This is a genomic window from Mesorhizobium sp. RCAM 05099 (genome assembly GCF_059683685.1).
Map to the genome: position 1 here is coordinate 1,289,446 of NZ_CM185035.1, position 53,514 is coordinate 1,342,959.

60 protein-coding genes, 1 tRNA gene, 2 pseudogenes and 1 riboswitch (2 of these 64 cut by a window edge) are annotated in these 53,514 nt (G+C 63.2%); of the genes and pseudogenes, 34 read left to right on the top strand and 29 right to left on the bottom strand.

Annotation, left to right across the window (positions count from 1 at the left end; all coding sequences use genetic code 11):
• On the bottom strand, positions 1–107 hold the 5' portion of the coding sequence (locus AC56QQ_RS06340; protein ID WP_497125957.1) for a LysR substrate-binding domain-containing protein. Its footprint begins 889 nt before the window's first position; only the first 107 of its 996 coding nucleotides appear in the window; its start codon is at positions 105–107; its stop codon lies beyond the left edge, outside the window.
• Positions 108–248: 141 nt separating this feature from the next.
• On the opposite strand from AC56QQ_RS06340, the gene AC56QQ_RS06345 reads away from it, so the two are divergent.
• Positions 249–653: a cupin domain-containing protein gene (locus AC56QQ_RS06345; protein ID WP_497125958.1), complete on the top strand. Its 405-nt coding sequence runs from the start codon at positions 249–251 to the stop codon at positions 651–653.
• A 123-nt stretch (positions 654–776) separates the two neighbouring features.
• Here AC56QQ_RS06345 and AC56QQ_RS06350 read toward each other — a convergent pair.
• Both AC56QQ_RS06350 and AC56QQ_RS06355 read right to left on the bottom strand, forming a co-directional pair.
• Positions 777–853: transfer RNA gene (locus AC56QQ_RS06350), tRNA-Arg, on the bottom strand.
• A gap of 84 nt (positions 854–937) precedes the next feature.
• Positions 938–2,101 carry a M20 aminoacylase family protein gene (locus AC56QQ_RS06355; protein ID WP_497125959.1) on the bottom strand — a complete coding sequence of 388 codons (1,164 nt, stop codon included), beginning with the start codon at positions 2,099–2,101 and terminating at the stop codon, positions 938–940.
• Positions 2,102–2,317: 216 nt separating this feature from the next.
• Here AC56QQ_RS06355 and AC56QQ_RS06360 point away from each other — a divergent pair, with 216 nt between their 5' ends.
• Positions 2,318–3,484, top strand: coding sequence for a D-alanyl-D-alanine carboxypeptidase family protein (locus tag AC56QQ_RS06360; RefSeq protein ID WP_091584777.1), 1,167 nt, complete (start codon positions 2,318–2,320; stop codon positions 3,482–3,484).
• Between the two features lie 89 nt (positions 3,485–3,573).
• A complete protein-coding gene (locus AC56QQ_RS06365) occupies positions 3,574–4,686 on the top strand; it encodes a CobW family GTP-binding protein (RefSeq protein WP_497125960.1) in 1,113 nt (370 codons plus the stop codon).
• Between the two features lie 3 nt (positions 4,687–4,689).
• On the opposite strand, the gene AC56QQ_RS06370 is transcribed toward AC56QQ_RS06365, so the two are convergent.
• The 5 genes from AC56QQ_RS06370 to AC56QQ_RS06390 all read right to left on the bottom strand — a co-directional run bounded on the left by AC56QQ_RS06370 (position 4,690) and on the right by AC56QQ_RS06390 (position 8,598).
• The gene (locus AC56QQ_RS06370; protein WP_489858050.1) at positions 4,690–4,932 is read right to left on the bottom strand and encodes a sulfurtransferase TusA family protein; all 243 of its coding nucleotides are present in this window, start codon (positions 4,930–4,932) and stop codon (positions 4,690–4,692) included.
• An 11-nt stretch (positions 4,933–4,943) separates the two neighbouring features.
• On the bottom strand, positions 4,944–6,242 hold the full coding sequence (locus AC56QQ_RS06375) for a L,D-transpeptidase family protein (RefSeq protein ID WP_497125961.1): 1,299 nt from the start codon (positions 6,240–6,242) through the stop codon (positions 4,944–4,946).
• A 218-nt stretch (positions 6,243–6,460) separates the two neighbouring features.
• Positions 6,461–7,411 carry an acetyl-CoA carboxylase carboxyltransferase subunit alpha gene (locus tag AC56QQ_RS06380; protein ID WP_091584785.1) on the bottom strand — a complete coding sequence of 317 codons (951 nt, stop codon included), beginning with the start codon at positions 7,409–7,411 and terminating at the stop codon, positions 6,461–6,463.
• A gap of 99 nt (positions 7,412–7,510) precedes the next feature.
• Complete coding sequence (locus AC56QQ_RS06385; RefSeq protein ID WP_497125962.1) at positions 7,511–8,428, bottom strand: site-specific tyrosine recombinase XerD; 918 nt, start codon at positions 8,426–8,428, stop codon at positions 7,511–7,513.
• Between the two features lie 17 nt (positions 8,429–8,445).
• The gene (locus AC56QQ_RS06390) at positions 8,446–8,598 is read right to left on the bottom strand and encodes a histidine kinase (protein WP_256751812.1); all 153 of its coding nucleotides are present in this window, start codon (positions 8,596–8,598) and stop codon (positions 8,446–8,448) included.
• Between the two features lie 209 nt (positions 8,599–8,807).
• Here AC56QQ_RS06390 and AC56QQ_RS06395 point away from each other — a divergent pair, with 209 nt between their 5' ends.
• The 5 genes and pseudogenes from AC56QQ_RS06395 to AC56QQ_RS06415 all read left to right on the top strand — a co-directional run bounded on the left by AC56QQ_RS06395 (position 8,808) and on the right by AC56QQ_RS06415 (position 13,803).
• On the top strand, positions 8,808–9,419 hold the full coding sequence (locus AC56QQ_RS06395) for a shikimate kinase (protein WP_489858047.1): 612 nt from the start codon (positions 8,808–8,810) through the stop codon (positions 9,417–9,419).
• Positions 9,416–10,552, top strand: coding sequence for a 3-dehydroquinate synthase (gene aroB, locus AC56QQ_RS06400; protein WP_497125963.1), 1,137 nt, complete (start codon positions 9,416–9,418; stop codon positions 10,550–10,552). Before AC56QQ_RS06395 ends, aroB begins: the two co-directional genes overlap by 4 nt.
• A 1-nt stretch (position 10,553) precedes the next feature.
• Positions 10,554–11,450, top strand: coding sequence for an HlyC/CorC family transporter (locus AC56QQ_RS06405; protein WP_489858045.1), 897 nt, complete (start codon positions 10,554–10,556; stop codon positions 11,448–11,450).
• A 1-nt stretch (position 11,451) separates the two neighbouring features.
• Positions 11,452–12,085, top strand: a pseudogene (locus tag AC56QQ_RS06410) (alpha/beta hydrolase).
• A gap of 164 nt (positions 12,086–12,249) precedes the next feature.
• Complete coding sequence (locus AC56QQ_RS06415) at positions 12,250–13,803, top strand: acetolactate synthase large subunit (protein WP_497125964.1); 1,554 nt, start codon at positions 12,250–12,252, stop codon at positions 13,801–13,803.
• Between the two features lie 28 nt (positions 13,804–13,831).
• Here the strand turns inward: AC56QQ_RS06415 and AC56QQ_RS06420 are convergent, their stop codons facing one another.
• Positions 13,832–14,134: a BolA family protein gene (locus AC56QQ_RS06420; RefSeq protein WP_091584799.1), complete on the bottom strand. Its 303-nt coding sequence runs from the start codon at positions 14,132–14,134 to the stop codon at positions 13,832–13,834.
• A gap of 181 nt (positions 14,135–14,315) precedes the next feature.
• Between AC56QQ_RS06420 and AC56QQ_RS06425 the strand changes: the two genes are divergently transcribed.
• The 6 genes from AC56QQ_RS06425 to AC56QQ_RS06450 all read left to right on the top strand — a co-directional run bounded on the left by AC56QQ_RS06425 (position 14,316) and on the right by AC56QQ_RS06450 (position 20,188).
• Positions 14,316–14,945 carry a J domain-containing protein gene (locus AC56QQ_RS06425; protein WP_091584801.1) on the top strand — a complete coding sequence of 210 codons (630 nt, stop codon included), beginning with the start codon at positions 14,316–14,318 and terminating at the stop codon, positions 14,943–14,945.
• Between the two features lie 123 nt (positions 14,946–15,068).
• Positions 15,069–16,055: a cobaltochelatase subunit CobS gene (gene cobS / locus AC56QQ_RS06430; RefSeq protein WP_091584803.1), complete on the top strand. Its 987-nt coding sequence runs from the start codon at positions 15,069–15,071 to the stop codon at positions 16,053–16,055.
• 61 nt (positions 16,056–16,116) lie between these two features.
• Positions 16,117–18,015 (top strand): cobaltochelatase subunit CobT, encoded by a 1,899-nt coding sequence (gene cobT, locus AC56QQ_RS06435; protein ID WP_489858041.1) that lies wholly within the window; start codon positions 16,117–16,119, stop codon positions 18,013–18,015.
• Entirely contained in the window at positions 18,012–19,040 is a 1,029-nt protein-coding gene (locus AC56QQ_RS06440) for an esterase-like activity of phytase family protein (protein WP_497125965.1), read from the top strand. The genes cobT and AC56QQ_RS06440 overlap by 4 nt, the downstream gene beginning before the upstream one ends.
• Positions 19,041–19,337: 297 nt before the next feature.
• Positions 19,338–19,706: an ArsR/SmtB family transcription factor gene (locus AC56QQ_RS06445; protein WP_497128893.1), complete on the top strand. Its 369-nt coding sequence runs from the start codon at positions 19,338–19,340 to the stop codon at positions 19,704–19,706.
• The gene (locus AC56QQ_RS06450; protein WP_497125966.1) at positions 19,703–20,188 is read left to right on the top strand and encodes an SRPBCC family protein; all 486 of its coding nucleotides are present in this window, start codon (positions 19,703–19,705) and stop codon (positions 20,186–20,188) included. The genes AC56QQ_RS06445 and AC56QQ_RS06450 overlap by 4 nt, the downstream gene beginning before the upstream one ends.
• Positions 20,189–20,229: 41 nt before the next feature.
• Here AC56QQ_RS06450 and AC56QQ_RS06455 read toward each other — a convergent pair whose 3' ends face one another.
• The 3 genes from AC56QQ_RS06455 to rpmB form a co-directional block, all read right to left on the bottom strand.
• Positions 20,230–20,910 carry a spermidine synthase gene (locus AC56QQ_RS06455; protein ID WP_497125967.1) on the bottom strand — a complete coding sequence of 227 codons (681 nt, stop codon included), beginning with the start codon at positions 20,908–20,910 and terminating at the stop codon, positions 20,230–20,232.
• 28 nt (positions 20,911–20,938) lie between these two features.
• The gene (locus tag AC56QQ_RS06460; RefSeq protein ID WP_497125968.1) at positions 20,939–21,619 is read right to left on the bottom strand and encodes a queuosine precursor transporter; all 681 of its coding nucleotides are present in this window, start codon (positions 21,617–21,619) and stop codon (positions 20,939–20,941) included.
• 159 nt (positions 21,620–21,778) lie between these two features.
• A complete protein-coding gene (gene rpmB, locus AC56QQ_RS06465) occupies positions 21,779–22,075 on the bottom strand; it encodes a 50S ribosomal protein L28 (protein WP_091585249.1) in 297 nt (98 codons plus the stop codon).
• A 257-nt stretch (positions 22,076–22,332) separates the two neighbouring features.
• Between rpmB and AC56QQ_RS06470 the strand changes: the two genes are divergently transcribed.
• Genes AC56QQ_RS06470 through AC56QQ_RS06480 form a run of 3 tightly spaced genes read left to right on the top strand, consistent with a single transcriptional unit; the run spans position 22,333 to position 24,734 of the window.
• Entirely contained in the window at positions 22,333–23,121 is a 789-nt protein-coding gene (locus tag AC56QQ_RS06470; protein ID WP_489858035.1) for a DUF3108 domain-containing protein, read from the top strand.
• Between the two features lie 48 nt (positions 23,122–23,169).
• The gene (yddG, locus tag AC56QQ_RS06475) at positions 23,170–24,063 is read left to right on the top strand and encodes an aromatic amino acid exporter YddG (protein WP_497125969.1); all 894 of its coding nucleotides are present in this window, start codon (positions 23,170–23,172) and stop codon (positions 24,061–24,063) included.
• Positions 24,060–24,734 (top strand): lysoplasmalogenase family protein, encoded by a 675-nt coding sequence (locus AC56QQ_RS06480; protein ID WP_497125970.1) that lies wholly within the window; start codon positions 24,060–24,062, stop codon positions 24,732–24,734. Before yddG ends, AC56QQ_RS06480 begins: the two co-directional genes overlap by 4 nt.
• On the opposite strand, the gene AC56QQ_RS06485 is transcribed toward AC56QQ_RS06480, so the two are convergent.
• Together AC56QQ_RS06485 and gloB are read right to left on the bottom strand one after the other, a co-directional pair.
• Complete coding sequence (locus AC56QQ_RS06485; protein ID WP_497125971.1) at positions 24,709–25,149, bottom strand: cupin domain-containing protein; 441 nt, start codon at positions 25,147–25,149, stop codon at positions 24,709–24,711. The genes AC56QQ_RS06480 and AC56QQ_RS06485 overlap by 26 nt on opposite strands.
• Positions 25,150–25,171: 22 nt before the next feature.
• Positions 25,172–25,939, bottom strand: coding sequence for a hydroxyacylglutathione hydrolase (gene gloB, locus AC56QQ_RS06490; protein ID WP_497125972.1), 768 nt, complete (start codon positions 25,937–25,939; stop codon positions 25,172–25,174).
• A 200-nt stretch (positions 25,940–26,139) separates the two neighbouring features.
• Between gloB and AC56QQ_RS06495 the strand changes: the two genes are divergently transcribed.
• From AC56QQ_RS06495 to AC56QQ_RS06505, 3 genes are all read left to right on the top strand, one after another.
• Positions 26,140–26,928: a class I SAM-dependent methyltransferase gene (locus tag AC56QQ_RS06495; RefSeq protein WP_497125973.1), complete on the top strand. Its 789-nt coding sequence runs from the start codon at positions 26,140–26,142 to the stop codon at positions 26,926–26,928.
• Between the two features lie 128 nt (positions 26,929–27,056).
• The gene (locus AC56QQ_RS06500; RefSeq protein WP_497125974.1) at positions 27,057–28,880 is read left to right on the top strand and encodes an ABC transporter ATP-binding protein/permease; all 1,824 of its coding nucleotides are present in this window, start codon (positions 27,057–27,059) and stop codon (positions 28,878–28,880) included.
• Between the two features lie 84 nt (positions 28,881–28,964).
• Positions 28,965–29,768, top strand: coding sequence for a DUF1194 domain-containing protein (locus AC56QQ_RS06505; protein ID WP_489858029.1), 804 nt, complete (start codon positions 28,965–28,967; stop codon positions 29,766–29,768).
• A gap of 90 nt (positions 29,769–29,858) precedes the next feature.
• On the opposite strand, the gene AC56QQ_RS06510 is transcribed toward AC56QQ_RS06505, so the two are convergent.
• On the bottom strand, positions 29,859–30,773 hold the full coding sequence (locus AC56QQ_RS06510) for a glycosyltransferase family 2 protein (RefSeq protein WP_497125975.1): 915 nt from the start codon (positions 30,771–30,773) through the stop codon (positions 29,859–29,861).
• 379 nt (positions 30,774–31,152) lie between these two features.
• Between AC56QQ_RS06510 and AC56QQ_RS06515 the strand changes: the two genes are divergently transcribed.
• The gene (locus AC56QQ_RS06515) at positions 31,153–31,539 is read left to right on the top strand and encodes a DUF1330 domain-containing protein (protein ID WP_497125976.1); all 387 of its coding nucleotides are present in this window, start codon (positions 31,153–31,155) and stop codon (positions 31,537–31,539) included.
• Here the strand turns inward: AC56QQ_RS06515 and AC56QQ_RS06520 are convergent.
• The 4 genes from AC56QQ_RS06520 to metX all read right to left on the bottom strand — a co-directional run bounded on the left by AC56QQ_RS06520 (position 31,536) and on the right by metX (position 35,253).
• Positions 31,536–32,528 carry a glycosyltransferase family 2 protein gene (locus tag AC56QQ_RS06520; protein ID WP_497125977.1) on the bottom strand — a complete coding sequence of 331 codons (993 nt, stop codon included), beginning with the start codon at positions 32,526–32,528 and terminating at the stop codon, positions 31,536–31,538. The genes AC56QQ_RS06515 and AC56QQ_RS06520 overlap by 4 nt on opposite strands.
• Before the next feature lie 165 nt (positions 32,529–32,693).
• A complete protein-coding gene (locus AC56QQ_RS06525; RefSeq protein ID WP_497125978.1) occupies positions 32,694–33,524 on the bottom strand; it encodes a Stf0 family sulfotransferase in 831 nt (276 codons plus the stop codon).
• Complete coding sequence (gene metW, locus AC56QQ_RS06530) at positions 33,473–34,087, bottom strand: methionine biosynthesis protein MetW (RefSeq protein WP_256751788.1); 615 nt, start codon at positions 34,085–34,087, stop codon at positions 33,473–33,475. The genes AC56QQ_RS06525 and metW overlap by 52 nt, the downstream gene beginning before the upstream one ends.
• A complete protein-coding gene (metX, locus tag AC56QQ_RS06535) occupies positions 34,084–35,253 on the bottom strand; it encodes a homoserine O-acetyltransferase MetX (protein ID WP_489858024.1) in 1,170 nt (389 codons plus the stop codon). Before metX ends, metW begins: the two co-directional genes overlap by 4 nt.
• A 120-nt stretch (positions 35,254–35,373) precedes the next feature.
• Positions 35,374–35,451, bottom strand: a riboswitch (SAM riboswitch).
• 134 nt (positions 35,452–35,585) lie between these two features.
• On the opposite strand from metX, the gene hisC reads away from it, so the two are divergent.
• Positions 35,586–36,695: a histidinol-phosphate transaminase gene (gene hisC, locus AC56QQ_RS06540; RefSeq protein ID WP_497125979.1), complete on the top strand. Its 1,110-nt coding sequence runs from the start codon at positions 35,586–35,588 to the stop codon at positions 36,693–36,695.
• Between the two features lie 6 nt (positions 36,696–36,701).
• Positions 36,702–37,637: a prephenate/arogenate dehydrogenase family protein gene (locus AC56QQ_RS06545; protein ID WP_497125980.1), complete on the top strand. Its 936-nt coding sequence runs from the start codon at positions 36,702–36,704 to the stop codon at positions 37,635–37,637.
• A gap of 171 nt (positions 37,638–37,808) precedes the next feature.
• Here AC56QQ_RS06545 and AC56QQ_RS06550 read toward each other — a convergent pair whose 3' ends face one another.
• Both AC56QQ_RS06550 and AC56QQ_RS06555 read right to left on the bottom strand, forming a co-directional pair.
• Positions 37,809–38,738 carry a sugar kinase gene (locus tag AC56QQ_RS06550; protein ID WP_497125981.1) on the bottom strand — a complete coding sequence of 310 codons (930 nt, stop codon included), beginning with the start codon at positions 38,736–38,738 and terminating at the stop codon, positions 37,809–37,811.
• Between the two features lie 7 nt (positions 38,739–38,745).
• A complete protein-coding gene (locus AC56QQ_RS06555; protein ID WP_497125982.1) occupies positions 38,746–39,744 on the bottom strand; it encodes a DUF2125 domain-containing protein in 999 nt (332 codons plus the stop codon).
• 133 nt (positions 39,745–39,877) lie between these two features.
• Between AC56QQ_RS06555 and AC56QQ_RS06560 the strand changes: the two genes are divergently transcribed.
• From AC56QQ_RS06560 to AC56QQ_RS06570, 3 genes are all read left to right on the top strand, one after another.
• The gene (locus AC56QQ_RS06560; RefSeq protein ID WP_489858018.1) at positions 39,878–40,399 is read left to right on the top strand and encodes a gamma-glutamylcyclotransferase; all 522 of its coding nucleotides are present in this window, start codon (positions 39,878–39,880) and stop codon (positions 40,397–40,399) included.
• A 114-nt stretch (positions 40,400–40,513) separates the two neighbouring features.
• Entirely contained in the window at positions 40,514–41,461 is a 948-nt protein-coding gene (locus AC56QQ_RS06565; protein WP_497125983.1) for an aldo/keto reductase, read from the top strand.
• 90 nt (positions 41,462–41,551) lie between these two features.
• Positions 41,552–42,178 carry a LysE family translocator gene (locus AC56QQ_RS06570; protein WP_497125984.1) on the top strand — a complete coding sequence of 209 codons (627 nt, stop codon included), beginning with the start codon at positions 41,552–41,554 and terminating at the stop codon, positions 42,176–42,178.
• Positions 42,179–42,201: 23 nt separating this feature from the next.
• Here AC56QQ_RS06570 and AC56QQ_RS06575 read toward each other — a convergent pair whose 3' ends face one another.
• The gene (locus AC56QQ_RS06575; RefSeq protein WP_497125985.1) at positions 42,202–42,990 is read right to left on the bottom strand and encodes a lysophospholipid acyltransferase family protein; all 789 of its coding nucleotides are present in this window, start codon (positions 42,988–42,990) and stop codon (positions 42,202–42,204) included.
• Positions 42,991–43,067: 77 nt separating this feature from the next.
• Entirely contained in the window at positions 43,068–43,214 is a 147-nt protein-coding gene (locus AC56QQ_RS06580) for a hypothetical protein (protein ID WP_497125986.1), read from the bottom strand.
• Positions 43,215–43,261: 47 nt separating this feature from the next.
• Between AC56QQ_RS06580 and AC56QQ_RS06585 the strand changes: the two genes are divergently transcribed.
• The 3 genes from AC56QQ_RS06585 to AC56QQ_RS06595 all read left to right on the top strand — a co-directional run bounded on the left by AC56QQ_RS06585 (position 43,262) and on the right by AC56QQ_RS06595 (position 44,677).
• Positions 43,262–43,411, top strand: coding sequence for a hypothetical protein (locus AC56QQ_RS06585; RefSeq protein ID WP_497125987.1), 150 nt, complete (start codon positions 43,262–43,264; stop codon positions 43,409–43,411).
• A 138-nt stretch (positions 43,412–43,549) separates the two neighbouring features.
• On the top strand, positions 43,550–44,020 hold the full coding sequence (locus AC56QQ_RS06590; RefSeq protein WP_497125988.1) for a nuclear transport factor 2 family protein: 471 nt from the start codon (positions 43,550–43,552) through the stop codon (positions 44,018–44,020).
• Positions 44,021–44,044: 24 nt separating this feature from the next.
• Entirely contained in the window at positions 44,045–44,677 is a 633-nt protein-coding gene (locus tag AC56QQ_RS06595; protein ID WP_497125989.1) for a pyridoxamine 5'-phosphate oxidase family protein, read from the top strand.
• A gap of 7 nt (positions 44,678–44,684) precedes the next feature.
• On the opposite strand, the gene AC56QQ_RS06600 is transcribed toward AC56QQ_RS06595, so the two are convergent.
• The 3 genes from AC56QQ_RS06600 to ftsE all read right to left on the bottom strand — a co-directional run bounded on the left by AC56QQ_RS06600 (position 44,685) and on the right by ftsE (position 47,145).
• Positions 44,685–45,407, bottom strand: a complete 723-nt coding sequence (locus AC56QQ_RS06600; protein ID WP_489858011.1) for a YdcF family protein — start codon at positions 45,405–45,407, stop codon at positions 44,685–44,687.
• Positions 45,408–45,503: 96 nt separating this feature from the next.
• Positions 45,504–46,493, bottom strand: coding sequence for a cell division protein FtsX (locus AC56QQ_RS06605; protein WP_497125990.1), 990 nt, complete (start codon positions 46,491–46,493; stop codon positions 45,504–45,506).
• A complete protein-coding gene (ftsE, locus tag AC56QQ_RS06610) occupies positions 46,486–47,145 on the bottom strand; it encodes a cell division ATP-binding protein FtsE (protein WP_023757234.1) in 660 nt (219 codons plus the stop codon). The genes AC56QQ_RS06605 and ftsE overlap by 8 nt, the downstream gene beginning before the upstream one ends.
• 305 nt (positions 47,146–47,450) lie before the next feature.
• Between ftsE and AC56QQ_RS06615 the strand changes: the two genes are divergently transcribed.
• The 4 genes from AC56QQ_RS06615 (at position 47,451) to AC56QQ_RS06630 (ending at position 51,008) form a co-directional block, all read left to right on the top strand.
• Entirely contained in the window at positions 47,451–48,095 is a 645-nt protein-coding gene (locus tag AC56QQ_RS06615) for a hypothetical protein (RefSeq protein ID WP_497125991.1), read from the top strand.
• Between the two features lie 185 nt (positions 48,096–48,280).
• Positions 48,281–48,823, top strand: a complete 543-nt coding sequence (gene hpt, locus AC56QQ_RS06620; protein WP_489858008.1) for a hypoxanthine phosphoribosyltransferase — start codon at positions 48,281–48,283, stop codon at positions 48,821–48,823.
• 75 nt (positions 48,824–48,898) lie between these two features.
• Positions 48,899–49,270, top strand: coding sequence for a response regulator (locus AC56QQ_RS06625; protein WP_489858007.1), 372 nt, complete (start codon positions 48,899–48,901; stop codon positions 49,268–49,270).
• A gap of 139 nt (positions 49,271–49,409) precedes the next feature.
• A complete protein-coding gene (locus AC56QQ_RS06630) occupies positions 49,410–51,008 on the top strand; it encodes a tetratricopeptide repeat protein (RefSeq protein WP_497125992.1) in 1,599 nt (532 codons plus the stop codon).
• Positions 51,009–51,018: 10 nt separating this feature from the next.
• On the opposite strand, the gene AC56QQ_RS06635 is transcribed toward AC56QQ_RS06630, so the two are convergent.
• Positions 51,019–51,969, bottom strand: coding sequence for a DMT family transporter (locus AC56QQ_RS06635; RefSeq protein WP_497125993.1), 951 nt, complete (start codon positions 51,967–51,969; stop codon positions 51,019–51,021).
• Between the two features lie 222 nt (positions 51,970–52,191).
• On the opposite strand from AC56QQ_RS06635, the gene AC56QQ_RS06640 reads away from it, so the two are divergent.
• Positions 52,192–53,055, top strand: a complete 864-nt coding sequence (locus tag AC56QQ_RS06640) for a LysR substrate-binding domain-containing protein (protein ID WP_489858004.1) — start codon at positions 52,192–52,194, stop codon at positions 53,053–53,055.
• On the opposite strand, the gene AC56QQ_RS06645 is transcribed toward AC56QQ_RS06640, so the two are convergent.
• Positions 53,052–53,423, bottom strand: a complete 372-nt coding sequence (locus AC56QQ_RS06645; protein ID WP_091585317.1) for a glyoxalase superfamily protein — start codon at positions 53,421–53,423, stop codon at positions 53,052–53,054. The two genes, AC56QQ_RS06640 and AC56QQ_RS06645, sit on opposite strands and share 4 nt — an antisense overlap.
• Positions 53,424–53,475: 52 nt before the next feature.
• Positions 53,476–53,514, bottom strand: a pseudogene (locus AC56QQ_RS06650) (TIGR02302 family protein) (it continues 2,552 nt past the right edge of the window).

The window sequence follows — 53,514 nt, forward strand, 5'->3', positions numbered from 1 at the left end:
ACTCGGGTCGTGTTGCGCATCGCCAACATCCCGTCCAGCACGCGCAAGAGATTCAAATCAAAGGTTCGGAAATTCACACGGTCAATACCTAGGATAGCAACAATCAATTTCGATTATGCCGAAACTCGCACGATAAGTCACCACGACGCTGGCCGGCTTCGCTTGACCTGAACAGCACGAAGGAAAACAAAATGTATCAGACTGTGGACGCATTCCCCGCCGGAACCTCCGTCTCATGGCTCCAGTCGGTGTACACCATCCTCATCACGCCAACCGAAACGAATGGTCTGCTCGGCATGTTCTCGGCTGTCGTGAAGCCGCAATCCGGCCCGCCTCGCCACATCCACCGCAATGAGGACGAGATCATCCACATCGTTGAAGGGGAAGCCCGTTTCTGGCTTGAAGGCGAGAGCTTCATGCGTCAAGCGGGAGATACGGTGTTCATACCCCGTGGCAAGGAACATGCCTTCCTCGTTACCAGCGACACGGCGGCCCGCTTCGTGACGTGCGTGACGCCAGTAGGATTTGAGGGTTTCTTTGCCAGCGTCGCCAAGCGGGGACTCCAGATACCGCAGCACAAGGCGGAGATAGATGCACTGGCATCTGCCTTCGGATGCGAATTCACCGGGCCGCCAATCCAGGCTGCCGCGTAAAGAAGCTTGAAAGCTGGATGTGCCGAGGCTGTGGGCTCAAATGCTCGCAGCTTCGACTAACCTATGAACATGTCGATCGAATTTTCGAGCCGACTGCCCTCGGTCATCTTTGCTGTGAAACCATGGTGATCCCGACAGGAATCGAACCTGTGACCTACAGATTAGGAATCTGCCGCTCTATCCTACTGAGCTACGGGACCACGCGGCCCGACACATAGCCGCTTCGGATCGTTTCGCCAAGAGCCGGCCGAACGCAAATCGGCCAGCCCTTTCGGCGGATGGCATCAGGCAGCGAGTGCGGTTTCCGCCAGTTTCACCCAATAGCTCATGCCGTGCGGGATGACCTCGTCGTTGAAGTCGTAGGCCGGGTGGTGGAGGCCGGCGGTGTCGCCATTGCCGATGAAGATGAAGGCGCCGGGGCGGGCTTCCAGCATGTAGGAGAAATCCTCGCCGCCCATCACTGGCTGGATGCCGCGGTGCACATGGGCATCGCCGGCGACGTTTGCCGCGACGTCGCTGGCAAAGACCGTCTCTTCGGCATGGTTGAAGGTCACGGGGTAGTTTGCCCGGTAGTCGACCTCGATCTTGGCGCCAAAAGCGGTCGCCAGCCCGTCGCAAATGGCGCGGATGCGTTCTTCCGCCTTCTTGGCGATTTCCTTCCTCAAGGTGCGCACCGTGCCGGCGATTTCGGCGGATTCCGGAATGATGTTGTAGGCATCGCCGGCGTGGAACTTGGTCACCGACACCACCACGGCCTCGACCGGGTCGGTGCTGCGCGAGGCGATCGTCTGAAGTGCACCGACCAGTTGGCTGGCGATGACGATCGGGTCGATCGTGCCGTGCGGCATCGCCGCGTGGCCGCCCTTGCCTTTCACGGTGATGGTGAACTCGGCCGTCGCCGCCATGATCGGGCCCGGGCGAATGGCGAACTGCCCGACAGGCAGGCCCGGCATGTTGTGCATGCCGAACACCTTGGAGATGTCGAAGCGTTCCATCATGCCGTCCTTGACCATCTCGTTGCCGCCGCCGCCACCTTCCTCGGCCGGCTGGAAGATGACCGCCACCGAGCCCGTGAAGTTGCGTGTCTCGGCGAGGTATTTCGCGGCACCCAACAGCATCGCCGTGTGGCCGTCATGGCCGCAGGCATGCATCTTGCCGGGAATGGTCGAAGCGTAAGGCTTGCCGGTGATCTCGTTGAGCGGCAGCGCGTCCATGTCGGCGCGCAGGCCGATGGTGGGGCCTTCGCCCTGGCGGCCGCGGATGATGCCAACGACGCCGGTCTTGCCGAGGCCGGTCACCACGTCGTCGCAACCGAAGGCTTTCAGTTTCTCAGTGACGAAGGCGGCGGTCTTGAAGACGTCGAAGTTCAGTTCTGGCGTCTGGTGCAGATGTTGTCGCCAGCCGGCGACCTCGTCCTGCATTTCGGCGGCACGGTTCAGGATTGGCATGATAATTCCATCTCGCTGTTCGAGCAGGCGGGTATTGCCCGCCACCTTGCAATTGTGATCGTCAGGCACTTTGCCATGTTGGCGTCACATAGGGTAAATAGCACCGCAACGATGCGGTCCGGTTTTTGAGGGTCGGACCCATTATGCTGGCGATCGTGTAACGAAATCTTACGGAGCCAGGGGCGATTACGGCAAGAGGCGATTTCGGATTTGATCATGCGGCACAGGCATTTCCTCAAACTATTCTCGGCTGGCGCAATCGTGCTCTCGGCCGTGGCCGGGCCGGCGCTGGCCAATCCAGTGGTTCTGTTTGACCTGAACAGCGGCAAGATCCTGCAGCAGCAGGATGCCTTCAAGCGCTGGTATCCGGCGTCGCTGAGCAAGCTGATGACCGCCTATGTGACCTTCCGGGCGATCGCGGCCGGCGAGGTCCAGCTTGATTCGCCGATCAAGGTGACGAAACACTCAGCCGCCGAGCCGCCAAGCAAGATGGGCTTCAAGCCAGGTTCGGTGATGCGGCTCGACAATGCGCTGAAGATGATGCTGGTCAAGTCGGCCAATGACATCGCCATGGCCGTCGGCGAGAATGTCGGCGGCTCGCAGGCCGCCTTCGCCGACCGCATGAATGCCGAAGCTGCCCGGCTCGGCATGACCGGCACGCATTTCGTCAATCCGAACGGGCTCTATTCGCCCGACCAGTACACGACGGCGCGCGACCTTGCCGTGCTGGTGATGGCGATCCGCCGGGAGTTCCCGCAATACGCGCCATGGTTCTCGATCGAGGGTCTGGCCGTCGGCAAGAAGGCGATCCCGAACTACAATCTGCTGATCGGCCGTTATCCCGGCGCCGACGGCATGAAAACGGGCTTCGTCTGTCCCTCCGGCTTCAACATGATCGGCTCGGCGACGCGCAACGGGCGCACGCTGGTCGCGGTGGTGCTTGGCGAGAAATCGGCCGTCAGCCGCGCCGAGACGGCAGCGAAACTGCTCGACCAGGGGTTTGACACCCCGGCCGCCGGCTCAGCGACCATTGCCACGCTGGCGCCGTACGGCGACACCGTCTCGCCCAACGACATGCATGACGAGATCTGCAAGAAGAAGGCGCCGGAAGAGCAGTCCGAGGCGCCGCCGGCTGCCGCCCCAAAAAACGTGCCGAAGTCGCCCTATCAGGAAAAGCTCGACCATGTGCCGACACTGGTTGCCGTCGGCCTCGGCGGCGCCACCGGCCCGGCGCCAAAGGCCATGCTCGACCAAGGCGGCCAGGAATATGCCGACGTGCCGATCCCAAGCTGGCGGCCCGACAGGCCGGCACCGGCCGGCGGCGACCCGACGGTGACGGGCTCGGCGGCCCAGGGCGACCAGCCGGTCAAGGTTGCGAATTAGAGCATGATCCCGAACCGAAGGTCCGCGCCAGCGAAACTTGGAATCCGGTTTTCGGAAGAGATCATGCTCAAACAAAAAGTCAGAGCCTAATGGCGGATTTCCCGATCCCCGTCTCGGTGCTGACCGGCTTCCTCGGCGCCGGCAAGACGACCCTGCTCAACCGGCTCTTGAAGGATCCGGCACTGGCAGACACCGCCGTCATCATCAACGAGTTCGGCGAGGTGGCGATCGACCATCTGCTGGTCGAGCAGGCTTCCGACGGCATCATCCAGCTTTCGGACGGTTGTCTTTGCTGCACGGTGCGCGGCGAACTGGTCGACACGCTGGCCGATCTGGTCGACCGGCTGCAGACCGGCCGCATTGCCCGTCTCGCCCGTGTCATCGTCGAGACCACCGGCCTTGCCGACCCGGCGCCGGTGCTTCAGTCGATCATGGCGCATCCGGCGCTGGTCCAGGCCTTCCGGCTCGACGGCGTCATCACGCTGGTCGACGCGGTCAATGGCAATGCGACGCTCGATGCGCATGTCGAGGCGGTGAAGCAGGTCGCCGTGGCCGACCGCATCGTGCTGAGCAAAGCCGATCTGGTCACCGATCCGCGTGAACTGGAACCGCTGCGGGTGCGCTTGCGGCAAATCAATCCGGGCGCCGAGTTGCTCGATGCCGCCGACACGGGGACGGGCGTGGCGGCTCTGTTTGACTGCGGCCTCTACAATCCGGCGACCAAATCCGCCGATGTGCGGCGCTGGCTTGGCGAGGAAGCGGCGCATGATCACGACCATCACCATCATGACGGCCATGATCACGCGCATGGCCATGACCATGGCCATCGCCACGATCAGCGCGTGCGTTCCTATTCGCTGGTCCATGATGGGCCGGTGCCGTTTTCGGCGATCGAGATGTTTCTCGACCTTTTGCGCTCGGCGCATGGCGAACGCCTTTTGCGCATGAAGGGCGTCATCGAACTCAGCGAAGACCCATCGCGACCGCTGGTGGTGCATGGCGTGCAGAAGATCCTGCATCCGCCGGTGCAATTGCCGTCCTGGCCGGACGGCCAGCGCGGCACGCGGCTGGTGCTGATCACGCTCGACATGCCGGAAGACTATGTGCGCCGGCTGTTCGCCGCCTTCACCAACCGGCCGTCGATCGACACGCCCGACCGCGCGGCGCTGGAAAACAATCCGCTGGCGATCGCCGGTCGGTAGACCCTAGGATCGCTGTTCGCCGCGCTCGACCAGAAAGCGATGGCCGCCCGCGACCGCCGCCGTTTCGACGAGGCGGTGGCCGCTGTCGGAACAGAATGCGGGGATGTCGATGACGGCCAGCGGATCGGTGGTTTCGATCCATAGCCTGCTGCCCGGGTGCATCCCCGCCAGCCGCTTCTTCGCCTTCAGTACGGGCAAGGGGCAGTTCAGCCCCTTGAGGTCATAGACAGCATCGCTCTTGGTCACGGCGGGAAAACTCAGCCGCCGAACATGCCGAGCAGCTTGTTCTTCAGCTTTGTTACCTTGCTCTCATCGGCACTCGCGGCCTGCGTTTCGGCTGCCGGCGCGGCCTCGGTGGGGGCGGAAATGGTGGCGGTGGCGACAGGTGCTTCCTTGGCGGCCTTGGCCGCTTCCTTCTCGGCCAGGGCCTGTGCCTTGGCGGCTTCCTTGGCCGCCTTGGCGGCCTCTATGGCAGCCAGCCTCTGCTCCTCGGCCTTCTGCTTGGCGGCCTTCTCGGCCTCGAGTGCCGCCATCTTGCGGCCGGCTGGCGAATCGATGCGGCCCATGCGCGCCGTCTCGGTGACCGAACCGTCGGAATTCAGCGAGGGCGGATCGATCGGCACGCGCTCACCGCGAGCGCGGCGCTTCGACCAGTCGGAGACGATGCTGGCTTCCTTGATGCCGGCGATGGTCGGCTTGGGCGGCGGCACGCTGGCCTTGATGGCGCCGTTGAACGCCGCGTCGTAGGTGCTCATGTAGGAGTTGTAGGCGCTTTTCAGCGAATCCGGCTGCGTGGTCGCCGGGCAGGGACCCGTCGGATCGAACGTCTGGCCGTCGGCGGCAACCTGGTTGAAGACATAGCGCTTTTCGCAGACGTCGACCTTCGGCGGCACCTTGGTGATTTCGAAATTGTCGTAGCCGACCTTGAGCATCTTCCAGAATTCGTAATTCGGGTCGTTGCGGTAGCGCGCCATGTTGGCGGCGGTCATGCGGAACGGAAAGGCCTGGATCTGGAATTCGGTCTGGCCACCCTGGAAGGCGTCGCGGCCGAAGGCATAAATCTGCTCGATCTGCGCGTCGGTCATCGAATAACAGCCGGACGACGAACAGGCGCCGTGCACCATCAGATTGGCGCCGGTGCGACCATTGGCCCGGTCATAGGCGTTGGGAAAGCCGATGTTGAAAGACAAATGGTAGTTCGAGCGCGGATTCATCTGCGACGGGCGGACCGTGTAGAAGCCTTCCGGCGCCTGACGGTCGCCCTCGGTGTATTTCGGCCCGAGCTTGCCCGACCATTTGCAGATATCGTAGCTCGCCACCATGTCGTAGCGGCCGTTGGTCTTGGCCTTCCAGATTTCGAGCTTGCCCTCTTCCTTGAAGATGCGGGCCATCACCGAGGAGGTGCGGACCATGCCCTTGGCCTTCATATCGGCGAGGATCTTGTCGGGCAGCGGCTTGTTGGCCTCGGGCGCGAAATCCTTCATCGACGAATCGTTGCACCCGGCAACGCCGAGGGCGGCGATCAGGATTCCGGTGCGGGCAAGCTTTGCGAACATGGCTGCGGATATCGTCTTTTTCTCTGGCGCCGGGGCAATTCATGCCACGGCTACTGCACTGTGCGTGGACGGACCCTAAGCCCGTTAACCTTGAAAATTCCTTACCGCAAGTATCGACGCGTCCCCATGCGGCAGTCTCATTGAGCCGAATGCAGCGGCATTTTTGTGGCAAAAATGCTCCGCGCCGCCACATTGCGGCCGGGCAAGGGTGCTTGTGGTCAGAGACTGCGGCCCATTGCCAGGTATTTCTCGCGGCGCTGCTCGCGGAAATCGGTGTTGGCGCCGGAAAATTCCTTCATCGTCTTGGCGATGAGATCGCCGGTCGCGGCGATCACGGTTTCGGCGCCACGATGCGCGCCGCCGAGCGGCTCGGGGATGATGGCATCGATGATCTTCAGCTCCAGAAGATCCTGCGCGGTGATCTTCATGTTGGTCGCCGCGTCCTTCGATCGCGTCGTGTCGCGCCACAGGATCGAGGCCGCGCCCTCCGGCGAAATCACCGAATAGATGGCGTGTTCCAGCATGTAGACGCGGTTGGCGGTGGCGATCGCGATGGCGCCACCCGAGCCGCCTTCGCCGATGACCACCGAGATCGACGGCACCTTGAGGCCAAGGCAAGCCGAGGTCGAACGCGCAATGGCTTCCGCCTGGCCGCGCTCCTCGGCGCCGACACCGGGATAGGCGCCGGCGGTGTCGACCAGCGTCAGCAGCGGAATCTTGAACCGGTCGGCAAGCTCCATGAGCCGCACCGCCTTGCGGTAGCCTTCCGGCCGCACCGAGCCGAAATTGTGTTTCAGCCGGCTGGTCGTGTCGGAACCCTTTTCCTGGCCGATGATCGCCACCGGCTCGCCGCGAAAGCGGGCGAAACCGCCGACGATCGCCTGGTCCTCGCCAAAATTGCGGTCACCGGCGAGCGGCGTGAAATCGTTGAAAAGGCCCTTGATGTAGTCGACGCAATGCGGCCGGTCGGGATGGCGCGCCACCTGCACCTTCTGCCACGGCGTCAGCGCCTTGTAGGCGTCGCGCAGCGCATCGCGGGAGCGCTTCTCGAGACGGCTGATCTCGTCGCCGACATCGACCGCCTCGCCATTCTCGGCAAGCTTCTTCAGTTCGAGGATCTTGCCCTCGAGGTCCTGCACCGGCTTTTCGAAATCGAGGTAATTGTACATGCTTGAGCGGACCGATACGTCGGAAGGCAATGGCTGACGGAACCCTGAAATGCGAGGCTCCGGGCGGTGAAACGTCGTCCTCACATAGCGATATGAGGCCTAGTCGGCAAGCGGATGATGATCGTTGACCAGCCGCACCAGCCGCTCCTCCAGCACATGGGTATAAATCTGTGTCGTCGATATGTCGGCATGGCCGAGCAGTTGCTGCACGGCCCTGAGATCGGCGCCGTTCTGCAACAGGTGGCTGGCAAAAGCATGGCGCAGCACGTGTGGCGATATCTTGGCCGAGGCGATGCCGGCCCTGGCGGCCAGTCCTTTCAGGTCACGGGCAAAGACCTGGCGCGAGAGATAGCCGCTGTCGGAGGCGGCCGGAAACAGAAACGGACTGTCGGCGAAGGCCGGCACTTTGGAGCGGGCGGCAAGCCAGGACTTCATCGCCGTGCGCGCCTTGGCCGACAGCGGCACCATCCGCTCCTTGTCGCCCTTGCCGCGCACCATGAAGAAACGATCGTCGCGCTGCGCCACCGTCACCGGCAGGCCAACCAGTTCGGAAACGCGCAGGCCGGTGGCGTAGAGCACCTCGACCAGCGCATGCAGGCGCAGTGCCGCCAGACTGTCGCTATCGTCGAGCCCGGCATCGCCGGCTTCGGTCGCGGCGCGGTCGATCAGCCGGCCGGTGTCGGCCTCGCTCATCGTTTTCGGCAGCGGCCGGCCCTTTTTCGGACTGTCCAGCGTGCCGGTCGGGTCATCGCCGCGCAGGCCCTCGGCATAGAGGAATTTGAAGAACTGGCGGATCGCCGACAGCTTGCGCGCCTGCGAGGTTGGCGCAAAGCCGCGTACGGCGATATCGTCGAGATAGGCGCGGATATCGGCGACAGCGGCACCGGCGAGCCCGCCAGCGATCTCGTTGGAAGCGTCCTCGAGGTCGCGGCGATAGGAGGAAAGCGTGTTTTCGGCAGCGCCCCGCTCGACGCTCATCATTTCCAGGAAGGCTTCGATGCGGGCAGCACTGTTCATTCAGCTTTTCTTGTCATTCAACTTTTCTTGGGATTGAGCTTTTCCGGCGGGATGCGCACGCTCATTTCCGCCTTCTTGGGCTCGACGAACATCACCAGCGCGAACATCGTACCATAGGCAATGCCAGCCAGAATCGCGAGTGTCACGACAAAGCGAAACAGTGTCGGCATCAATTTTCGCCCGTCTACTTGTTCTGCGTTTCCAAACCCTGTCCCCTTATGGGACGCCAATCCGGCCAATTCAAGGAAGAAGCTGAGGCCTGTCAGCAACTTCCGATGCGGACCTTGCCAGCTCATATCAGGCTCGGGTGCTTGCCAAGCTTGACGCAAACGGGCTTTTCATGTCGATACGCCGGCAAAGAGGGCCCTGGAAACATCCGATGAACGCGCTACCGGCAAATCCTCCAGGCGAGAACCACGCCGCGCTGCTTGGCCGGCTGGGCAGCCGTTCCATCGTCTTTGTCGGGCTGATGGGCGCCGGCAAGACGGCGATCGGTCGCAAGGTGGCGACGATGCTGGCGCTACCGTTCATCGACAGCGACCAGGAGATCGAAAGTGTCTCGCGGATGACTGTTCCGGAGCTGTTCGAGCGCTACGGCGAGACCGAATTCAGGGCCCTGGAGCAGCGCGTCATCCTGCGCGTGCTGGAAAACGGCCCGCAGGTGCTGTCGACGGGCGGTGGCGCCTTCATGAACGCGCAGACGCGCGAGGCCATCGCCGCCCATGGCGTGTCGGTATGGCTGAAGGCCGAGCTCGACCTTTTGATGGACCGCGTTTCCAAGAAGCAGAACCGGCCGCTGCTGAAAAGCGCCGATCCCCGCGCCGTGCTGGAACGGCTGATGGACGAGCGCTATCCGGTCTACGCGACATCGGACGTCACCGTGCCGACCCGCGACGACCGCAAGGAGGTTATCGCCGCCGAGGTGATCGAGGCGCTGTGCCGGCATTTCGGCATTGATGAAATTGCCGCCACAGGCGAGGTACGATCGTGAGCACCGATGAACCCGTTGTTGTCGAGGTCGGGCTTGGCGACCGGACCTACGACATCCTGATCGGCTCGGGGCTGCTGTCGCGCGCCGGCGCCGAGATTTCGCGCCGCCTGCCAGGCACGCGCGCCGCCGTCGTCACCGATGCCAATGTCGCGGCGGCACATCTCGACGCGCTGAAGGCAGGTCTCGAAGCGAGCGGCATCCAGCCAGCAGTCATAACGTTGCCGCCCGGCGAGAAAACCAAGAGCTTTGCCCATCTCGAGGAAGTGGTGGACGGCGTTCTGGCCGCCGGGCTGGAACGCGGCGACATCGTCATCGCCTTGGGCGGCGGCGTCATCGGCGACCTTGCCGGCTTTGCCGCCGGGATCGTGCGGCGCGGCATGAATTTCGTGCAGATCCCGACCTCGCTGCTGGCGCAGGTCGATTCCTCGGTCGGTGGCAAGACCGGCATCAACAGCCCGCGCGGCAAGAACCTGGTCGGGGTCTTCCATCAGCCGAAGCTGGTGCTGGCCGATACCGGGGTGCTCGACACGCTGCCGATCCGCGAATTCCGCGCCGGCTATGCCGAGCTTGCCAAATACGGGCTGATCGACCGGCCAGAGTTCTTCGGCTGGCTGGAGCAGAACTGGGGCAAGGTGTTCGCTGGCGGACCGGAGAGGGCGCAGGCGATTGCCGAAGCCTGCCGCGCCAAGGCCGACGTGGTCGCCCGCGACGAGTTCGAGACCGGCGACCGCGCGCTGCTCAATCTCGGCCATACGTTCGGCCACGCGCTGGAAGCCGCCACGCACTACGACGGAACCCGTCTCGTCCATGGCGAAGGGGTCGCCATCGGCATGGCGCTGGCGCATCGGTTCTCGTCGCGGCTCAATCTGGCCAGCCCCGACGACGCGGCGCGCGTCGAGGCGCATCTGCGCGCCGTCGGCCTGCCGTGGCGGATGGCCGATATTCCGGGCGACCTGCCGGATGCCGAGGCGCTGCTGGCCTTCATCACCCAGGACAAGAAGGTGTCACGCGGCGCGCTGACGTTTATCCTGACGCGCGGCATCGGCCAGGCGTTCATTGCCAAGGACGTGCCGGCTTCCGAGGTGCTGTCGTTCCTGAAAGAGAACCATCCGGGCAACAGGAAAGCCGGCTGAGATGAACAACGAGACCGGCTGGATCGTCGTTGCTGTCCTTGCCGTCCTCATCCTGCTGGCCGTTGCCTTGCGCACGCGCCTGCTCGCCATGTTCGGCTACGAGCTGCTGCGCATCGAGCCGCAGCGGTCGAGCCAGGACGAATTGCGCGGCGCGGTCGACGATTTCCGCCGCGACGGCCAGGTGGTGCGCGAGGATCGCGACCGTGTCGGCAGCCTGTTCGACCTCGAAGAGCTCGAAGTCTCCGACATCATGGTGCACCGCACCAATATGCGTTCGGTCAATGCCGACAATCCGCCGGAAGCGGTGGTGCGCGAGATCCTGCAGAGCCCGCACACCCGCATGCCCCTGTGGAAGGGCTCGCTCGACAACATCGTTGGCGTGCTGCACGCCAAGGACCTGCTGCGCGCGCTCAATGAAGTCGGCAACGATTTTTCCAAGATCGATGTGATGAAGATCGCCTCGAGACCGTGGTTCGTGCCCGACACCACGACCTTGCAGGAACAGCTCAACGCCTTCCTGCGCCGGAAGGCGCATTTCGCCGTCGTCGTCGATGAGTATGGCGAGGTCGAAGGGCTGGTGACGCTGGAAGATATCATCGAGGAGATCGTCGGCGAGATCGCCGACGAGCACGATGTCGATATCCAGGGCGTCAAGCAGGAGGCCGACGGCTCCGTCGTCGTCGACGGCAATGTGCCGATCCGCGACCTGAACCGGGCGCTCGACTGGAACCTGCCGGACGAGGAAGCGACCACCATTGCCGGCCTCGTCATCCACGAGACGCAGTCGATTCCCGAGGAGAAGCAGGCTTTTACGTTCCACGGCAAGCGCTTCGTCGTGATGAAGAGAGACAAGAACCGGATTGCCAGGCTGAGGATAAGGCCAGCCGGCGATGCCTAGGATGATCGATCGGCGAACCCTGCTTTTGGCTTCGATGGCGGCTTTTCTGCCAGCCACGGCTTTCGCGGCTGGGCGACTATCTGCACCATCTCCCAAAACCTTCGACTATGGCCCTGCCAAGCTCGACATCTATGCGCCTGATGGCGCAGATGGCCTGCCCGTGGTCTTCTTCGTCCATGGCGGCGCCTGGCGGTTCGGCAAACGCAGCCAAGTGAACGCCAAGCCGGCTTTCCTGCTCGCCAACGGTTTCTGCTTCGTCTCTATCGACTATCGCATGCTGCCCGAGGTCGATGTCGCCACCCAGGCCAGCGATGTCGAAAAGGCCTATACCTATGTGCGCGCCAACATCGCCCAGCATGGTGGCGACCCCAACCGCATTGTCGGCATGGGCCATTCGGCCGGCTGCCATCTGATTGCATTGACCGGCATGCGCGGCGGGCTGCCTGGCGTCGCGGCACTCATTCTCGACGACACCAGGGCCTATGATCTTGCGGCACTCTCCAGGAATGGCGGCATGGTCCGGGCCTATCGACGGCAGCGCCTATACGCATATGTCGATCGACCGCGATTTCGGCGAGGACGGCGACGCGCTGACCAGTGCTGTGCTGGCGTTCCTGAAATCGACGGTCGGCTGAGCGGGTACAAGAACTGGCTCAGATCAAAGTTGGCGGCGGGATATTGCCGCGTGGGCGTCCGCGGGTGCAATTGCTGCATCTGTTTGTTTCATCGCAATTCCGACGGAAGACCGCTCCACACTTTTCCTGGAATTGCTCCTAATCGTCAGATGGGAGAGAATTTCATGAATGGCGCCGATGTCCTGTGCGACGTGCTGCTGGCCAATGACGTGACGGTCTGCTTCGCCAATCCCGGCACATCCGAAATGCATTTCGTTGCCGCGCTTGACCGCAAACCCGAGATGCGTTGCGTGCTCGGCCTGTTCGAAGGCGTGGTGACCGGTGCCGCCGACGGCTATGCGCGCATGACCGACCGCCCCGCAGCAACGCTGCTGCATACCGGCCCGGGCTTGGCCAATGGCCTAGCCAACATGCACAATGCCCGGCGCGCCTTGAGCCCGATGATCAACATTGTCGGAGACCACGCTTCCTACCATCTGGCGCTCGACGCTCCGCTGACCAGCGATATCGAGAGCCTGGCGGCGCCAATGTCGAACTGGGTCGGCCGCGTCGACGGTCCGGCCGATGTCGCGCCGGCGGCCGAGGCGGCCTTCCGCGCTGCGCTGATACCTCCGGGCGTCGCGACGCTGATCCTGCCGGCGGATGCGGCCTGGGGCGAAGTCGGCGCTGTCTCAGTCGGCAAGGTCAAGCTTGCGCCACCGCCCGCCGTCGACATGGACGCCGTGCGAAAGATAGCGGCTGCGCTCCGGGCCGCTCCGGGCCGTGTCGGCATGATCGTCCGTGGGCGCGCCGCGCGGGCCGATGCGCTGGAAATCGCCGGCCAGATTTCGACAGCCTGCGATGTCCGCCTGCTCAGCGAAGTCCTGATCGCCCGGATGCAACGCGGGCGCGGGCGTGTCGCGCCGAGCCGCATCCCCTATCCGGTCGATGCGGCGACGGCGGTGCTCAGGGAGATCGACGTCCTGATCCTGGTCGGGGCGAAGGAGCCTGTTGCCTTCTTCGCCTATCCGGGAAAACCCGGACGGCTCGTTCGCGACGGCTGCCAGGTGCTGACGCTTGCCGGCCATGGCGACGATCTGCAGGCGGCGCTGGAAGCGCTTCGCGACGAGCTCGGCATAAAGCCGTCGCAACAAACGGTGTTTGCCACCGCGTTCCCCGACGAGGCAACGCCGACTGGCAAGCTGACGGAAGATGCCATCGCATTGTCGGTGGCGCGAAAGCTTCCCGTGGATGCAATCGTTTGTGATGAGGCGATCACCTCGGCGCGGCGTTTCTTCGCGCTGTCGGCCTTTGCCGCGCCGCACGACTACATGATGGGCACGGGCGGATCGATCGGCGGAGGCATTCCGATGGCGACCGGGGCGGCGATCGCCTGTCCCGGTCGCAAGGTGATCAACCTGGAGGCCGACGGCAGCGGCATGTACACGGTGCAGGGACTGTGGACGCAGGCGAGGGAAAACCTCGACGTGGTGACGATCGTCTTTTCCAACAGGACCTATGCGATCCTGCATGGCGAAATGCGCAATGTCGGTGTCGGCGCGATAGGCGAGAATGCCAGACGAATGCTCGACCTCGACCATCCGTCGCTGGACTGGGTTTCGCTGGCGAAAGGCATGGGCGTGGAGGCGGCCCGTGCCGACACGTGCGAACGGTTCGACACGCTTCTGGACAGTGCCTTGTCGCGGCGTGGGCCGTTTCTCATCGAAGCGGTGCTCTGAGCGCCGCGGAAGGCGAGGGCCACCTGGCCTACCAGCGGGTCTTTTCGCCGGGAGCCGCCGGTTCGATCGCCAGCGCATGCACGCCGGCCTTCAGTTCGTCGGCGAGCAACTCGTTGACGGCGCGGTGACGGTCGATGCGGCTCATGCCGGCAAAGGCTGAAGCGACGACGCGGACGCGAAAATGTGTCTCGCCGGTGCCATCATAGGTGCCGTGATGGTCGGAGCCAGAATGGTGATGGCCGGCATGGAGATGGCTTTCGTTGATGATGACCAGCCGGTCCGGCGAAAATGCCTTGTTGAGCTTGTCTTCCATGGTCGTCTGTATGGACATCGCCGTCTCCCTTCACCACATATGGCTGGCGCAGCAGCCCATAAAACCGGAATCGCTTCTGACAAAAGCCGCTGACGCGCAACAAAATCCGCCATTCGCCCGCTTTATGCCGCGATTCAGCGGTTAGGGCGATCATCGCGAAAATGTCAATTCTTGTTTCGCATCTGCGAACGCCCCATAAATGGGTGAGATGAAGCCGTACCCCAAATATTTCGAGAAGATTCGCATCCGCCCGGAGAAGGATGCGGAGCTGAAGTCGCATTCGCCGATCTGCCAGTGGGACGGCTGCAAGGAAGCCGGCACCCATCGGGCGCCGGTCGGGCGCATGAAGGAGGGCGAGTATTTCCGCTTCTGCTTCGATCACGTGCGCGAGTACAACAAGGGCTTCAACTATTTCTCCGGCGTGCCGGACACCGAGGTCGCGCGCTTCCAGAAGGAAGCGATGACCGGCCACCGGCCGACCTGGAAAATGGGCGTCAACGGCGCCTCGACGCGTTCGTCGCCCGATATGGCGCAGATGCGTTCCGGCCGCGCCGGCTACTACAATCGCATGCGTGACCCCTTCGACCTGTTCAAGGGACCGAAGGATCCGCGCGAGGCGCGCGAGCGCAAAGCCAAGCCGCTTGAGGCCAAGGCGCTGGAAACGCTTGGCCTTGATACAAAGGCGACTGGCAAGGAGATCAAGGCGCGCTATAAGGAACTGGTGAAGCGTCACCATCCGGATGCGAATGGCGGCGACAGAGGTTCGGAAGACCGGTTCCGCGATGTGCTGCAGGCCTATCGCGTGCTCAAACAGGCGGGCCTGTGCTGAGCGACCTTTCGGTCGGGGTGTTTTTCCAACTTTCATAAGATTGGAAAAGGCTCTAAGACCGCCCCCGAACAAAATCGATTGCCGGCGAAATCAGGCGTTTCGCCCGTGGAGACGTTGAGAGATATGAACAAGGTCGATCGCGACATCGCCAACCTGCCCGACACCACGGTGTCGGTGAAGGAGAAATTCGGTTTCGAGTCCAAGATGGTGGTGCCGGCCTATTCGGCGACCAGCGAACATGTGCCCGACATCGATCCGGACTATCTGTTCGACAAGAACACGACCATGGCGATCCTGGCGGGCTTTGCCTACAACCGCCGCGTCATGGTGTCGGGCTATCACGGCACCGGCAAGTCGACCCATATCGAACAGGTCGCCGCCCGCCTCAACTGGCCTTGCGTGCGCGTCAACCTCGACAGCCATGTCAGCCGTATCGATCTCGTCGGCAAGGACGCGATCGTCGTCAAGGACGGCTTGCAGATCACCGAATTCCGCGACGGCATCCTGCCCTGGGCCTATCAGCACAATGTCGCGCTGTGCTTCGACGAGTATGACGCTGGTCGCCCGGACGTAATGTTCGTCATCCAGCGCGTGCTGGAATCGTCGGGCCGGCTGACGCTGCTCGACCAGAGCCGCGTTATCCGCCCGCATCCGGCGTTCCGGCTGTTCTCGACCGCCAACACGGTCGGGCTGGGCGACACCACCGGCCTCTATCATGGTACCCAGCAGATCAACCAGGCGCAGATGGATCGCTGGTCGATCGTCACCACGCTGAACTATCTGCCGCACGACAATGAAGTCGCCATCGTGCTGGCCAAGGCCAAGCACTATCGCGACGGCAAGGGTAAGGACATCGTCAACAAGATGGTGCGCGTCGCCGACATGACGCGCTCGGCCTTCATCAATGGCGATTTGTCGACCGTGATGAGCCCGCGTACGGTCATCACCTGGGCCGAGAATGCCGAGATCTTCGGCAATATCGGCATGGCGTTCCGGCTGACCTTCCTCAACAAGTGCGACGAATTGGAGCGCTCGGTGGTGGCCGAGTTCTACCAGCGCGCCTTCGGCGAGGATCTGCCCGAGAGCGCCGCCAACGTGGTGCTGGGCTAAGAGCGCGATGCCGGAAGGTCATATGACTTGTCCGGCAACATCGTGCTCCAGGGAATAATCGATGGCGGGTCCGGGCGACAACACGCGCAACAAGTCGAAGACGGGTTCTGAAGCCGACAGCTTCAAGCGCGCCGTCACCGTCTGTATGCGCGCCATCGCCGGCGACAAGGACCTGGAAGTCGCTTTCGCCAAGGATAGGCCGGCACTCGCCGGCAGCCGCGCCCGCTTGCCTGAACTGCCGAAGAAGGCGTCGAAGACCGACATCGCCATTACCCGCGGCCTCGGCGATTCCATGGCGTTGAAACGTGCCTGCCACGATGCGCGCATCCACACCAAGCTGGCGCCCGAAGGCAAGCAGGCACGTGCCATCTATGACGCGGTCGAACAGGCCCGTGTCGAGGCGATCGGCAGCAGAGCCATGCAAGGTGTGGCCGACAATATCGGCTCGATGCTGGAGGACAAATACGCCAAGGCCAACCTCGTCGACGTCAAGGACAAGGCCGACGCGCCGATCGAGGAAGCATTGGCGCTGATGGTGCGCGAGAAGCTGACCGGCCGCCCGATCCCGAAGAGCGGCGAGCGGCTGGTCGAGCTCTGGCGCCCCTGGGTCGAGGAAAAGGCCAAGGCCGACCTCGACGGGCTTTCAGCCAAGCTCGACGACCAGCAGGCTTTCGCCCGCGTCGTGCGCGAGATGCTCGCTTCCATGGAAATGGCCGAGGAGCTCGGCGACGACCAGGAGACGGAAGACTCCGACGATAATGACGACAACCAGCCGCAAGGCGAGGAGCAAAGCGAGGAAGGCGGCGAAGAGGATTCCGGCTCCGAACAGTCGCAGTCCGAGGATGCCGAGGCCTCGGCCGATGACGAGCAGTCGGCCGAGACGGAGGCGTCCGACGCCACCGCCGACGATCTGTCCGACGATGACGATGCGGATGCCGAGACGCCCGGCGAGGCGCGCCGCAACGACAATCCCTTCGCCAATCTGCCAAAGGAAATCGACTACAAGGTCTTCACCACCGCCTTCGACGAGACGGTCGGCGCCGAGGAGCTGTGCGAAGAGGAAGAACTCGACCGGCTGCGCGCCTTTCTCGACAAGCAACTTGCCAATCTGTCGGGCGTCGTCGGACGGCTGGCCAACCGCCTGCAGCGCCGCCTGATGGCGCAGCAGAACCGGTCCTGGGACTTCGACTTGGAAGAAGGCTATCTCGACCCGGCACGCCTGGTGCGCGTCGTCATCGACCCGATGCAGCCGCTGTCCTTCAAGCAGGAGCGCGACACCAAATTCCGCGACACCGTGGTGACGCTGGTGCTCGACAATTCCGGCTCGATGCGCGGCCGGCCGATCACGGTCGCGGCCACCTGCGCCGACATCCTGGCGCGTACGCTGGAGCGCTGCGGCGTCTCGGTCGAGATCCTCGGCTTCACCACCCGGGCCTGGAAGGGCGGGCAGGCGCGCGAGAAATGGCTGAAGGACGGCAAGCCGCCGAACCCGGGCCGGCTCAACGACCTGCGCCACATCATCTACAAGTCGGCCGACCATCCGTGGCGGCGGGCACGGCGCAATCTCGGCCTGATGATGCGCGAGGGCCTGCTCAAGGAAAACATCGACGGCGAGGCGCTGCTGTGGGCGCACAATCGCCTGATCGCCCGGCCGGAACAGCGCAAGATCCTGATGATGATCTCGGACGGCGCGCCGGTCGACGATTCGACGCTGTCGGTCAATCCGGGCAACTATCTCGAGCGCCATCTGCGCGCCGTCATCGAGTTGATCGAGACGCGGTCGCCGGTCGAACTGCTGGCCATCGGCATCGGTCATGACGTCACCCGCTATTACAGACGCGCCGTCACCATCGTCGATGCCGAGGAACTGGCCGGCGCCATGACCGAGCAACTGGCTTCGCTGTTCGCCGAGGAAAGCGCGCGCGACACGCGTCGCGGCGGCATGCGGCGCGCCGGATGATCTTTTCGCGGGGCGGCTTTCGGCAGACGTTTTTCGCCGCCATCGCCCTGCTTGCCGGCGCAACTTCGGCGCCAGCCGGTTCGGCCGGGCCGGCCTCGGTCGAACCAATCGAGATCTCGGCTCGCCCGATCACCGAATTCCGGATTGGCCGTGCCGGCAAGCAGTTCGGAACGCTCGAATTCGTCGGCGGGCTGGAGATGACCTCGCCGTCGCGCGACTTCGGGGCGCTGTCGGCCTTCCGCTTTCTGAAAGCCGGCGGCGATTTCGTCGGGGTGGCCGACACCGGCTTCTGGTTCTTCGGCACGGTGGTCCGCGACGCCGACCGGCGGCCATCCGGCGTACGGAATTTTCATATGCAGCAGATGGTCGACGGATCAGGCCAGCCGATCGACAAGAAGTGGGAAGTCGACGCCGAAGGTCTTGCGGTCAAGGACGGCATCGCCACGGTCGGCTTCGAGCGCAACCACCGCGTCGCCCAGTTCAAGATCGACCCCAACGATATGAAAGCGCCGTTCAAACAGCTGGACTTCCTGGTTCCGGCCCGGGAACTGCGCCAGAATCGCGGCTTCGAGACCGTCACCCATGCCAGTGCCAACGGCCAGCATCAGGGCGGGCTGGTGGTGGTGTCGGAGAAGAGCTTGGACAAGGCCGGCAACATCTATGCCGCCATCATCGAAGGGCCGCACAAGGGCGTCTTCACCGTCAAGCGCAACGGCGATTTCGACATCACCGACGGCGCCTTCCTGCCGGACGGCGACCTGCTGCTCCTGGAGCGCAGCTTTTCAATGGCCTCAGGCGTCAAGATGCGGCTGCGGCGCATCCATGGCGAGAGCATCGAGAAGGGCGCGGTCGCCGACGGGCCGGTGCTGCTGGAAGCTGACATGGGCTACCAGATCGACAATATGGAGGGGCTCGACGTCTGGACCCGCGACGACGGCGCGCTGATGGTGTCGCTGATCTCCGACGACAACCACTCGATCCTGCAGCGCAACCTCTATCTGGAATTCATCCTCCACAAGGATTGAGCGGCGCTCCAACCCGCGAAGCTGAAGTTGAGGGCTTTCAACTGCGGGTTCGATTTGGTCGAGCGCCTTCCCCCCACTCCGTCGCCGCATCGCGGCGCCACTTCGCCCCCATCCGGAGGGAGAGGAACGGTGCCTCCCGGCATACGCTCGCGCCCTTCCTCTACCCCGTCGATCGGGGGAGAGGTGTCGAGCGCAGCTCGACGGAGTGGGGGTCGACCGTTCATCACTCGGCTACGCGAGCCAAAACACTTTAGTCTTGACTTGACAATGACCGCTACCGACGCAATACTCAAGTCCATGCTTAACTATTCCGAGATCGACAGCATCCTTCGCGCTCTTGTCGAGCCGACACGCCGGCAGATCCTGGAAAGGTTGAGTCGCGGACCGGCCACCGTCAGCCAGCTGGCGGAGCCGTTCGGCATGACGTTCGCCGCAGTGCTGCAGCATTTGCAGACGCTGGAGGCCTGCGGGCTGATCCGCAGCGAAAAGATCGGGCGGGTGCGCACCTGCCGGATCGAGCCGGGCGGGCTCGCTCCGCTCGCCGACTGGATCACGGAACGCCGCATACCGGCGGAGCGGCACCTCGACCGGCTCGGCCAGATTCTGGCCGAGGCAGATCAATCGCCCCCGAAAGTTCACGATCAGGAAAAGGACGAACAGACATGAACCAGATCGCCCCCGTGAAAGACGAGCCTTCCGTCATCCACTCCACATTCACCATCGAGCGGACCTATCCGCAATCTCCCGAACGCGTCTTCCATGCCTTCGCCGACAAGGCGACGGTGCGGCGCTGGCGGGTCGAAGGCGATGGCTTTGCCATCGCCGAATTCAGCTTCGATTTCCGTGTCGGTGGTGGCGAGGTGTCGCGCTTCAGCTATGCTGGCGGCCCGGAGATCAGAATCGACGCGCAGTTCCAGGACATCGTTCCCGACCGGCGCATCGTGTTTTCCTACCGGATGGCAGTTGGGCCGCAGCCGATGTCGGCATCGCTCACCACCGTCGAGCTGACGCCTTCGGGCAATGGCACGCGGCTGACCTACACCGAACAGGGTGCCTTTTTCGATGGTGTCGATTCGGCGAAGGGGCGGGAAGAGGGGACGCGCGGGCTGTTGGAAGCCCTCGCCGGGGAACTTCAGAAGTCGAAGTAAACATAAACACCGCTTGCGGCCGGTTCGCGCCCGGCTTCCGGTCAGGGTCGTGAGCCGTTGGTGGCTATCCAGATGACATGACGCGCGCCGCGCTTGCCGTTGGCGCGCGTGTTGACCTCCTCGACCGTGAAGCCCGCCTGCTTCAGCCGCCGGGTGAAGCCACTGTCCGACCCTTGAGACCACACGGCCAGCACGCCGCCCGGCTTGAGGGCGGTGCGTGCGGCTGCCAGGCCCTGCAGGCTGTAAAGCGCATCGTTGGATTTGTGGACAATGCCTTCCGGGCCGTTGTCGACATCGAGCAGGATGGCGTCATAGCCTGATGCCTGCGACCGTATCAGCTGCCCGACGTCGGTCTCCTGGATGGTGACGCGCGGATCGTCGAGGCAACCGCCAAACACCTCGGCCATCGGGCCGCGTGCCCAGGCGACGACGGCTGGCACCAGCTCGGCGACAACAATTTGGGCATCGTCGCCCAACTCGGCGAGTGCGGCGCGCAGCGTGAACCCCATGCCAAGCCCGCCGATGAGGATTCTCGGTTGCCGATGGCTGGCAATTTTCTGGCAGGAGAGTTTTGCCAGCGCTTCCTCGGAGCCGCTGAGGCGGCTGTTCATCAGCTCGTTGGAGCCCAGCATGATCGAGAATTCGGAACCGCGCCGCTTGAGGCGAAGTTCCTGCGCGCCGTCGGGCGTCTTCGCAGAATCCAGCTGGACCCAGGGGATCACTGCCTGATTCCACTTTTCGGAATCATGACTATGCGGCCAACGCCGGCTGGCTCCAACGGGTGGCGAGCAGCCGGTAGGGGATAAGCGCCACCACGGCAATGATCAGCTTCACACTGAGGTCGCCAAGCGCCCACGAAACCCAACGCATGGCCTCGACATGGAAGACTCCCATCAGCGGTGCGGTTTCGAGCGCGAAACTGTCGTTCGGGCCAGCGAAGGCGAAAGCGGCCGAGAACGCGACGGTGAAGAACACGGCGGTGTCGAACACCGAACCGACCAGCGTGCCGACGATCGGTGCCCGCCACCAGCTCTGCCGGCGCAGCCGGTTGAACACGGTCACGTCGAGCAATTGCGCGCTGAGGAATGCCGCGCCGGACGCCGCCGCGATGCGCACCAGCCGGTCGGCGGCGGTTTCGAATTCGATCAGGCCGTGGCGGAACAGGAAGGGTGGGACAAGGATCGAGCAGACCACCGCCGTCATGAAGCCGACAAACACGATCCGGCGCGCCACGGCAGGCCCATAGCGGCGGTTGGCGAGGTCGGTGACCAGGAAGGAGAAGGGATAGGTGAAGGCGCCCCAGGTCAACAGGTCGGCCAGCGAAAGGCCGCCGATCTGTCCCTGCATCGGGAACTGCACGAGAATGTTCGACGCCACGACGACAAGCGCCATGGCGGCCACGAATGGCAGGTATCGCGAGAAGGAATTCATTTTTTTATCCTGGGTAATGGAACCAGCGGAGCATCATGCCCATTCGGGCGATGCTCGCTTCGTATTTGAGCACCGGATTGCCGAAACCCTTGGGCTCGATCCGATGCTCAAGGCCAACAAGAGGTTGGCCAGGGCAGTCGTCCCCCGCCTTAAACGATATCAGGCAGCGGGCTGATCAGCCAGCTTCTTGGCGATCTGCTTCTTCAGCAGGCGCGCGCGCTGCGACAATTCCTTGACGTCGGCCTTGGCCAGGAAAGCATCGAGACCGCCGCGATGTTCGACCGAACGCAGCGCGTTGGCCGAAATGCGCAGGCGCACATTCTGGTTCAGCGCTTCCGAAATCAGCGTCACATTGACGAGGTTCGGCAGGAAGCGACGCTTGGTCTTGTTGTTGGCGTGGCTCACATTGTTGCCGGACATGACTGCCTTGGCAGTGAGTTCGCAGGTGCGGGACATTGTTCTAACCTTCAGTTCTCGGGGCTTGCCAAACCTTTGTGCCCACGCCGGGTGGCGCGCGGTTCTGGTCAGGCGGCCTTATGGAAAAAGTTGGCGTTCCATAGTTGCATTTCGCCGGTGCGTCAAGCTCCGGCTTGGCCACGGAAGCGCCCGGCATTTCATATTAAGGCCGGATTTCACCCTATAAGCGGTCTCATAGGGACATGCCAGACCGGAGTTGCCCGCCTCCGGTCGAAAAATCGAGGATCGATCCCGCCATGCTTCGTTCGTCACACGCCCTCGCCATCGCGATCGCTGTCGCGCTGCCTTCGCCAGTCTTCGCCGCCTCACCCCAGTCCTTCAAGGGCGAGTACACGGTGTCGTTCCTTGGTCTCTCGATCGCGAGATCGACGTTCTCAAGCCGCTATGAGAACGGCGCCTACGCGATCGAAGGCAGCGTCAGCGCTGCCGGTCTGGCCAAGCTGTTCGACGATACGCGTGGCACGGTCTCGTCCAAAGGCACGATTTCGGGCAAGAAGATGGTGCCGCAGGCGTTCCGCGCCGACTACACCTCCGGCAAGAAGGCGTCGGTGGTCGATATCCGCTTTGCCAATGGCTCGGTCGCCTCGACGCAGGTCATCCCGGCGCCGGGCAAGCGCGATCCCAAGAGCTGGGTGCCGCTCGGCGCCAGCGACCTGGCGTCGGTGCTCGATCCGATGGCGGCTACCGTCATCCATGCCGACAGCCTCGACCAGGTGTGCGGCCGCACGGTGAAGTTCTATGATGGCGAGATGCGCGCCGATCTGACGCTGACCTTCGATTCGAAGGGGGCGATCTCGGTACCGGGTTACAAGGGCGACACCGTCACCTGCCGGATGGGCTTCGAGCCGGTGGCGGGCTATCGCAAGGGCCGCAAGGCGCTGAACTATCTGAAGAACCGCAGCCGCATGATGGTGACGTTTGCGCCGCTCGGCCAAACCGGAGTATATGCGCCGATCCACGCTACGGTCGGTACGCAGATCGGCACCTTGACGATCAGCGCCGGGCGTTTCGAAGCGGTACAATAGGCAAGGCGCATCACTGGAGACAGGATGGGGCGTGCCACTGGAGACAGAATGGGGCGCGCAACATTGATCGGCTTTTCGGCGGTCGCCATGTGGGCGCTGCTGGCGCTGCTTACGGACGCGTCCGGCAGGGTGCCGCCGTTCCTGCTGTCGGCGATCACCTTCTCGATTGGCACCGGGGTCGGGCTGGTCGCGCGGCTGTTCATGCCGGCCTCCGACAAGAGCCAGAAGATACCGCCGCAAGTCTGGCTGATCGGCATTGCCGGCCTGTTCGGCTACCACTTCTTCTACTTCACCGCGCTGCGCAATGCGCCGGCGGTGGAGGCGAGCCTGATTGCCTATCTGTGGCCGCTGCTGATCGTGCTTGGTTCGGCACTGATGCCGGGCGAACGGCTGGCCTGGAACCATGTCGTCGGCGCGCTTCTCGGCCTTGCCGGCACCGTGCTGATCGTCACCAAGGGCGGCGGTCTCGCATTCGACGCCCGCTATGCCTTCGGCTATGCAATGGCCGCCGTCTGCGCATTGCTGTGGTCGTCCTATTCGCTTTTGTCGCGGCGCTTCCCATCGGTGCCGACGAGCATCGTCACCTGGTTCTGCGCGGCCACCGCGGTGCTGTCGCTCGTCTGCCACCTGGTGCTGGAACAAACCGTGCTGCCTGACGGTGTCGGCCAGTGGCTGGCCGTGCTCGGGCTTGGCCTGATGCCCGTGGGGGCGGCTTTCTATGCCTGGGACATCGGCGTCAAGCGCGGCAACATCCAGGTGCTCGGGGCGGCAAGCTATGCGGCGCCGCTACTGTCGACGCTGGTGCTGATCGCGGCCGGCGTCGCCGAGCCGTCGCTGCGCATCCTGGCCGCCTGCGTGCTCATCACCGGCGGGGCGGCCCTTGCGGCAAAATCGCTGTTCCCGCGCAAGCCGGCAGCATCCGCAAGCGGAGCCGGGGCATGACGCTGCCATTTGCAGGCGGCATCGACGCCAACGCCAATGCGACGCTGATCTTCTCGCTGGTGGCGGCGGTGATCTACGCCTTCACGCTTGGCATGGCGCCGACGCTTGCCCGCTCGGCGGCAAAGACGCTCGCGGTGGCGATGCTTGCCGTGCTGGCGGCGTTGCAGGGCGGCCCGCTTCTGCTGGTCGCCGCTCTTACGCTCAGCGCCGTTGGCGACGCCTTCCTGTCGCGCGACGGCGAAAAGGCCTTTCTCGGCGGGCTGGCCAGTTTTCTCGTCGCGCACATCGTTTATGTCGCGCTGTTCCTGCGCAGCGGCGGCGGGTTGGGATTGCTTGGCGCCGAATCGTGGCGCGGGGCGATCGCGCTGGCGATGTCCGTGTTTGCGATCGTCATGCTGGTGGCGCTCTGGCGTCGCGTCGGTCCTGGACTGCGTGTTCCGATCGCCGTCTACGTCGCGGCGATCCTGGCGATGGGCATGTCCGCCCTGACGACAAGCAATGTGTGGCTGATCGGCGGCGCCGTGCTGTTCATGGCATCCGATGGGCTGCTCGCCACCGAGAAATTCCTGGTGGCCGCCATCTCGCCGCATCGCGTCTGGATGCGCTTTGCGGTCTGGGCGCTATACTACGCCGCTCAGTTGGGGATCACCCTGGGTTTTCTGCTGAGGTAGGACTCCAGCCTGGCTCGGCCAGTTCGAAGGCGGCAAAATCAAAGCCCGGCGCGACGGTGCAGCCGACCAGCGTCCACTCGCCGAGGCTGCGCGCCGATTGCCACCAGCCCGCCGGCACGACGATCTGCGGCCGCTCGCCCGCTGCCAGCCCGACGCCAAGCACCTGCTCGATCATGGCGCTGCCTTCCTCCCACATCGACAGTGCCAGCGGGGCGCCGGCGTGGAAATGCCAGACTTCGGCGGCATCCTTTACCCGGTGCCAGGCTGACAACTGGTCTTGTTCCAACAGGAAGTAGATCGCCGTCGAATGGCCGCGCGCGCCGCCGGCGTGATCGCGAAAGGTCTCCGCGTACCAGCCACCTTCCGGATGTGGCTTCAAACCGAGGATGGCGATGATTTCCGCGGAGCTCGTCATGGTTTCGACGATACCACCGGTCTCAGAAATTGTCCTTGCGCTTGCGGATCTCGGCGAACACCTCGGCATCGCTCGCCTTTTCCATGCCCAGATGCTTGCGGATCGCAGGGTCATGCCAGCGCAGGAAGGGATTGGTCGACAGCTCCTCGCCGATCGTCGTCGGCAGGGTCGGCTTGTTGTCGGCGCGCAGCGCCTCGATCCTGGCAACCCGCTCCTTCAGCGCCGAATTGGTCGGGTCGACGGTCACCGCGAAACGGGCGTTGGCGAGCGTATACTCATGACCGCAATAGATCGCCGTCGCGGCGGGAAGCGCTGCAAGCTTCTTCAACGATTCATGCATCACCGGCGGCTTGCATTCGAACAGACGCCCGCAACCCAGCGCAAACAGCGTGTCGGCGGTGAACGCCACATTCGATCCCGGCAAGTAATAGGAGACATGGCCGGCGGTGTGGCCGGGCGTGGCGATCACCTCGATCCTCTCGTCGCCGAGATGGATGACGGAGCCCTCTTCGACGGTTTCGTCGATGCCGGGAATCTTGGCCTTTTCCGCTTCCGGTCCGACGACGCGCAGCTTGAAGCGTTCTTTCAACGCCAGATTGGCCTCGACGTGATCGACATGGTGATGCGTGGTCAGGATCATCGTCGGCGTCCAGCCGGTGCGCTTGATCGCGGCCAGAATCGGCGCCTCCTCGGGCGCGTCGATGATCGCGGTCTGGCCGCTTTTCGGGTCATGCACCAGCACGCCGAAATTATCGCTGCGGCACATGAATTGTTCGATTTCGACCGGCATTCTCGTCTCTCCGTTGTCGCCGCACACATAGGGCCCCGGCACGCGGATGTCATCCCAGGGTGACGAACGTCTTCAGGGTGACGAATGTCATCCCACCGAGGCGACGAATGTCATCCCGGCATGCCGAATGACATCCCGGAATGTCGGGCTCATCAAGGCCTTTTATTGAAACCCGACGATATCACGGCTACATCCCTCGCATGCATTCCGACATCGTCGATCTCCGCTCCTTCTATTCGACAACGCTCGGCCGCTTCGCCGAGCGCTCGATCACCATGGCGCTGTCATCGATATGGGCTGTCGTGCCCAATGAGCGGCTGGTTGGCCTCGGCTACACCTTGCCCTGGCTGGAACGCTTCGGCACTGACGCCGAGCGGGTCTTTGCCTTCATGTCGGCGACGCAGGGCGCCGTGGTCTGGCCGGCGACGGGGCCGACCGCGACGGCACTGGTCTTCGACGAGGAACTGCCGCTGGTCGATTCCAGCATCGATCGCATGCTGCTTGTCCACTCACTCGAGCATGTCGAAAACCCGCGCGAAACGCTGAACGAGATCTGGCGTGTGTTGTCGCCGGCGGGGCGCGTCGTCATCGTCGTGCCCAACCGGCGCGGCGTCTGGGCGCGCTTCGAGCACACGCCGTTCGGCAATGGCCGGCCTTTTTCGCGCGGACAGCTCACCGAATTGCTGCGCGAGGCGAATTTCACGCCCGCGGCCTGGTCCGATGCCCTGTTCTTCCCGCCATCGCGGCGGCGCTTCATGATGCGCTTTCACAATGTGCTGGAACGCGCCGGCCGGCGGTTGTGGCCGATCTTTTCCGGCGTCATCGTCGTCGAGGCGCAGAAACGGCTCTATCAGGGCGTGCCGGTCGCTCAGCGGACGTCTCGCCGCGTTTTCGTGCCGGTGCTGTCGCCGCACGGCGCCACGCGGCTCGGCCGCCGGGCCGAGGCCGACGGAACAATGTCGTCGGTTCGTCAGGTGACACCTTCGTGATCATGGTGAAAACTTGCGGCGCGCGGCTTTTCTCGACCTATCTGTCATGCGCGGCCCGTTGAAAGACCAATGCCGTCAAGTCTCTCCATCCGGTTTCAGCACCGCTTCTGAACGCAAGGACCTTGGCCATGGCTGATCAACCGGACTTCGACGTTTTCGCCCGGCCGGTTGCGGCGGTCGAAGCCAGCAGCCTGCGTGATCAGGTGGTGACGATCAAGCAGGCGCTGATGGGATCGCCGGTTCGCAAGTGGTTGATCTGGACCTCGGTTGGCATCGTGGCCGTGATCATCGCAACGTCGATCGGCCAGGTTCTGCTCAACCGCTGGAACCAGCCGTTCTACGATGCGCTTGCACGCCGCGACATGGCCGCCTTCCTGCACCAGCTTCTCGTCTTCGCGGCCATAGCCGGGGGACTTCTGGTGCTCAATATCGGCCAGACCTGGCTCAACCAGATGATCAGGCTGAAGCTACGTGAGGCGCTGACGCTCGACCTGATCGACCAGTGGACGCGGCCGGCGCGCGCCTTCCGGCTGGCCAATGCCGGCGCCATCGGCGTCAACCCCGACCAGCGCATGCAGCAGGACGCCGCGCATCTGTCCGACTTGTCGACGGACCTCGGCGTCGGACTGCTGCAGTCCTTCATCCTGCTGGTGTCCTTCGTCGGCGTGTTGTGGGAACTGTCTTCGGGCTTCGTGTTCCACATTGGCGGGACCTCCCTGGCGATCCCCGGCTACATGGTCTGGGCCGCCATCCTCTATGCCGGGACCGCCTCGTGGCTGAGCTGGCTGGTCGGCCGGACGCTGATCCGCCTCAACAGCGACCGCTACACGCGGGAAGCGGAACTGCGCTCCTCGATGGTGCGCGTCAACGAGAATGTCGATGCCATCGCGCTGTACCATGGCGAGGCCGACGCCAGGCGGCGGCTCGAACTCGACCTCGGCACGGTGCTCGGCGCCATGCGGCGCATCTACACCGCCCAGATCAACCTGTCCTGGGTCACCGATACCTATGGTTGGATCACCGTCGTGGCACCGATCCTGGTCGCCTCGCCGGTCTATTTTGCAGGTGACATCAGTTTTGGCGGGCTGATGGTGGCGGTCGGCGCCTTCAATCAGGTCCATTCTTCCTTGCGCTGGTTCATCAACAACATCGGCAGCATCGCCGATTGGCGCGCCACACTGATGCGCGTTGCCGATTTCCGCATCGCGCTGGGTGAAACCGATGTGCTGCACGACACGGAAAAACGTATCGAGTTCGTTGAGAACCCTGGCGGCAGCCTGACCTTCGAGAAACTCCAAGTGGCGTCGCCGGAGGGGTGCACCGGGCTCGCCGACCAGCATGTCGAAATCCGCTCCGGCGAGCGCGTCATGATCACCGGCGACCCGGGCGCCGGCAAGACGCTGTTCTTCCGCGCCATCGCCGGACTGTGGCCATGGGGACGCGGACGGATCGGCCTGCCGGCGGGCGAAACCCTCATATTCGTGCCGCGCGTCCCATATTTCCCGGCCGGCACGCTGCGCGAGATCCTCGATCACTCGAACGGACCCGCGCCGGCGAGTGATGCCCAGATTTCGGAGGTGCTTGCCGAGGTCGGGCTCGAGCGCCTGGCGTCCTCGCTCGATCGTTCCGCGCGCTGGGAACACGAACTGGGCGATGACGAACAGCGCTCGCTGGCCTTCGCCGTGCTCGCCTTGCGACAGCCAAAATGGGTGATCATCGACGAAGCCATGGACGCGTTCGACGGACCCTCGCTGCGGCGGGTGCTGTCGATGCTGGAGAAGCGCTTGCCCGGAGCCGCGATCCTCAACATCGGACGCGGCCAGCATAACATCCGGTTCTTTCCACGCGCATTGACCATCATGAAGGATACCGCTGCACCGGCCCTGAAACCTGCCCGTATCAGGGCCGGCGCGATCGAACCGCCGCCGGTCGCCGCGCGCCGCAAGAGGTAGGCCGCGTCCGGGCCACGGCGCAGAGCTTTATTTCGCCGTGATCGCGAGGGAAGCTTCCCAGCAGAAACAACCTCGGCGCTGGCCATGCTTGATGCTCTCCGCCTGCTTGCCTGTCTTGCCTGCGCCCAGGCAGCTCCTGTTGCCTCGCCGCCCGATGCGCTGGCCGTGGACGTCGAGCTGGTGCTGGCTGTCGATATCTCGCTGTCGATGGACGAAAGGGAATTCGCCCTGCAGCGCGCCGGCTATGTCGAGGCGCTGCGGCATCCCGATTTCATCAAGGCGATCCGCGCCGGCAACACGGGCCGTATCGCGCTCGCCTATTTCGAATGGGCGGGCACGGTGCGCGATGACGGGGTCATCGGCTGGCAAATCATCGACAGCGCCGAAAGCGCCAACAGCTTTGCCGACAAGGTCGCGGCTCGCCCGTTCCGCAGCTTTCGCGGCACCTCGATTTCCGGGGCGCTTGCCTTCGGCGCAGAGCTTTTCGATCGGACTGCCTTCCGGGGCGAACGCAGCGTCATCGATATTTCCGGCGATGGCCCGAACAATATCGGGCCGCCGGTGACCACGACACGCGATGCCGCCATCGCCAAAGGCATCGTCGTCAACGGCCTGCCGATCCTGATCAGCCCGTCGCCCACCTTCAGCCATCTCGATCAATATTATGCCCAGTGCGTGACCGGAGGACCCGGTTCCTTCGTGCTGCCGATCCACGCGGCCGCCGAGTTTTCCACGGCCATCCGGCGCAAATTGATCCTCGAGGTCAGCGGTGTTCAGGATAGGGGCAGGGTCGTTCCCGTCGATGCCGCGGCTGCCATCGACTGTCTGCAAGGCGAACGGGACAGACGGTTCTATTCCGATCCGTTTTTCCCGGAACTCGACCGATGAGCTTGCGCCGCACCTGCTTGGGCATGTCGCTGTCCCAAAACCGCTGCCCACCCCGGATCAAGCCCGAGGGCATGCTTTCGGGGACATATGTCAGGCCGGACGGGCACTAAGCCTTTTAAGATCACGTCGCCAGCGCCGGCCACGGACATAGCCGTGCATCAGTTCCGGCAGCGAGTAGCCGAGCGCTGTCGACGAGCGGTTGGCCATATAACCCGCAAATGCCTCCGGTATCCGGCCTCTGAGGATATCGGCAATGATCTGCCGCGAGATCATGTAGGGCGGAATGTGCGGGTAGGAGCGGGCAATATGCGGGTGTTTGCCCATCAGGTTCGCATAGGCTTCGACATAGCCGTCCCGGCGGCCCGAAATCGAATTCTCCGAATTGTATTTCGTCCAGTCCATATCCTCGGACAATTGCGCGCCGAAGCGCCGGGCAAGACGCAGCAGCAATTCCCGATCCTGCATCCGGGTGATGTCGCTGTCGTAGCCACCAATGCCCAGCAAGGCCTCGCGGCGGGCCGTTATCGCTGAACCGGCAATGAAGATCGTCTGCGCGACCAGCGCCCGTTCCAGCATCGTCGGGCTCAGTAACACATCGCGGTTGACGCAGTTGGTGGCGCGATTGCCCTTCAGGGAGACAAACGAGCTGATCAGGACCTGAAGCACCGGATTGTCATCAAACCAGGCCAGGGTTCGTTCGAGCCGGTGCGGCAGGTAGACATCGTCGGAATCGAGGAATGTCACCACAGGCGCCCGCGCCCGCTCGATACCGGCATTCCTGGCGGCGTTGGCGCCTCGCCATTTCGCGCCGACATAGATCAGCCGCGGGTCGCGAATGCGGGCGAGCGCGGCCTCGGTTCCATCGGTCGAGCCATCGTCGACGACAATATGCTCAAGTCTCGGCATGCTCTGGGAAAGCACGCTTTCCACCGCGCGCAGCACTGTTTCGCGCCGGTTGTGCGTTGGCGTTATGACTGTGATGAGGGGTTCGGTGATCCCGACCATGTCGCGTCAGCTGTTTCCCGCGCAAGGATGCGCGTTGATCCAGGGCTTTTCGATTTTCACAACGGTCGAATGGATCGGACTTCCCCCTCCGCCACACCTGAATCGTATCCGACGCAACGCTATATAAAACAGCCGCCCGTGTCACTCACCGCGCCGGTGCCCAACCCCGCATGAAATGACGAATTCCTGCCCCTAGCGTTCCAATTGCAACAGCCTTGCAGGAAAACGGGGGCGAATCACCAAAGAAGAGGTCGGTCCACCTCCTGCCAGACCGCATGCAATTCCATTACCTCGGGCGTAATCGCCTTGGGGTCGGTGTTTCGGCACATTGCCCTTGCGAGGCCGGGCTGATCGGCCTCGATGCAGAGGGAGTACAGTCATGACCGCCTACGCCGTTGCCCATATGCGCCACGTTACGCCAGGACCGTGGGTCGTCGAATATCTCGAGAAGATCGATGCCACGCTGGAACCCTTCGGCGGTCGCTTCGTCGTCCATGGCGGCGAGTTCGAGGTCGTGGAAAACAGTTGGCCGGGACATCTGATCGTCATCGAATTCCCGGACAGACAACATGTGAGCGCATGGTACAAATCGCCCGCCTACCAGGCGATCCTGGGGCTGCGAACCGAGAATTCGGAATCCGACGTGATCTTCGTTACCGGCGTTGGACATCCGCACAGGGCCACGGATGTTCTGGAGCAGTCGGTGGCTCCTGGACCAATTCGACATTTGCGGGCGCAATTCGAAGGACCGCCGCAAAGCATCTAGCTGTGTCCGACATAGTCCGGCACGAGTTCGATTTCGTCCCGGACGATCCCGGCTGCGAAACTGAACTGACCCCAAAACGCCAGGCCATAAAATGCCTGACCGACGACAAGGGAGAAGGGAATTTGCCAAAGGGGCATCCCTGTCTCGCGGGCATGGCTCACAATACGCCGCGTTGTACGCCAGGACATGGTGAACCAACGGGAGAATGACTTGACCACCCGTTGCATGCGGCTGGGTGAACTAAGCTCGACAAATTTCCGATCGGCATCGCGGCCGGTTACCAGCGCACGCCAGTAAAAGAATTTCCAGCCGCGCGGCGCGTAATGGTAGACACGCGCGTTGACGTTTTGAATTTCATGGCCCTCGCGTTGCAGTTTACGCATAAGCAAAGTGCAGGAAACCTTGAAGCCATTGTGCTTCGGAAAAGGGTTGTTTGTAATCCAGAGACGTCGAAAGGCTATATTGTTGGCGTTGATCGCCCGTTTCGAAGCAAATCGCTTGTCTCCCCGCGCCATCGGGAAAAACCAAATCAGCGCAAACGTCCTTGAAAAGAAATCGTCGTACAAAAGATATGTGTAGCCGTTTACGCAGACAATCTCCGGGTCCTCAAACGGTCCAATGAGAGCCGAGAGCCACCCCGGCTCCGGAACCGTATCGGAATCTGTTAAGACAACCACATCTCCATCTGCCCTCAGGACTCCATTATTCTTGAGGTCATAATATCTGCCGCCTGGGCAAGCGGCAAAGATCAGGTCTGCAACCTGTTCCAGTTGCGGCGCTTCCGCCGTGATGTCGTCAAGAAGAGATTTTGCATCCGTGTCACTGCCGCCGTGGGCAATGACAACCTTGGGTCTTGCCAAGCCGTTCGAAGAAACGACGGCAATTTCACGCGCCAAGGCCTTCAGTCCAACGCCGACCTCGGCCCAATCTATGGACCTGGCGTTCTCCATTTCCACGACGAGTGAATATGTTGTGCGTTCTTCAGCCATCTCTGCACCGACCAGTTATCAGTGCCTGGGTGGCTATAGTTCCCGCAACCCAATGTAAAGGCAACCCCTGCCGATCAAGTGACATCGTTTTCGCATGGCGCTCCGCGATCCGGTGTACTCTGGCGGATTGCCTTTACGATCAAATCGGAACCTGAGCGCGGATTACTATCGAAAAACTCGAATACGACGATTGCTGGCCAGAAATGTCGAGGTGTCGGAGTACTGCGACAAGAAAAGCTCCCTCCATTCCGCATTGACGGTGTCTCGTTGAATTTCGAGACCAGAGTTGGGGACAGAGGTAGGCTCAGAGGTGATCTTGGTATCAGCCAGATATGCGATTTTCTCGAGATTCGCCCGTGGAGCCTCCAAGATTTCCTCGTATATCAATGACAGGAAGGGCAATCCGTTCTTCGCCAGCCAGACATCCCAGGCCAGATTTTCCAGCGCGATTTTTTCAAGCGACTCCGCGATCGCCGCACCGTCGTAGCGTGGTGCCTGCCGACTGGTCTCGGTTGAGCGGAACCGACCGGTTTGACGAGCGCGCGTCCACGAAATCGCCTGACCAAGCAGATCGCGGCGAGTCAGACGGACATAGCGCAATCTTGGAAGGCTGGCAGGGAGATCCACGGTCTTGGCCACCTGGGAAAACTGGCTGGCAAACAGTTTGACTGCGTAAACTCCGGATGTAGATCGCCCGTCCGTCAAGGCACGCAGGACCTGGGCACGGGGATCGCGAGGATAGTTCGGCAATTCGAGAACCCGGCGGCCGCCGAACCATTCCAGGGGGTTGCCAAGTCCTACGGCTGCCATCAACCCAGCGAGGTGGTTGCTGCCGCTACGCGGTGACGTGCAGATCAAAATTCCGACTTTTATCCCAGCCAGGATGTCTGGCGGAATTTCAACTGGCAAAGGGCGTTTGCGAAATAGGTTCATGGCGAACAAAGCTACCGTCTCAGCAAAAACACCGCCTGCTGGCCGAAGAAATTCCAGAACCACCACGGCATCGACAGGCCGATCTTCTGGCCGTTGGCGTCGAGCGCGGTTGCCTTTTCCACCGTCGCGCCAAGCTCGTCGCACAGGTTGACGAAGTCGCGGATGGTGCAGAAGTGGATGTTGGGCGTGTCATACCAGGAATAGGGCAGGTCCTTGGTCACCGGCATGCGGCCGTTGAGGAACAGAGACAGGCGCACCCGCCAGTGGCCGAAATTGGGGAAGGACACGATCGCCCGATTGCCGATCCTGAGCAGTTCGTCGAGCACCAGCTTCGGGTTGCGGGTGGCCTGCAGCGTCTGCGACAGCACGACGAAGTCAAAGCCCTTGTCGGGATAGAACTCGAGATCCTTGTCCGCATCGCCCTGGATGACCGAGAGGCCGCGCGCCACGCATTCGTTTACGCCGCGCTGCGACAGCTCGAGTCCACGGCCGTCGACCTGCTTGGTGTCCTGCAGCAGTTCGAGCAGCGAGCCGTCGCCCGAACCGACGTCGAGCACACGAGACTGCGGCGGGATGAGGTTGGCGACAACCTCGAGGTCGACACGCTGGTCGCGGTTGACGCTCATGATGCGAGCCCTCTCGCCCGTGCCGCAGAACCGATGAAGCCGTTGATGGCGGCAAACAACTCCGGCTCGTCGAGCAGGAAGGCGTCGTGGCCACGGTCGGTCTCGATCTCGACGAAGGACACCGATGCGCCGGCGGCGTTGAGCGCGTGCACGATCGAGCGGCTCTCCTCCGTCGGAAACAGCCAGTCCGAGGTGAAGGACACCAGGCAGAAGCGGGTTTTCGTGCCGGCGAAAGCATCGGCCAATCGACCGCCATGGTCGGCAGCGAGGTCGAAATAGTCCATCGACCGAGTCATGTAGAGATAGGAATTGGCGTCGAAGCGGTCGACGAAGGTCATGCCCTGGTGGCGCAGATAGCTCTCGATCTGGAAGTCGGCATCGAAGCCGAAGGTGAGCGCTTCGCGATCCTGCAGGTTGCGGCCGAATTTTCGGTGCAGGGCGGCTTCCGACAGATAGGTGATATGGGCGGCCATGCGCGCCACCGCCAGCCCCTTTTCCGGGCGTTTGCCGTAGTCGAAATATTTGCCGCCATGCCAATCCGGATCGGCCATCACGGCTTGCCGGCCAACCTCATGGAAGGCGATGTTCTGCGAGGAATGGCGGGCGCCGGTGGCGATCGGCAGTGCCGAGAAGACGCGCTCCGGATAGCTCGACGCCCATTGCAGCACCTGCATGCCGCCCATCGAGCCGCCGAGCACGCAAAACAGCTTTTCGATGCCGAAATGGTCGATCAGCATCTGCTGCGCGCGCACCATGTCGCGGATGGTGATGATCGGCAGGTCGAGCCCATAGGGCTTGCCGGTGGCGGGATTGGTCGAGGCTGGGCCGGTGGAGCCCAGGCAGCCGCCGATGACGTTCGAGCAGATGACGAAGAAGCGGTTGGTGTCGATGATCTTGCCCGGGCCGATCAGCACTTCCCACCAGCCCGGCTTGCCGGTCACCGGATTGGTGTTGGCGACGTGCTGGTCGCCGGTCAGCGCGTGGCAGACGAGGATGGCATTGGAACGCGCGTCATTGAGCGTGCCATAGGTCTGGTAGGCGATCTGGAACGGCGACAGCAGCGTGCCGGCGTCGAGCTTGAGCGGCTTGTCAGGTCCAAAACGCAACACAGGGCTCGACGGTTGGTCGGCCTCGTTGTTGGTCTTTCCAGCGCGCAGAGCGGCCATCACATCTCTCTACCATTCCGCATCATGCTTTTCGAAAAATCGCTGCCGATTTTCGGGCCGATGCGCTCATCCGCCCGGTCGCGGACAATAAAAAACCGGCAATGCCTTCGCAAAGCCGGTTACGTCACGCAAACGGCCCTTTAGCGAATTGTTTAACGTGGCTGCAAGCCGACCGGCCAAATCACCACGGAACTGTCGCTGCCCTTCTAGAACTCGCCCGCCTTGCCGTCAATGCCGGCCACTGGCATCACCGCCACCTCTCGACATTGCCGGTCGTGGCTTGTATTTCCGCTGCGGCTCCTGCCGGGAGCCTTCTCGATGGATATCTCGAAATGAAGCAGACACCGGATCAGGCACGTCCAACCCCGCGCGTGGGCATCATGGACATCGACGCCTATGTGCCGGGCAAGAGCACGGCGCCGGCCGGCGTCGCCAAGGTCTACAAGCTGTCGTCGAACGAGAATCCGCTTGGGCCCTCGCCGAAGGCGATCGAAGCCGCGCGGGAGATTGCCGGAAAGCTCGACATCTATCCCGACGGCACCGCCGGGCGGCTGCGCGAAGCGATCGCCGAGGTGCATGGCCTCAACGCACAGAACATCATCTGTTCCAACGGTTCCGACGAGATTCTGGGCCTGCTGGCGCAGACCTATCTGGCGCCCGGCGACGAGGCGATCTTCACCGAACACGCCTTCATGGTCTACAAGATCTATATCCAGTCGGCAGGTGCCGTCCCGGTGGCGGTCAAGGAGACCGATGAGCGCGCCGACATCGATGCCATCCTGGCCGCCGTCACGCCGCGCACGAAAATCGTGTTCCTCGCCAATCCCAACAATCCGACCGGCACCTATGTGCCGTTCCAGGAGGTGCGCCGCCTGCATGCCGGCCTGCCCAGGCATGTGCTGCTGGTGCTCGACGCGGCTTACGCCGAATATGTCCGCCGCAACGACTATGAAGCCGGCATCGAGCTGGTCGGCAGCGCCGAGAACGTCGTGATGACCCGCACCTTCTCCAAGATCGGTCTTGGCGGGGCGCGGATCGGCTGGATGTACGCGCCGATGCACATCGTCGACGCCATCAATCGTGTGCGTGGCCCCTTCAACGTCAATGCAACGGCGATCGAGGCCGGCATCGCGGCGATCCGCGACCGCGCCCATGTCGAGCGCAGCGTCGCGCATAACGAGACCTGGCTGGCCTGGGTCAGCGAACAGATGACGGGGCTTGGGTTGCGGGTGACGCCCAGCGTCGGCAATTTCGTCCTCATCCATTTTCCCGACGACCAGAAACACTCCGCAGCGGCGGCGGACGACTATCTCACCGCGCGCGGCTATATCTTGCGGCGCGTTTCCGGCTATGGCTTTCCCAACGCGCTGCGCATGACCATCGGCACCGAAGAGGCCAATCGCGGCGTTGTCGCCGCACTCACGACATTCCTGAAAAGCTAAAGCACCATGGCATCACCGATGTTTGAGAAGATCGCGCTGGTCGGCATCGGCCTGATCGGCTCGTCGCTGGCCCGCGTCATCCGCCGCGAGGGGCTGGCCAGTCACGTCGCCATCTCGACCCGCAGCGCGGCGACGCTGGCGCGGGCGCAAGAGCTTGGGCTAGGCGATTCCTACACCACCGACGCGAAAGAAGCGGTCCGCGATGCCGATCTGGTCATCGTCTCGGTGCCGGTCGGCTCATCCGGCGCGGTGGCCGAGGAAATTGCGCCGGCGCTGAAGCCGGGCGCGATCCTCACCGATGTCGGCTCGACCAAGGCATCGGTCATCGCGCAGATGCAGCCGCACGTGCCGGCCGGCGTGCATTTCATTCCCGGCCATCCGCTGGCGGGCACCGAGAAGTCGGGGCCGGATGCCGGTTTCGCCGACCTGTTCGACAATCGCTGGTGCATCTTCACGCCGCTGCCGGACACCGATCCGGATGCGCTGGAGAGGCTTTCCGAATTCTGGCGCCGCTGCGGCGCCAACATCGACACGATGGACCCCCAGCATCACGACATGACGCTGGCCATCGTCTCGCACCTGCCGCACATCATCGCCTACAACATCGTCGGCACCGCAGATGATTTGCAGTCGGTGACCAAGTCCGAAGTCATCAAATATTCGGCTTCCGGTTTCCGCGACTTCACCCGTCTCGCTGCCTCCGACCCGACCATGTGGCGCGACGTCTGCCTGCACAACAAGGACGCCATCCTCGAAATGCTGGCGCGGTTCTCCGAGGATCTGGCGTCGCTGCAACGGGCGATCCGCTGGGGCGACGGCGAAAAACTCTTCGATCTGTTCACCCGCACCCGGGCCGTGCGCCGCTCGATCATCGAGGCCGGCCAGGACATCGACGTACCCGACTTCGGCCGCCAGGCGATCGAGCACCCGGCCAAGAGCTAGGGTCTATTGAGATTCAGGTGAAGCCTGCCTGCAAACGGCGCTTTCCTGCGCTTCCGGTGCTCACGTACCCGACGCTCCGCTGCGGTTCTCGGAAATCGCCTCATTTGGTCGCTTCGCGCCCGTCTTCGACTCCGACTCGGCCTGACCTGAATCTCAACAGACCTTATGACGCTATGGTGGCGCAGGCCAGGTCGCCGCAACCATGGCCAGCGTCTCGGCCCTGTCCGGGGCGCCGAGCCTGCCACCGAAGCGCAGGCATTTGAGCGCGGCGGCGGCACTGGCAAAACGCAAGGCCTGCTCGACCGGCATGGCTTCCGCCAGTCCGACGGCAAAGGCACCGTGGAAGACATCGCCGGCGGCAAGCGTGTCGACCGCCTTGATCCTTGGCGCCCCCACATGACGGGTTGATCCCGCCGCGCGATCGAACCACCAGGTTCCCGCCGCGCCGCCGGTGACCGCGACAAAGGCGTCGGTGCGCCGGGCAAGTGTCTCGCAGGCCTGGAGCGGGTCGAGATCCCGATTGCACAGAATGCGCGCCGCCGGCTCCGAGGCCACGATGTGGGACGCCAGCGGCAAGAGCTGCTCCAGCACATCGCTTGACGCGGTATCGGCATCGAGGATCGCCGGCCGGCCGATGGCACGCGCCGCCTTCAGTGCAAGCGCTGCCGCACCCGGCCAGCGCACGTCGACCAGCACGGCATCGAATGCGGAAAGGTCGGCCGCTGGCAGGGCCTCGGGATCGGCCTGGGCCTGGCTGTCATAGAACGGCACGATGATGCGCTCGCCCTGCGCGTCGACCAGGATCGAGGCCAGCGCGGAGCGGGCGCCGCCGACACGGCGGACAAAGCCGCAATCGACGCCCTCGGCCTCGATCGCGGCAACCAGATGGTCGCCGACCGGATCATCGCCGGCACTCGCCCACAGCGCCACGTCGGCGCCCAGGCGATGCGCGGCGCAGGCGGCGCTCGTCGCCATGCCCGAGGCGATCTGGACGCCGTCGGAGGCGATGAATTTTCCCTGATGCGCCGGTAGTGTCTCGACACGCAGGATTGTGTCCAGCGTCAGCGCGCCAACACTCAGCAGCTTCACCGGTCTTGCCATGGAAGGGTTATTCAACCGGCTTGATCTTGCCCAGCGGGATGAAGCCGAGCGAGGCCTTGCCCTTGACCACCTTCAGCGGCATGGACGGTTCGTTTCCGAGCATCGCCAAAGCGCCAAAGCCCTGTTCGATCTGGCTTTTCTGCTCGGGGATGGCGGTGCCGAGGATTGCCGCCACGGCCTTCGGATCCTTCAGCCTGATCATCAGATCGGCATCGATCAGGCCGTCGGCATCGACCGACAGCGGTCCAGAAACCGTAACGCGCGCCGTCCCCGACGACAGATCGAGGTTGCGGATCTCGATCTTCTGGCCGCGCAGGCTCTGCACGTGGGTGCCGATCAGCGCAACGCCGTTCTTCAACGTGGCGTCACCGCTGGCATCGAGGGGCGGCAGGACGCGCCCGCCGATTGCGTCGGGATTGATCTCGAGATCGCCAAAGCTGCCGAGATAGTCGATATCGCCGCTGTTCGGCTGCAACTGGCCGGCCGCCTTGCCGGCGCTGAACAACTGCACCGGATCGGTGTCGTCGGCCGGGTCGGTCTGGCCTGACAGGCCCTCGGCCTGCAGCGAGATCCGTCGTGGCAGCGGCCATGACAGTTTGACCTTGGCTTGCAGATTGTCCCAGTCGATCCACAGCGGCACCATGCCCGGGACCGAGGTCCTGAGCGGACCACGCAGATCGGCGACCGGCGACAAGGGTTGGGTGATCTGGGCGACGGCATTGAAACTGCCGGCCGAGGCGGCGATGTTCCTGGCATCGTCCTCATAAGCGAGGTTGTCGCAGGAGATGGCAAAGCTCAGGGGGTAGCCGCTGACCTGGAGATTGGCGCAGCCGGCCTCGACGCCACTCTTGTTGAGCGTGGCAACTGCCTTGTCGGCCTCGCTTCTGACCCGGTCCGCCAGATAGAACCAGCCGCCGCTGTAGATGGCGAACAGTATGACGATGAACGCCGCAAGCCACCACAGGCGGCGACGGTTACTCGGTTGGCGTTCGTCACTTGACGTCATGCTTTGGCTCTCATTAACGCATGGGTATTGGTGGACGGAGCTTCGATTCCGACAACAATAGGTAGACAGAGACGGGCGGAAAAAACACCGATTCGGTGCGGTGTTGGCATCTTTTGCAATCAGGCGCGGCGATATGGGCGATTTTTGGGTGTTTGGTTACGGTTCGCTGATCTGGCGGCCGGGTTTCGCGCATGTTGAGACACAGCGCGCGCGCCTGCACGGCTACCGGCGCTCGCTTTGCGTCTACTCCTTCGTGCATCGCGGCACGCGTGAACGGCCGGGGCTGGTGCTCGGCCTCGACCATGGCGGCTCCTGCGTTGGCCTGGCGTTCCGTGTTCCCGGCGAATTGCGCGCCGAGGTGATCGCCTATTTGCGCGAGCGCGAGCTGGTCACCAACGTCTATCTCGAGCGCACGCTCAAGATTCGCCTCAGCGGTGGCGGGATGGTCGAGGCGGTGGCCTACATCGTCGACCGTGGGCATGAGCAGTATGCCGGTGCACTGGACGCGGCGCATGCGGCGGCCGTGGTGCGCGGCGCGGTCGGCCAATCCGGTAACAACGAGGACTATGTGTTCAGCACGCTGGAACACCTCGAGGCGCTGGGCATTCGCGACCACTGGCTCGAGGATGTCGCCAGGCGGGTCGCGCCTTTGTGAAGCGCTGGATCTGCGGAAAAGGCGGCCAGGCCTTTGACCTCGATGAGGCAAGACCTAGGTTAGGTCCCAAAGCTGGGCGGCCATCCGCCCGTCCAATCATCACGGAGATCCGTCTTGCAGAAACGCCGTCTCGGTCGTACCGACCTTTCCATCGCGCCGCTGGTTCTGGGCGGCAATGTCTTCGGCTGGACCGCCGACGAGAAAACCTCTTTCGATCTGCTCGACCGCTTTGTCGGCGCCGGCCTCAATGCCGTCGATACGGCCGACGCCTATTCGCGCTGGGTGCCCGGTAACAAGGGCGGCGAATCGGAAACGATCATCGGCAAGTGGATGAAGGACCGCGGCAACCGCGACAAGATCGTCGTGGTCACCAAGGTCGGTTCGGACATGGGGCAAGGCCACAAGGACCTGTCCGCCGCCTATATCGAAAAGGCGGTCGACGCGTCGCTGAAGCGGCTGCAGACCGATGTCATCGACCTCTATCTCTCGCACTGGCCGGATCCGGCTACCCCCTATGAGGAAACCCTTGGCGCCTACGAGAAGCTGCTCGCCAAGGGCAAGATCCGCTATGCCGGCTGTTCAAACCTCGATGCCGGGCAGTTGCGCGCGGCGCTCGACGTGGCGAGCCTGCGCGGCCTGCCGCGCTACGAGGTGCTGCAGCCGGAATACAATCTCTACGATCGCTCTTCCTTCGATGGGCCGTTGCGCGATCTGTGCGTGGCCGAGGAGATCGGCGTCATCACCTATTTCAGCCTGGCCAAGGGTTTTCTGAGCGGCAAATACCGCAGCGAGGCCGATCTTGGCCAAAGCGAGCGCGGCGGCGGGGTTAAAGACTACCTCAATGCGCGCGGCATGCGCATCCTCGCCGCACTGGATGCGGTATCGGCCAGGCATTCGGCCAAGCCGGCGGAAGTGGCGCTTGCCTGGGTTATCGCGCGGCCAGGTGTCACCGCGCCGATCGCCAGCGCCACCAAGCCCAGTCAGATGGACAGTCTGATCAAGGCGGCGTCGTTGAAGCTGACGGCCGATGACATGGCCGAGCTCGACAAAGCCAGCGGCTGAGGTTTCGGCGAGCGCCACGCGCACGAACGTCCAAGACGACCCTCTTGTCCTGCCATACCGTCCTTCGCACGGGGCAAGGCAGAGGGTGAAATGACCGAATCGCTTCTTTCGCAGCCGGACCTTTGGCGCCAACTGTTCGCGCTGGTGCTTGCCGCGACGGTCGTCATGGGCAGCCCCGGGCCGGCAACGATAAGCGTCACCGCCGTCGGTGCCGCCTTTGGCCTGCGCCCCTCGCTGCGCTATGCCTGCGGGATCATCCTGGGCACGATCGCCGTGCTGTTGGTGGTGGCGAGCGGGGTGGCGGCGATGTTTGCCTCGATGCCGCGGCTCGCGCCGCTGCTGGCTGTCGCGTCTGCCGGCTACATCCTCTACCTGGCGTTCAGGATCGCCACCGCTCCGCCCTTGGCAACGCATGCCGGCCAGGCCGCGCGCCCGACGTTCTCGGGCGGCTTCCTGCTGGCGGTCGCAAACCCGAAGGCCTATGTGGCGATCGCCGCCGTGTTCGCCGGCGCCTCTTCGAAACAGGGTGCCGTTGAGCTTGGTCCATGGCTGAAGCTGGCCGTTCTCGCCCTGATGATCGTCGCCATCCATGTCTTGTGGCTTGTCGCGGGAGCAGGGTTCGCGCGTTTTCTGCGCCAGCCTGTGGCCTCGCGGATCATCAATCTGATCTTTGCGGCAACGCTGGTGTTGACCACCGCGCTGGCCGTGTTCGGCTGAGCGTTGCTCCGCGGGCTCCCGCTTCAGGCCTTGGCGCCGAGCTCCCGCAACCGTTTCACCGCCGTCGGCGGCAGGTCAGGCGGGTTTGAGGCGCGGGATGCCTCGATGAGGAACTGGTCGCAAGCCGCCTCGGTCTCACCGATCAGCCGCGCCATGAATTCGTCCTTGCTCAGGCCAGGCGGGATCGGCGGCAGGAAGCGCGCCTTTATGGTGCCGGGATAACGCAGGAATTTGCGGCGCGGCCAGTAGAGGCCGGCGACATGGGCGACCGGCACCACCGGGACGCCCAGCTGCGCATAGATTTCGACGATGCCGTATTTGTAGGCCGGCTCGTCGCCCGGCGCCCGGCGCGTGCCCTCGGGATAGATGATCAGCTGGCGCGGATTGCGCGCCATCTCTTCCTTGGTCGCGGCAACGACCGCCTTCAGCGCCTTGGAGCGGCTGCCGCGGTCGACCGGGATCATGCGCATTTTCATGATGTACCAGCCGAAGAACGGGATCCAGGTCAGTTCCCGCTTGAGGATGTAGAGCGGATCCTGGAGGAAGGGGAAGAAGGCAATCGCGTCCCAGAACGACTGGTGCTTGGGCGCCAGGATGAAGGAGCCTTCAGGCAGGTTTTCCTGGCCGGTGATGTCGTTCTTCGTGCCGGCGATCTTGTCATAGAGCCACATCGAGGTGCGCGACCAGAATTTCGGCACGAACCAGGCGCGGTGACGGGGTGACAAGAAATAGTAGGGGGTCCAGAGGATCATCTGGACGATCAGATTGACGTAGAAGACGAAATTGAACGCCAGCGATCTGACATAGAGCATGGGGGAGGTCCGGTGAGGAGGTGTGCGTTGGTTACACCAAGCGCGGGCAAAAAGGAAACAGGGCGATACGGCTCATTCTACCAGCTTGCTTGCGCCAGACGTTCCCTCAGGCGTGGCGCCGCGAAATCGAGGAAAGCGCGCAGTTTCACCGGCAGCCGGCCCTGGCCGGCGTGCACCCTTGACTGTAGAACGGCGACGATCTGGTCGAAAAGCACTCGCGTCATACCCACGTCGGCAACCCAGCATCGATCGGCTGACGCTCGCAAGCGGAATGCCCGAACGGCTTGCGGCGGAAAGGCTGCCGGCCTCCACCGTCGCGGCGGCCCGTCGCTTCTTCCGGAAAATGGAAGGGTTGATTGCAAATATGCCATCTACATCCATCAAATGGAAAGGTGCATATAACGGCGGCGTGTCGCTCTGAACACCTGGACCAACTCTATCAATGAGTTGCCGGCACCGAAATCGATTTTTTGGTTGTTTCTGTCCGCGAAGCTGCCTGAATCCGGAGCGGGTCAGCGTTATTCGCCGGTCTCCACTTATTCATCGCAGAGGAGTTGCCATGTCCGAAGCCCGCCCACCGCTTCCGCCTTTCACCGCCGAAACCGCCGCGCAGAAAGCCCGCATGGCCGAGGATGCCTGGAATTCCCGCGACCCGGCACGCGTCGCGCTCGCCTACACGACAGACAGCCGCTGGCGCAATCGCGCTGAATTCCTGCAGGGGCGCGATGCCATCCAGGCCTTCCTGACACGGAAATGGAGCCGCGAGCTCGATTACCGGCTGATCAAGGAGGTTTGGGCGTTCCATGGCAACCGCATCGCCGTGCGCTTCGCCTATGAATGGCGCGACGACAGCGGTTCATGGTTCCGCAGCTATGGCAACGAGAACTGGGAATTCGATGAACATGGCCTGATGCGCCTGCGCATCGCCAGCATCAACGACCTGCCGATCGGCGCGGCCGACCGCAAATATCACTGGCCGCTCGGCCGGCGGCCGGATGACCACCCGTCGCTGTCGGAGCTCGGGCTTTAGCACCTTTCCGTAAGGAGGCTTTCGATGAACGCGCATGCTTTCACCAGCGACGTCGCCTTCACGCCGACCGTCAAGGCGATCCAGGCCCGCAAGGGCTCACGTCAGTCCTATGCCCGGGTCGAGGAGCGTGGCGGCTGGCAAGCTCATATCACGCCAGACCTTGCCGCCTTCATCGAGGTGCAGACCAGCGTGTTCCTGTCGACGGCCAATGGCGATGGGCAGCCCTATATCCAGCATCGTGGCGGCCCTGCCGGCTTCCTCAAGGTGCTGGATGACCACACGATCGGCTTCGCCGATTTCTCCGGCAACAGGCAGTTCATCACCCAAGGCAATCTGGCCGACAATCCGCGAGCCTTCCTGTTCCTGATCGATTACGCCCACCGCCAGCGCATCAAGATCTGGGGCTCCGCGCAGGTCGTGGAAGGCGACGCTGAACTGATGGCAAGGCTGATGCCGCGGGATTACAAGGCGCGCCCGGAGCAGGTCATCCTGTTCACGATTTCGGCTTGGGACGCCAATTGCCCGCAGCACATTCCGCAACGGTTCGAGGCGGCGGATGTGGCGGCGGCACTTGCCGAGCGGGATCGGCGCATCGAACAGCTTGAACAGGAAATCGTGCGCCTTCGAGGCGCCTCGAAGGTCGGCGCCGGGGAATGAAACGGGTTTAGCCGCCGGCCGCTGTCTCGGCCAGCGCGATGCCGTCGGGTGTTGGCTTGACCGGCACGATACCCCGCGCCAGCGCCAGCAGATACTTATTGTACTCGGTGAACAGCACGCGCAGCGCCCGTGGCTTGGTCAGCCAGCCGCCATTGTCGAGGTTGGAATTCACCACCGGATAGGGCTCGAGCTTGGCGCCATGCAGCAGCCGGCGCATTTCCAGCAGGCTGCGAGGCATATGATAATTGTTGGTGACGAGGATCACCGTGCCATAGGCATGGCTTTCAATCCATTTGGCGCTTTCCTCGGCATTGCCGATCGTGTCGAGCGCGGCGCGGTCGATATCGACGCAGCAGGAAAACAGCCTCTTGTCGCCGCCGGTCGCGGCCTGAAGCTGGCGGCGGCTGGCCGAGGGATGCACGCCGCTGATCAAGAGCCGCTCGCCTTTTCCGGACGCCAGCAGATCCATCGCCGCATCGAGGCGTGACTGACCACCGGTCAATACGATGATTGCATCGGCCTTGGCCGGGTTGGCGGGCGTCGTCAGATGGCTGACCTTGTTGGCGAACCAACCGAAACCGCCGGCAAACAATGTCGCGAGCACCAGCAGGGACAGGGCGGAAATGCGCAGGACAGTCTTCAAACGGCCGGCCTTGCCGTGGTCGTGCAAACAAGCAACCACTGGCATCTGTCCAGCCGTCCCGGTCGAATCCCGCGCGTCCATCTCCATATGGTTAACCCCGAAATGCCGCCTTTGGTAGGTAAAAGACGCACTTTGCGTTACGCCAATTCTCCATCCGTGATCACCCGAGCTTTTTCCATGCCGTCAGCCTGCATCCGGTTGCCGGACGTCGATGTCGCTGAGATAGGCGACGACGGTGGCGTGCGAGGTTGCCGCCGTCAGCGCGCCGATCACCAGCACCATCAGCACGACACCGAGATAACCTGCCGAACCGATGGCGAAATTGCCGAACAGGGCGGCTGCCTGGTCGGCCTGCGGTGTCGCGATGTTGCGCGACGACCACCAGGAAAAGACGATGAAGACAAGCACGGCCGCCGCCCCACCGGCGGTAGCGCCCTTCATGCCGGTGACCAGGAAATGCCGGCGGAATTCGCGCGCGATGAAGCGCGCCTCGGCGCCGACGAAATGCAGCACCTCGATGATGTGGCCATTGCCGGCCATGGCGCCGCGCGTTGCGAACACCACGGTCAGCACCGTCGCCGACAGCATCAGCGCCAGAACGGCGATGCCGATTGTCACCGTGGTGCGGGCCATGGCCACCAGCCGGTCGACCCAGGTACGGTGATCGTCAAGCGACGCGCTCGGCAGTTTCGGCGTGATCGCGGCGCGCATGGCGGCGAAATCTGGCGGGCTGTTCTCGTCGATGGTGACGATGATCAGGCGCGGTACTGGTAGCTCGTCGATGTTGAGGCCGGAACCCAGCCAGGGTTCCAGCAGCCTTGCCGTCGCCTCGCGGTCGATGATCCGGGTCGCCTTCACGCCGGGAAACTCGCCGGCGATCTGCGAGGCACGGGCAAGGGCCGCCTCCATGTCGAGGCCATCGGCCGGCTTGATCTGGATCGTCGCCTCGCGCGAGATCTGGTTCTCCCAGACCGAGGCGGTGTCACGCACCAGCGTCACCGCGCCAAAAGTCAGGCAGGACAGGAAGGTCATGATGGCAATGACCAGCACCAGCGCTCGCCCGGCGATGTTCTGCGCCGGCACGATAGGCGCCATCTTGCGCTGGGCACGCGGTCTTGCCACGGCCGCTTCGGCGTCGTGGTCGTCAAGATGTTCGGCGGACAGCTCAGTCATAGATGTCCAGCCTTCCGCCAGCCAGGATCATGCGGCGTGCGTCGACCTGCTCCATCAGGCCGAGGTCGTGGGTCGCGATCACCACCGCCGTGCCGAGACGATTCAGCTCGATGAACAGCCGCAGCAGGCGTCGCGCCAGCGGCGGATCGACATTGCCGGTCGGCTCGTCGGCCAACAGGATCTCCGGCTGTTCGATCAGCGCACGGGCGATCGCGGCGCGCTGTTTCTCGCCGCCGGACAGGACCGGCGGCAGCACATGCATGCGCTCGCCAAGGCCAACCCATTTCAACAGCTCGGTGACATCGGTGCGATAGCTTGCCTCCTCGCGCCCGCGCACGCGCAGCGGCAGCGCGACATTCTCGTAGGTGGTCATGTGGTCGAGCAAGCGAAAGTCCTGGAACACCACGCCGATGCGACGCCGCAGATGCGGCAGTTCGCTGCGCGAGATGCGGGAACGGTCCTTGCCGAAGATGGTGATCAGCCCGCGCGTCGGCTTCAGCGACATGAACAGCAGGCGCAGCAAGGTCGTCTTGCCGGCGCCCGAAGGTCCGCTCAGGAACTGGAAGGAGCGCTCCGGGATGTGCAGGGAGATGTCGCGGAGGATTTCCGGACCCATGCCATAGCGGAGGCCGACATTTTCGAAGCGAATCACTTTCGACGACCTGAAATTTCTAGAGCATGATGCCGAAAAGTGTGAGGCGGTTTTCAGACGACATCATGCTCTATCTCTTAGTTTAGAGGCGGATTCAGATTTCAGGTCGATTTGACCTGAAATCATCCGGCTCTGGCGGCGGCAAGCCAGCCTGCTCTGGGAAAAGACCATCGGCCGGCATGGTTAACCGTCGGTTAATTCCTGGGCTCTTTCGGCTCGTCACGAGGGCTCCGGTGGGGAAGCGTTAACCATTTGCGTTTACGCAAAAGAAACGAAAAGCGAACACGTGCTGCAATGCTGGGGCCATGATGGCTGAGGATCGAACCGCGCGCCCGGTTTCCGGCGAAATCATGACCGATCCGCCGGCAAATGCCGTCGCGGACCGGATCATGCGCGGATCGGCGGCCGATATCATCGACGCCGACTATGAGGTGATGCCACGCCTTGTCCCTGCCGCTGAAAGCGCATCGCCACCGCCGCGGGCGATCATTCCGCCGTCCATCGAGGGCATGGACATGCTGCGCAAGCCCGAGGCCCCGGCTGAGCGGCCGCCGGCCGCGCGCGGCGGACCGATCTTCTGGATCGCCGGCATCGGCGCCGCCCTTGCCGCTTTCTGGGTCTCCGGCGGGCATGCGCTGGTGCGCCAGGCGCCGTTCCTGTCTGGAGGGCAAGTGTCCGCGCTGACCATTTCGGGGGTCACGTCACGCGTCGACGCCTCGGGGCCGAACCCCGTACTATTCGTCGACGGCGAGGCCGCCAATGACGGAACGAAACCGGCGCAGCTGCCGCCACTCGAAATCCGGGTGACCGGCAATGACGGACGCTTGACCCGCTATACGTTGGGGACATCCGGCCGTTCGCTGGCATCGGGCGAAAGATTCGGCTTTGCCAGCCGCCTCGACGTGCCTAAGAACGGCGTAAGGACTGTATTGGTCACCTTCGCCCAATAGCATGTGTCGATATTCAGGTGAGGCCGGCCTGCAAACGGCGGTTCCCTGCGCTTCCGGTGCTCACGTGCTTTAAGTACGCTCCGCTCCGGTTCCCGGAGACCGCCGTTTTCGGCTTGGCCTGACCTGAATCTCAACGCACGCTGGGCGTGAAGGGGTCTTGGGTAAAAATCTTGAGGGGGCGAAAAATGCCAGTTGTACGCGGCAAGGACATCGAAGTCCTGTTTTCAGCATCGGCGATCGCACGGCGCAATCTCGAACTCGCCAAGGAGATCGCAGAGCATGACTATCACGACCTGCTGGTGATTTCGGTGCTGAAGGGCTCGTTCATCTTCGCCGCCGATCTCATCCGCGCCATGCATGATGTCGGCCTGTCGCCGGAGGTCGAGTTCATCTTCATCTCCAGCTACGGCGCCGGCACCACCAGCGGCGAGGTGAGGGTGCTGCGCGATATCGACAATGAGGTTGCCGGCCGTGATGTGCTGCTCATCGACGACATCCTCGAATCGGGCAAGACGCTGAGCTTCACCCGCGACCTGATGCTGTCGCGCGGCGCGAAAAGCTGTTCCATCGCCGTGCTGCTCGACAAGCGCATGCGCCGCCAGACCGCGCTCACCGCCGACTATGTCGGCTTCGACTGTCCCGATTATTTCGTCGTCGGCTACGGCATGGACGTTGCCCATGCCTTTCGCGAACTGCCGTTTGTCGGTGTCGTCAAAGGTGACGTCTGAGCGACTTCCAAAAAGGCTCGTCGACCCGCCTCGCCTTCAGGAAAAGTCAACTTTTCGCCGCCAAAAATGCCGGCCATGGCAAAGCTTCTGATCGTCGAGGACGATGAGTCCGTCCGCACTCTCGCAGCCCGCGCGCTCGAACGCGCCGGGCACACAATCGATATCGCCGCGGACGGCGCGCAAGGGCTTTCGCTGATCCAGGCCGCGCATGGCCGCTACGATCTCGTCGTCTCCGACATCCGCATGCCGGAGATGGACGGCATCGAGATGGCGATTGCGGCGGCAGCGCTGTTCCCGTCGATGAAGATCATGCTGATGACCGGCTATGCCGACCAGCGCGAGCGTGCCGAGGAGTTGAACGGCATCATCCTCGATGTCGTGCAAAAGCCTTTTACGCTCGCCGAAATCCGCGCTCGGGTTGAAAAAGCGATCGCCTGCTTCGCTTAGGGCATGCTCGCGCATCCCAGGTCGGCGGTGTCTTCGATCCGGACGTGGGCGCTAACCACGTCGCAGCAAAAAACCGGGCTACGTGACATTCTATCTTCGCATCCCCTAATATGCTCTGGGGCAGATTGGGGTGGGCAGCATGGCGCGGCAGCGTCGCAAGGTGGAATCGACGGGCGAGCAGCCTGCAATGGCGGGAACTGCGGCACCGCCGCGGCCGCGACCACGCCGTCTGCACGAGCGATTTTCGCTTGCCGGTTTCGACACGTGGTCGACGACCGTCCGCAGCATCTTCCTGAATGCGCTCTTCTTGATCGCGGTCATCATTGTCTTCCCGGTGCTGGTGAGCCAGTTTCGCCGTGACGAGGTGGTCATCGAGCCGATCGCCGTGCCCGAAGCGCTTGCCAAGGAAGGGTTGACCGCCGATGTCGCTGCAAGCCGTGTTTGGGACGGCCTGCAGGACGTCACAGCCAAGGCCAAGACCAGCAAGGCAAGCATAAGTGCCATCCCACAGTCTCGCCGCGTCGAGTTTTCCTTCCCCGATTCCGGCTTCTCGATCGAGTCGCTGATCTTTCACGTGCGCCGGCTGTTCAACGCCTATGAGACGCGCATTTCGGGAGAATTCGTCTGTTCCGACAGCGAGTGCGCCCGCGCGGGCCTGCGCTTGCGGCTGAGGGTCGTGCGCGACGCGGTCGAGATCATTGATCTGCCAGCGATCGGCGACCAGGCCGAGCGGCAATATTTCACCGATGCGGCCTCCAGCATCATGGCAAGCCTTGATCCTTTTATAGCCATCGCGGCTGATGCCGAGAAAGAGCCGCTGCGGGCGACCACATTGGCGCGGCGGCTGATCCGCTCGCACCACAAGGATGCGAAATGGGCCTACAATCTCGTCGGCCTCATCCGCTACAACGCCAATGACTTGCCGGCGGCGATCGAGGACTTTCGGGCTGCCATAGCACTCGATGCCGGTTTTTTGCCAGCGCGCCTCAATCTGGGAAATGTGCTACGCGTCTCCGGCGACCTCGATGGGGCGCAGGCGGAGTTCAACGAGGTGCATGGCCGCGGCACGAACAACGCCCTTGCCATCGAAGGCTTCTCCGACATAGCGATGGCCCGCAAACAGCCCGACGAGGCGATAAAGTTCCTGGTCGAGGCGGCGGATCTCGATCCGGAAAATCCACGCTACTATGCCAAGGCCGGCAAGATCGAACTCGATCGCGCCCACAAGGAGCAAGGCGTCAGCCTGCTGCGCCGTTCGCTGGAACTCGATCCCGGCTATCTCGTTGCCTTCGCCTATCTGGCTTCCATGTATATCGGCGATGGCAACTACGAAGAGGCGGAAAAGGTTTTCCGCGACGCCGCCGACTATTCGCCGTCAAATGCCGAGGCCCAGGCGCAGGATGCCAATCTGCTCGCCTTGTTGCATAAATGGGATGCCGCTGCCGAGCGATATGACCGCGCCAAGACCATCGAGCCTGGCAACGCCGCGTATTGGCTGGAATATGCCCGTTGCCTGCAGGCGCTCGGTAAGCAGAAAGAGGCGTTGAAGGCGCTCGACGCAGCCGTGAAACTGGCGCCGGACAAGGCCGAAATCTACAGCGCGCTCGGCGACAGCTATCGCGACGCCAACCGCAAACCCGACGCCATCGCTGCCTACAAGAAGTTTCTCGAACTGGACAAGACGAACTCGCCCACTCGCCCTATCATTCAGCGCTTCATCGAAATTCTCTCCGGCTGATCAACCGGCTTCACGCGGTGTCCCTGGTTACGGCCAGCACCGGCGCGGCGCCCTTGCGCCGTTCCGTGCTCAGCGCCAGCAGTCCGGCGCCGATGATGAGGGCGGCACCGATTACGGTCGTCGATCGCGGTACCTCGGCGAAAAACAGGAAACCCCACAGCGGCGACCACAGGATGCCGGTATATTCGAAGGTGGCAACGCGATTGGCCGGCGCCATCCGGTAGGCCTGCGACAACAGGATCATGCCGGCGGAGGCGACGAAACCGCAGGCCGCCATCTTGAGAAAATCCGGCAGCGTCGGCCATAGCCACGGCCGCACCAGGAATTCCAAGCTCGGGTGGACGGCGTGGGTTATGCCGGCAAGATGAAACGCGCTGGCAACCACGGCCGCGCCAACCAGATAGGCGCCGTTCTGATAGAAGGCCATGACGGTGGACGATTCGGTATCGCCGATCTTGCGCGCCATCAGCTGCGAGAAACCGTAGAGCGCCGCAGAGCCCAGGGACAGCAGCGCCGCCCAGTCGAACAGTCCGGCGCCGGGGCGCAACATCACGACGACGCCGAGCAGTCCGATCAGCACGGTCGCCAGCGTCCGCCAGGAGACGCGCTCGCCAAGATACGGCCCGGCCAGCGCCATGATGAACAGCGGCGCCATGAAATAGAGCGCCACCGCGTCTGCCAGCGGCAAGGCGGCGATGGCCAGATAGTAGACCGTGTAGGAGGTGAACTGGATGAAGGCGCGCATCGTCAGCAGGCCGAATCGCCGCGACAGGATTGCATGCAGCCCGACATCGGCGTGGACGAGAAGGATCAGGATAGGCAAGGCAATGATCGAGCGGATCGCCATCACTTCGGTCACCGGATAGCCGCTCGAGACGGCCTTGACGAGCGGGTCCTGCAGCGAGAAGACCAGCACGCCCAGGCACAGGCTCAGGATGCCGAGCACCATCCGATTCCGCATGAAGATCCAGGCTCCAGTACCAAGGCCGCAAGCACGCTTGCCGCAAGCTAAAAAGAACCCGCCACCGTTTCGGGCAGCGGGCACGAGTGAGGACTCTTGATTGGTCCGCGGCTGATTTCACAGCCGCATATCCAATGGGTGAAGCGACTATCATCTGGTGTTTGACATGTTGCAAACGAATTGGAATGATACCAGTGATCAAATTTCCTTATGGCGGATAGAATGCGGCCAACCCTCGACAGTGATCTCCTGCGCACCTTCGTGGCCATTGCCGAGGCCGGCAATTTCACCAAGGCGGCGGAGCTCGCCGGCCGCACCCAGTCGGCGGTGTCGATGCAGATGAAGAAGCTCGAAGGCCTGGTCGGCGACAGCCTGTTCGAGCGCGGTTCACGCGGCGTCGCGCTGACGCGGCGTGGCGGCGAACTCATCGTCAATGCCCGCCGCATTGTTTCGCTGCTCGATGAGACGGCTGCGTCGATGACGGCAGCGCCGCTCGGCGGGCCGGTGCGCATCGGCATCCCGGAGGAATATGGCCAGGCCATCCTGTCGCGCGCGCTGGGTGCATTTTCGAAACGTCACACAAAGGTCGAGGTGACCGTACGCTATGCGCATTCGGGGGCGCAATTGGCGGCGCTCGCCGCCGGGGAACTCGATCTCTGCGTGGTGTTCGAATGGCAGGATCCCGCCGGCGGCGAAGTGCTGATGCACGACCCGACCGTATGGGTGACATCGAACCTGCACCACATGCATGAGGAGCGGCCGGTGCCGATCGCGCTCTACAACCGGGCCGGCTGGTGCAAGGACTTCGCCATCAAATCGCTGGAGCAACTCGGTCTTGCCTATCGCGTCGCCTATACGAGCGACACCACTGGCGGGCTCAAGCTCGCCGTCACCTCCGGCCTGGCGATCGCGCCGATCTCGCGCAGCAACATTCCGGCCGACTGTCGGGAACTGACTTCGGCGGACGGGTTCGGCCACGTCGATTCCTCGAATGTGGTGATGCATCGCAACCCGAATGCCTTCGGCGAGGCGATCGACGGCATGGAAGAGGCGATCCGTGAGGCATTCGTCAACAGGCAAGGCTAGCCCGCCGCTTCCTCATGGAAATGCAGCCGGTTGCCGAACGGGTCGCTCACCGATATTTCGCGGGTCTTCCACGGCGTCTCCTCCAGGCCTGGCCTGGCGAAACGGTACTTCTTGGCCGTCAGTTCGCGATGCAGGGCCGCGATGTCCTCGACCTTGATGCGCACGGCAATGCCGGGTGCGCCGTCGCCGTGATGCTCGCTGAGATGCAGGACGCAGTCATCGCGGCCGACCGCCATGTAGAGCGGCGCATTGTCGTCGAAGCGATGTTCCCATCGCACGTCGAAGCCGAGGAAACCGACATAGAATTCGCGTGCCTTGGCAATGTCGAAGATGCGCAGGATGGGCGTGACAGTGCCAAGTTTCGGCATGGTGCAACCGTTCGGGAAGTCTTCGGGTGAGGTCGGAAGCGGGCGGCGATCCCTATTTCAGCTCGAGCAGCCGTTCCAGGTAGCTGCGTTC

What these genes read in the sequence shown, in the direction of transcription:
- AC56QQ_RS06590 (WP_497125988.1), top strand. Translation starts at nt 43,550, where the DNA reads ATGTCCGAAGCCCGCCCACCGCTTCCGCCTTTCACCGCCGAAACCGCC.
- metX (WP_489858024.1), bottom strand. Translation starts at nt 35,253, where the DNA reads ATGGCCGCTCTGCGCGCTGGAAAGACCAACAACGAGGCCGACCAACCG.
- AC56QQ_RS06630 (WP_497125992.1), top strand. Translation starts at nt 49,410, where the DNA reads ATGGCGCGGCAGCGTCGCAAGGTGGAATCGACGGGCGAGCAGCCTGCA.
- AC56QQ_RS06415 (WP_497125964.1), top strand. Translation starts at nt 12,250, where the DNA reads ATGAATGGCGCCGATGTCCTGTGCGACGTGCTGCTGGCCAATGACGTG.
- AC56QQ_RS06550 (WP_497125981.1), bottom strand. Translation starts at nt 38,738, where the DNA reads ATGGCAAGACCGGTGAAGCTGCTGAGTGTTGGCGCGCTGACGCTGGAC.
- AC56QQ_RS06495 (WP_497125973.1), top strand. Translation starts at nt 26,140, where the DNA reads ATGCATTCCGACATCGTCGATCTCCGCTCCTTCTATTCGACAACGCTC.
- AC56QQ_RS06615 (WP_497125991.1), top strand. Translation starts at nt 47,451, where the DNA reads ATGATGGCTGAGGATCGAACCGCGCGCCCGGTTTCCGGCGAAATCATG.
- AC56QQ_RS06355 (WP_497125959.1), bottom strand. Translation starts at nt 2,101, where the DNA reads ATGCCAATCCTGAACCGTGCCGCCGAAATGCAGGACGAGGTCGCCGGC.
- AC56QQ_RS06640 (WP_489858004.1), top strand. Translation starts at nt 52,192, where the DNA reads ATGCGGCCAACCCTCGACAGTGATCTCCTGCGCACCTTCGTGGCCATT.
- AC56QQ_RS06595 (WP_497125989.1), top strand. Translation starts at nt 44,045, where the DNA reads ATGAACGCGCATGCTTTCACCAGCGACGTCGCCTTCACGCCGACCGTC.
- AC56QQ_RS06440 (WP_497125965.1), top strand. Translation starts at nt 18,012, where the DNA reads ATGATCTTTTCGCGGGGCGGCTTTCGGCAGACGTTTTTCGCCGCCATC.
- AC56QQ_RS06450 (WP_497125966.1), top strand. Translation starts at nt 19,703, where the DNA reads ATGAACCAGATCGCCCCCGTGAAAGACGAGCCTTCCGTCATCCACTCC.
- AC56QQ_RS06485 (WP_497125971.1), bottom strand. Translation starts at nt 25,149, where the DNA reads ATGACGAGCTCCGCGGAAATCATCGCCATCCTCGGTTTGAAGCCACAT.
- AC56QQ_RS06395 (WP_489858047.1), top strand. Translation starts at nt 8,808, where the DNA reads ATGAACGCGCTACCGGCAAATCCTCCAGGCGAGAACCACGCCGCGCTG.
- metW (WP_256751788.1), bottom strand. Translation starts at nt 34,087, where the DNA reads ATGAGCGTCAACCGCGACCAGCGTGTCGACCTCGAGGTTGTCGCCAAC.
- AC56QQ_RS06605 (WP_497125990.1), bottom strand. Translation starts at nt 46,493, where the DNA reads ATGACTGAGCTGTCCGCCGAACATCTTGACGACCACGACGCCGAAGCG.
- yddG (WP_497125969.1), top strand. Translation starts at nt 23,170, where the DNA reads ATGGGGCGCGCAACATTGATCGGCTTTTCGGCGGTCGCCATGTGGGCG.
- AC56QQ_RS06470 (WP_489858035.1), top strand. Translation starts at nt 22,333, where the DNA reads ATGCTTCGTTCGTCACACGCCCTCGCCATCGCGATCGCTGTCGCGCTG.
- cobS (WP_091584803.1), top strand. Translation starts at nt 15,069, where the DNA reads ATGAACAAGGTCGATCGCGACATCGCCAACCTGCCCGACACCACGGTG.
- AC56QQ_RS06600 (WP_489858011.1), bottom strand. Translation starts at nt 45,407, where the DNA reads ATGGAGATGGACGCGCGGGATTCGACCGGGACGGCTGGACAGATGCCA.
- AC56QQ_RS06375 (WP_497125961.1), bottom strand. Translation starts at nt 6,242, where the DNA reads ATGTTCGCAAAGCTTGCCCGCACCGGAATCCTGATCGCCGCCCTCGGC.
- AC56QQ_RS06545 (WP_497125980.1), top strand. Translation starts at nt 36,702, where the DNA reads ATGGCATCACCGATGTTTGAGAAGATCGCGCTGGTCGGCATCGGCCTG.
- AC56QQ_RS06575 (WP_497125985.1), bottom strand. Translation starts at nt 42,990, where the DNA reads ATGCTCTATGTCAGATCGCTGGCGTTCAATTTCGTCTTCTACGTCAAT.
- AC56QQ_RS06645 (WP_091585317.1), bottom strand. Translation starts at nt 53,423, where the DNA reads ATGCCGAAACTTGGCACTGTCACGCCCATCCTGCGCATCTTCGACATT.
- AC56QQ_RS06405 (WP_489858045.1), top strand. Translation starts at nt 10,554, where the DNA reads ATGAACAACGAGACCGGCTGGATCGTCGTTGCTGTCCTTGCCGTCCTC.
- AC56QQ_RS06515 (WP_497125976.1), top strand. Translation starts at nt 31,153, where the DNA reads ATGACCGCCTACGCCGTTGCCCATATGCGCCACGTTACGCCAGGACCG.
- AC56QQ_RS06365 (WP_497125960.1), top strand. Translation starts at nt 3,574, where the DNA reads ATGGCGGATTTCCCGATCCCCGTCTCGGTGCTGACCGGCTTCCTCGGC.
- AC56QQ_RS06510 (WP_497125975.1), bottom strand. Translation starts at nt 30,773, where the DNA reads ATGGTCGGGATCACCGAACCCCTCATCACAGTCATAACGCCAACGCAC.
- gloB (WP_497125972.1), bottom strand. Translation starts at nt 25,939, where the DNA reads ATGCCGGTCGAAATCGAACAATTCATGTGCCGCAGCGATAATTTCGGC.
- AC56QQ_RS06555 (WP_497125982.1), bottom strand. Translation starts at nt 39,744, where the DNA reads ATGACGTCAAGTGACGAACGCCAACCGAGTAACCGTCGCCGCCTGTGG.
- AC56QQ_RS06390 (WP_256751812.1), bottom strand. Translation starts at nt 8,598, where the DNA reads ATGCCGACACTGTTTCGCTTTGTCGTGACACTCGCGATTCTGGCTGGC.
- AC56QQ_RS06500 (WP_497125974.1), top strand. Translation starts at nt 27,057, where the DNA reads ATGGCTGATCAACCGGACTTCGACGTTTTCGCCCGGCCGGTTGCGGCG.
- rpmB (WP_091585249.1), bottom strand. Translation starts at nt 22,075, where the DNA reads ATGTCCCGCACCTGCGAACTCACTGCCAAGGCAGTCATGTCCGGCAAC.
- AC56QQ_RS06505 (WP_489858029.1), top strand. Translation starts at nt 28,965, where the DNA reads ATGCTTGATGCTCTCCGCCTGCTTGCCTGTCTTGCCTGCGCCCAGGCA.
- AC56QQ_RS06425 (WP_091584801.1), top strand. Translation starts at nt 14,316, where the DNA reads ATGGGTGAGATGAAGCCGTACCCCAAATATTTCGAGAAGATTCGCATC.
- cobT (WP_489858041.1), top strand. Translation starts at nt 16,117, where the DNA reads ATGGCGGGTCCGGGCGACAACACGCGCAACAAGTCGAAGACGGGTTCT.
- AC56QQ_RS06460 (WP_497125968.1), bottom strand. Translation starts at nt 21,619, where the DNA reads ATGAATTCCTTCTCGCGATACCTGCCATTCGTGGCCGCCATGGCGCTT.
- hpt (WP_489858008.1), top strand. Translation starts at nt 48,281, where the DNA reads ATGCCAGTTGTACGCGGCAAGGACATCGAAGTCCTGTTTTCAGCATCG.
- AC56QQ_RS06580 (WP_497125986.1), bottom strand. Translation starts at nt 43,214, where the DNA reads ATGACGCGAGTGCTTTTCGACCAGATCGTCGCCGTTCTACAGTCAAGG.
- AC56QQ_RS06360 (WP_091584777.1), top strand. Translation starts at nt 2,318, where the DNA reads ATGCGGCACAGGCATTTCCTCAAACTATTCTCGGCTGGCGCAATCGTG.
- AC56QQ_RS06585 (WP_497125987.1), top strand. Translation starts at nt 43,262, where the DNA reads ATGCCCGAACGGCTTGCGGCGGAAAGGCTGCCGGCCTCCACCGTCGCG.
- AC56QQ_RS06480 (WP_497125970.1), top strand. Translation starts at nt 24,060, where the DNA reads ATGACGCTGCCATTTGCAGGCGGCATCGACGCCAACGCCAATGCGACG.
- AC56QQ_RS06380 (WP_091584785.1), bottom strand. Translation starts at nt 7,411, where the DNA reads ATGTACAATTACCTCGATTTCGAAAAGCCGGTGCAGGACCTCGAGGGC.
- AC56QQ_RS06625 (WP_489858007.1), top strand. Translation starts at nt 48,899, where the DNA reads ATGGCAAAGCTTCTGATCGTCGAGGACGATGAGTCCGTCCGCACTCTC.
- AC56QQ_RS06520 (WP_497125977.1), bottom strand. Translation starts at nt 32,528, where the DNA reads ATGGCTGAAGAACGCACAACATATTCACTCGTCGTGGAAATGGAGAAC.
- AC56QQ_RS06385 (WP_497125962.1), bottom strand. Translation starts at nt 8,428, where the DNA reads ATGAACAGTGCTGCCCGCATCGAAGCCTTCCTGGAAATGATGAGCGTC.
- AC56QQ_RS06635 (WP_497125993.1), bottom strand. Translation starts at nt 51,969, where the DNA reads ATGCGGAATCGGATGGTGCTCGGCATCCTGAGCCTGTGCCTGGGCGTG.
- hisC (WP_497125979.1), top strand. Translation starts at nt 35,586, where the DNA reads ATGAAGCAGACACCGGATCAGGCACGTCCAACCCCGCGCGTGGGCATC.
- AC56QQ_RS06560 (WP_489858018.1), top strand. Translation starts at nt 39,878, where the DNA reads ATGGGCGATTTTTGGGTGTTTGGTTACGGTTCGCTGATCTGGCGGCCG.
- AC56QQ_RS06445 (WP_497128893.1), top strand. Translation starts at nt 19,338, where the DNA reads ATGCTTAACTATTCCGAGATCGACAGCATCCTTCGCGCTCTTGTCGAG.
- AC56QQ_RS06420 (WP_091584799.1), bottom strand. Translation starts at nt 14,134, where the DNA reads ATGTCCATACAGACGACCATGGAAGACAAGCTCAACAAGGCATTTTCG.
- AC56QQ_RS06570 (WP_497125984.1), top strand. Translation starts at nt 41,552, where the DNA reads ATGACCGAATCGCTTCTTTCGCAGCCGGACCTTTGGCGCCAACTGTTC.